The following is a 56,794-nucleotide window of genomic DNA, read 5'->3' as shown; positions in this document are numbered from 1 at the left end:
CGGGCCAGAAGCTCAAGGAGCGGGTGGAGGCTTATGCTGGATCCGGGCAGTAATCGCGAACTACCGCCAATCCCGGCCAAGCGCTACTTCACCATCGGCGAAGTCAGCGAGCTGTGCGACGTCAAGCCGCATGTGCTGCGCTACTGGGAAACCGAGTTTCCGAGCCTGGAACCGGTCAAGCGGCGCGGCAACCGGCGCTACTACCAGCGCCACGATGTGCTGATGGTCCGCCAGATCCGCGGCCTGCTCTACGAGCAGGGCTATACCATCGGCGGCGCACGCCTGCGCCTGGAGGGCGATGGCGCCAAGAGCGAGTCGGCTCTGAGCAACCAGATCATCAAACAGGTGCGCATGGAACTGGAAGAGGTTCTGCAACTGCTGCGCCGCTAGGAAAACGCTTCACAAAGCCGCTATAATCGCAGGCCGCCCTCGTGGCGGATGCAACATCTTCGGGGTATAGCGCAGCCTGGTAGCGCACTAGTCTGGGGGACTAGTGGTCGTCGGTTCGAATCCGGCTACCCCGACCAAACACGGAGCCCATGTCTTCACGGACATGGGCTTTTTTGTTGCGTCGCAACATGCGTTTGGTAGCGTGTCATACGGATGACACGATATGCGTATCGGCATACTGCAGGGCAACATGGAACGGCTGCTCGAGCCCGTTTGACTGCGGTTCCGCTCGCATGGACCTGGATCACGGATTGTGGCTAAGTATCCGAAAATGCTCCGAATCATTAGTGCTGGATTAGTGCGTGGATCACGTTTTGTTAACGTCGCAACGACGAACTTGAATCAATAGGCCAACGCCGTCAAAAAAATGGCGAGCAGCGTCTTGCGATGCCTTGGTTCTATGCCATAGTGCACTGCAACACGTCACACCTGTCGTGATCCCGAGCGTCTTGGGATGAATTTCTCTGTCGTACGTTCTTGCTGGCGTGTTGGCCGGTCGAATGCTGCGCGAGGTCCTGTCCCACCCAACCGAGGCAGCCAGCCACACGCATGAAAAAACTGATCGGACGATTCTGCCAAGGCCTCAGCCTGGCGTTGATCTGCTCGATGGCACTGGGCGCATGCAGCACCGGTCCGAAGATGGCAGATTCCCTGCCGCTTCCGGATCCGCTCGCAATGTCCGCAGTGCAGCCGGAGTATCGACTCGCTCCAGGCGACCTGCTGTTGTTCAAGGTGTTCCAGGTCGACGATCTGGAGCGGCAGGTCCGCATCGATCAGAACGGCCACATCTCGCTGCCGCTGATCGGCGACGTCAAGGCGGCCGGTCTGGGCGTCGGCGAGCTGGAAAAGCTGGTGGCAGAACGCTACGCCGCCGGATACCTGCAGCAGCCGCAGGTGTCGGTGTTCGTGCAGGAGTCCAATGGTCGCCGGGTGACGGTGACCGGTGCGGTTGACGAGCCGGGTATCTATCCGGTGATCGGCGCCAACCTGACCCTGCAGCAGGCCATTGCGCAGGCCAAGGGTGTCAGCACGGTGGCCAGCCGCGGCAACGTCATCGTGTTCCGCACCGTCAACGGGCAAAAGATGATTGCCAGATTCGACCTGACCCAGATCGAGAAGGGGGCCAACCCGGACCCTGAGATCTACGGCGGCGACATCGTTGTGGTGTACCGCTCGGACGCACGCGTCTGGTTGCGCACCATGCTGGAACTGACCCCCCTTGTGATGGTGTGGCGCGCTTACCGATGAGTATGAATTCAGACAATCGTTCCTCCCCGTCTCATCGTCATGGGCATCTTGAGCTGGCCGACGTTGGCTTGCTCGACTACTGGCGCGCGCTGGTGTCGCAGCGCTGGTTGATCATCCTGATCACCGTCGCGGCCGTGGCGCTGGCCTTTGGCGTTACCCTGCTGATGCCGGAAAAATACCGCGCCACCAGCACACTGCAGATCGAGCGTGACTCGCTCAACGTGGTGAACGTCGACAATCTGATGCCGGTGGAGTCGCCGCAGGATCGCGATTTCTACCAGACCCAGTACCAGTTGTTGCAGAGCCGTTCGCTGGCCCGTGCGGTGATCCGCGAGGCCAGGCTCGATCAGGAGCCGGCGTTCAAGCAGCAGGTCGACGAAGCGCTGGAAAAGGCCGCTGCCAAGAATCCGGAAGCCGGCAAGTCGGTTGACTCGCGCCAGGCGATCATCGAGCGCAGCCTGACCGATACGCTGCTGGCCGGGCTGGTGGTCGAGCCGATCCTCAATTCGCGCTTGGTCTACGTCAATTATGATTCGCCGGACCCGGTGCTGGCTGCCAAGATCGCCAACACCTACACCAAGGTCTTCATCGTCAGCACCCAGGAACGCCGCATCAAGGCGTCTTCGTTCGCGACCAAGTTCCTGGCTGAGCGTCTGGAGCAGTTGCGCGACAAGGTGGAGGACTCGGAAAAGAATCTGGTCACCTATTCCACCGACGAGCAGATCGTGTCGGTGGGCGATGACAAGCCATCGCTTCCCGCCCAGAACCTGAGCGACCTCAATGCGATGCTGGCATCGGCGCAGGACACGCGCATCAAGGCTGAGGCAGCCTGGCGTCAGGTCAGCAGCGGCGACGCGATGTCGCTGCCGCAGGTGCTGAGCAACCCGCTGATCCAGAGCCTGCGTGGCGAGCAGATCCGCTTGAACACCGAATATCAGCAGAAGCTGTCGACCTTCAAGCCGGACTATCCGGAAATGCAGCGTCTGAAGGCGCAGATCGAAGAGTCGCGTCGCCAGATCAATGGCGAGGTCATCAATATCCGCCAGTCGCTCAAGGCGACGTACGACGCATCGGTGCATCAGGAGCAATTGCTCAACCAGCGCATCGCCGGATTGCGAAATGATGAGCTGGATCTGCAGGGTCGCAGCATCCGCTACAACATGCTCAAGCGCGACGTCGATACCAACCGCCAGCTCTACGATGCGCTCTTGCAGCGCTACAAGGAGATCGGTGTGGCGAGCAACGTCGGCGCCAACAACGTGACCATCATCGATACCGCAGACGTGCCTACGTCTAAGACTTCGCCGAAACTTAAATTGAACCTCGCTTTGGGCTTCATCTTTGGCGTATTTCTGGGCGTAGCTGTGGCTCTTGTGCGCTACTTCCTGCGTGGCACGGCAGCGCAGACGCGGTTGGACTGACATCGTCGTGTTGCACAACGGTGGTTAATTGAAGTGACAACTGATTCAGCGTGGAAAAGGTTGGATCCCGTATGTTTCGGGCTCCTTCGTTTGAAAGTTTGTCTCTGTTGAAACAAAGGGCTGTCGTGCGATCTGGGGTCGGTAGGTATTACCGCGGTGATCGCCCGGCGGAGATGATTGAAAGCTCGCGTGCGTTTCGTATGTTCCCCCGCATGCGCCGTATCGAGTTTGGAGGACATCCCCATGCTTTTGGCAGACTTGAGTAGCGCGACTTACACGACATCCTCGCCGCGATTGTTGTCCAAGTATTCGGCTGCAGCCGATCTGGTCCTGCGCGTCTTCGACCTCACCATGGTCGTGGTCTCCGGGCTGATCGCCTATCGCATTGTCTTCGGCTCCTGGGTGCCTGCGGCACCGTACCGGGTCGCCATCGCCACCACGCTGTTGTATTCGGTGATCTGCTTTGCGCTGTTCCCGCTGTTCCCGCTGTATCGCAGCTGGCGTGGCCGCGGGCTGTTGAGCGAGCTGATGGTGCTGGGCGGTGCATTCGGCGGCGTGTTTGCGCTGTTCGCGGTGCACGCACTGATCGTGCAGGTCGGCGAGCAGGTCTCGCGCGGCTGGATCGGCCTGTGGTTCGTCGGTGGCCTGGCCTCGCTGGTGGCAGCCCGCACGGTGCTGCGCGGCTTCCTGAATCACCTGCGCACCCAGGGTGTGGACGTGCAGCGGGTGGTGGTGGTGGGTCTGCGCCATCCGGTGATGAAGATCAATCACTACCTCAGCCGCAATCCCTGGGTCGGCATGAATCTGGTCGGCTACTTCCGCACGCCGTACGACATCGCCGTGACCGAGCAGCGTCAGTCGCTGCCGTGCCTGGGCGATCCGGACGCGCTGATCGAGTATCTGAAGGACAACCAGGTCGAGCAGGTGTGGATCTCGCTGCCGCTGGGCGAGCGTGATCACATCAAGCAGCTGCTGCAGCGTCTGGATCGCTACCCGATCAACGTCAAGCTGGTGCCGGATCTGTTCGACTTCGGTCTGTTGAACCAGTCCGGCGAGCAGATCGGCAATGTGCCGGTGATCAACCTGCGCCAGGGCGGTGTGGATCGTGACAACTACTTTGTGGTCGCCAAGGCGCTGCAGGACAAGATCCTGGCCGTGATCGCGCTGATGGGCCTGTGGCCGCTGATGGCAGCAATTGCGGTGGGTGTGAAGATGAGTTCGCCGGGTCCGGTGTTCTTCCGCCAGCGTCGTCATGGTCTGGGTGGTCGCGAGTTCTATATGTTCAAGTTCCGCTCGATGCGTGTGCATGACGACCATGGCACCACCATCCAGCAGGCGACCAAGAACGACACCCGCATCACCCGTTTTGGTGCGTTCCTGCGCCGCAGCAGCCTGGATGAGTTGCCGCAGATCTTCAACGTGCTCGGCGGCAGCATGTCGATCGTGGGTCCGCGTCCGCACGCGGCGCAACACAACACCCATTACGAAAAGCTGATCAATCACTACATGCAGCGCCATTACGTCAAGCCGGGCATCACCGGTTGGGCGCAGGTCAATGGATTCCGTGGCGAAACCCCGGAGCTGCGCACGATGAAGAAGCGCATCCAGTACGATCTGGACTACATCCGTCGCTGGTCGCTGTGGCTGGATATCCGCATCATCGTGCTGACCGCAGTGCGTGTGCTCGGACAGAAGACCGCGTACTGATGATGGCGGGGAGTGTGCGACCTGGCGCGCCGAGCGCCGCGGGCGGCTGCATCGCAGCCGCCCCTCTCAAGCAGGCGTCTGCATGCTGATCCGAATGAGCGAAGAGGCCCGCGTTCGCTGGCACAACCTGTTGATCGAACTGACCCTGCTGGTCGGCGTCGGTTACAACCTGGTGCTGGCGCTGATCAACGCGAATGTGTTCACCGTCCGTCCGGTGATCACCTACGCAGTCGAATTCCTGGTCTACGCCGCGTGTTTTCTGCTCGGCCTGGGCTCGATGAGCCGCAAGCGCATTGCATTGATCATCAGCGGCCTGGGGCTGATCGTCACCTTGATGTTCGTGCGCTTCCTGGTGAACTGGCAGATCGATCCGAAGTTCTTTCGCGACGCCCTGGTGGTCTTCGCTTTTGTGGTGCTTGGTTCGGCCTACACCGGATCGGTGCCCAAGTTGTTTGTGCGCATTACCATCATCGTGTCGTTGGTGGCGGCGTTCGAGTTGGCGATGCCCAGCGCCTACGGCGACCTGGTCAACCCGAAGAGCTTCTTCGTCAATGCGCGCGGCATGAGCGCGGAAGGGTTCTGGAACGAAGACAGCAACCTGTTCGTCAGCGCCACGCGGCCGGGCGAGCGCAACTTCCTGCCCGGCTCCAATCTTCCCCGCGCCTCTTCGATGTTCATCGAGCCGGTGACGATGGGCAACTACATCTGCTTCTTTACCGCGATCGTGCTGGTGTTCTGGCGCTGGATGCGGCCGGCGATGCTGGTTCTGTCGGTCGGCCTGATCGGTTTCATGATCGTGGCCTCCGACGGCCGACTTGCGGCGGGCACCTGCGTGCTGATGGTGCTGCTGTCGCCGTTGTTGAAACGCCTGGATCAACGACTGGCGTTCCTGATCTTTCTGATCGTGATCATGACCGCATGGTTGCTGGTGTGGATCACCGGGATCACGGCCTATCAGGACAACACGATGGGCCGAATCTTCTTCACCGTCAATTCGATGAATAACCTGTCCTTCAACTCGTGGATGGGCCTGGATTTTGCGCAGGCGTACCGTTACTTCGACAGCGGTATTGCCTACTTCATCGCATCGCAGTCGATCTTCGGCGTGCTCGCCTTCCTGCTGTCGTATTCGTTCCTGTTGTTGATGCCGAGCAAGGAAGGGCAGCTGTTCAAGAACCTGGCAATCTTTGCGTTCGCGCTGAGCTTGCTGGTATCTAACGGCTACTTCTCGATCAAGACATCGGCATTGTGGTGGTTCGTGTGCGGCTGCCTGTGGCACATGCGGCCGACCTGGTCTGCTGCAACCTATGCACAGCTGCCTACACAGGATCCGGCCGACGATAAGGCGCGATTGCCACTGCCCGCAGGAGGCGCGCGATGAGTATGGCGGCGACGCAGCCACCGCAGCCGGTCGTACCGGTCGCCGGCGTGCACGTCGCCACCGGCGGGCGCAGCCGCGACCCGCGCATCGATGCCGCCAAGGCCCTGGCGATTCTGCTGGTGGTGTTCTGCCACGCCAAGGGCGTGCCGCATGCGATGACGCTGTTTGCCTACAGCTTCCATGTGCCGCTGTTCTTCATGGTGTCCGGCTGGCTGGCATCCGGCTATGCGTCGCGGACCACCGGGTTGTCGCAGACGATCAGCAAGCAGGCGCGCAGCCTGCTGCTGCCATATGTGACGTTTTATCTGCTCGGTTACGCATACTGGTTGCTGACGCGCAATATCGGTGAGAAGGCAGCGCGATGGGGTAGCCATCCGTGGTGGGAGCCGATCGTGGCGATGTTTACCGGCATTGGCCCCGATCTGTATGTGCAGCCTCCGCTGTGGTTCCTGCCGGTAATGCTGGTGACAGTACTGGGCTACGTGGTGCTGCGCCGCTGGATGTCGCCGGTGGGGATCGCGGTGGCGTCGTTGATTCTGGCCTGGCTCTGGATGCGCTGGTTTCCGGGCCAGCAGTTGCGGCTTTTCTTCGGCCTGGACGTACTGCCGGTGTCGCTGTGCTTTTATGCACTGGGCGCCTTGTTGATCCACCTCTCCGCACGCCTGCCGACCTCCTTGCCGGTGAGCGCGCTGGCGACGGTGCTGCTGGCCTTGCCGGTGGCCTGGCTGGCCGATCGTAATGGTCGGATCGACGTCAACATGCTGGAGTTCGGCCGCAGCCATGCCGGGTTTGTGGTTAGCGCGGTACTTGGCTCATTGATGGTGATCTGTGCGGCACGGCTGGTGCAGGGCTGGGCATGGATACAGTGGATCGGCCGCAATACCTTGCTGATCCTGTGCACCCATATGCTGGTGTTCTTCGTGCTCTCCGGTGTCGCGGCGCTGGCTGGCGGATTCGGTGCCTCGCGCCCGGGCGTGGTATGGGCGTTGTTCGTGACAGTGTTTGCGCTGCTCGCGTGCGTGCCGCTGCGCTGGTTGCTGATGCGTTTTGCGCCGTGGACTTTGGGTGCCCGCCCGGTGGCGGCATGACCGGCGCTGCGGCATGACCACCGCATCGTATTCCAGCCCGGCCGGGCGGCGCGACCTGGGGGCCAAGGTCTCGCCAGCGCCTGCATTGACCCGTGATTGGCAGATCGATGCAGCAAAGGCGCTGGCCATCGTGCTGGTTGTGTTAGGGCATGCCAACGGCATGCCGGCGGCCTACAAGTTGTTCGCCTACAGTTTTCATGTCCCGCTGTTTTTCGTGCTGTCCGGCTGGGTCGGTGAGCGCTTTGGCCACCGCGCGATGACGCTGGAGACGACCAGGAAGTTGGCGCGCACGTTGCTGGTTCCCTATGTTGTGTTTTTCTTGGTGGCCTACGTCTGCTGGCTGCTGATGGGAGTGACCAGCCGCGCGGCGCATCCATCGCATGTCCTGCCGTGGTGGGATCCGTTCGTCGGTCTGTTCTGGGCCAACGGCACGCGCCTGTACGTGCTTCCGGCGTTGTGGTTCCTGCCGGCCTTGTTCGTCACCACGCTGGCCTATCTCGCCCTGCGCACGCGCCTGACGACGGCGGCGTTGGCTGCAGCCAGTCTGTTGCTTGCATTGGCATGGGCCGGCTGGTTTCCGTCATTGCACCTGCGGCTCCCGTTCGCGCTGGATGTATTGCCTGTCGCGCTGTTCTTCATCGCCGTGGGCGGATGGTTGTCGCGCCATGCCGATGCACTGCGGGCGCTTGGGGCCTCGGTGTGGGCGTTGGCACTGCCGGTGCTGGCGGCGGCGTGGTGGTGGCTGGCTGGATGGAACGGGCAGGTGGATGTGAACAATCTGCAGTTCGGACATTCCGCTGCAGTGTTCCTGCTGGTCAGCCTGCTGGGCACCGCGATGACCTTGTGTGTGGCCTACTTCGTTCGACAGTGGCGGTGGCTGCAGTGGATCGGTGGCAATACCTTGCTGATCCTGTGCACGCACACCTTGGTGTTTCTGGTGCTCACCAGTGTGGTGGCACGAACGGGTGTGATCGCACCCGGCACGATCGGCACGCCGGCCTGGGCAATGGGCCTGAGTGCGTTCGCTCTCGTTGCCAGTGTGCCGATGCGCGCCGTGCTGGTGCGCGTTGCGCCGTGGATGTTGGGATTGAAACGTAAATGACGAGCTTCCAGAATGATTGGCCGAGCATGCAGATATGTCTGCGTCGCTGGCACAGGAGATTGGCGTAATGAAAGTGGTGCATGTCGTCCGCCAATTCCACCCTTCGATCGGAGGCATGGAAGAAGTCGTTCTCAATGTGGCCCGTCAACATCAGGCCACCAGCGCCGATACGGTAGAGATCGTGACCCTGGATCGGGTGTTTACCGATCCGGGCGCGCAACTTGCGGCGCAGGAGACGCATCAGGGCTTGCCGATTCGGCGCATCGGTTATCGCGGTTCGTCGCGTTATCCGTTGGCGCCGTCCGTGCTGAGCGCGATCCGCTCGGCCGATCTGGTGCACCTGCATGGCATCGATTTTTTCTACGACTATCTGGCGTTGACCAAGCCGCTGCATGGCAAGCCGATGGTGGTGTCCACGCACGGCGGCTTCTTCCACACCGCGTATGCCTCGCGGATGAAGCAGCTATGGTTTCAAACGCTCACCCGCACCTCGGCGTTGGCGTATGCGCGGGTGATCGCCACCAGCGAGAACGATGGCGAGCTATTCGCCAAGGTGGTGTCGCCGACGCGTTTGCGGGTGATCGAAAACGGCGTGGATGTGGAGAAATACGCAGGGCAGGGTGCAGCGACGCCGGGCCGGACCATGATGTATTTCGGCCGCTGGTCGGTGAACAAGGGTCTGATCGAAACCCTGGAGCTGCTGCAGGCGGTACTGCAACGTGATCCGCAGTGGCGGTTGATCATCGCCGGGCGCGAATACGATCTGAACGAGGCCGATCTGCGCAAGGCGATCGCCGAGCGGGGCCTGCAGGACAAGGTGCAGCTCAGCATGTCGCCCTCGCAGGAGCAGTTGCGCAGCCTGATGCAACAGGCGCAGTTCTTCGTCTGTCTGTCGCGCCACGAAGGCTTCGGCATCGCCGCGGTCGAGGCGATGAGTGCAGGCCTGATTCCCATCCTCAGCGACATCCCGCCGTTCGTGCGCCTTGCCAGCGAATCGGGGCAGGGCGTGATCGTCAACCGCGAGAGGATCGATGCGGCCGCAAACCAGGTGCAGGCGCTTGCGCTGCAGGCGGATGCGGATTTCGATGCGCGTCGTGCAGCATCCATGGCGTACGTGGGCCGCTACGACTGGAAGCATGTGGTCGGGCGCTACGTCGACGAGTACCACACCGCGTTGGGCACCCGCCGTCCGCAGGAGGCAGTGCGATGAGCGCGCCTGCATCGGCAGCGACTGCGCGGGCTGCCGCGCAGCCACAGGTCACCGTGCTGTTCTCCACCGAGAAGCCCAATGCCAGCACCAATCCGTATCTGACCCAGCTGTACGCGTCGCTGCCCGACGCAGTGCAGCCGCGCTTCTTTTCGATGCGCGATGCGCTGTTGTCGCGCTACGACGTGCTGCATCTGCATTGGCCGGAATATCTGCTGCGCCATCCCAGTGCGGCCGGCACCCTGGCCAAGCAGATGTGTGCGGCGCTGTTGCTGCTCAAGCTGCAGGTGACCGGCACGCCGGTGGTGCGCACCTTGCACAACCTGGCGCCGCACGAGGATCGGGGCTGGCGCGAGCGCGGCCTGCTGCGCTGGATCGATCGGCTGACGCGTCGCTGGATCCGCATCAACGCAACCACGCCGCCGCGACCGCCATTTACCGACACCATCCTGCACGGCCATTATCGCGAGTGGTTTGCGAAGATGCCGCAAGGCACGCCGGTTCCGGGGCGGCTGCTGCATTTCGGCCTGATCCGCCCGTACAAGGGCGTGGAAACGCTGCTGGAGGTGATGCGTCAGGTCGATGATCCGCGCCTGAAGCTGCGCATCGTCGGCAACCCGGCCACGCCGCAGATGCGCAGCCTGGTGGAAGAGGCCTGCGCACAGGATCCGCGGATGAGTGCCTTGCTGGCGTATGTTGAAGAACCAGTGCTGGCACGCGAAGTCAGCGAAGCCGAGCTGGTGGTGCTGCCGTATCGGCAGATGCATAACTCCGGCACCTTGTTGCTGGCGTTGTCGCTGGCGCGCCCGGTGCTGGCACCGTGGAGCGAGTCCAATGCGGCGATCGCCGAAGAAGTCGGCCCGGGTTGGGTGTTCCTCTACGAGGGCGAATTCGATGCGGCATTGCTGACCGGCATGCTGGACAAGGTGCGCGCCGCGCCACGCGGGCCGGCACCGGATCTATCGCAACGTGACTGGCCACGGATCGGACAGCTGCACTACCGCACCTACCTGGAAGCACTCGGCAAGGATGGAGACGCCGCGTCGTGACCGCAGAGATCCCAACGATGAATCCCCCTACGCCTCCGCCACAGCGCAGCCTCGGTTCGCGCGCCGCCGGTGGCGCAGCGGTGACCATGATCGGCCAGTCGGCCAAGATGGTCGTGCAGTTCGGCGGCATTATCCTGCTGGCGCGCCTGCTGACGCCTTACGACTACGGCCTGATGGCGATGGTCACCGCGATTGTCGGTGCGGCCGAGATCCTGCGCGATTTCGGCCTGTCTGCCGCTGCCGTGCAGGCCAAGCATGTCAGCCGCGAGCAGCGCGACAACCTGTTCTGGATCAACAGCGGCATCGGCTTGTCGCTGTCGGTGGTGGTGTACGCCTCTGCCCATGTGATCGCCAATTTCTACAAAGAACCGGCGCTGGTGACGATTTCCCAGGCGCTGGCGGTGACCTTCCTGATCAACGGCATGACCACGCAGTACCGCGCGCATTTGAGCCGCGGGCTGCGTTTTGGCCAGGTTGCGCTCAGCGATGTGGGATCGCAGGTGCTGGGCCTGGGCGCTGCCGTCGCTGCCGCATTGCTGGGCTGGGGGTACTGGGCGCTGGTGGTGCAGCAGGTGGTGCAGGCGGTGGTCAATTTCATCATCGCTGCGAGCTGCGCGCGCTGGTTGCCGGGTGGGTATCAACGCTCGGCGCCGATGCGCGACTTCATGAGCTTCGGCTGGAACCTGATGGCCGCGCAGTTGCTGGGCTATGCCAGCCGCAACGTCGGCCAGGTCATCATCGGTTGGCGGACCGGCCCGGACGCACTGGGCCTGTACAACCGCGCGTTCCAGTTGCTGATGATGCCGTTGAATCAGATCAACGCGCCTGCCACCAGCGTGGCGTTGCCGGTGCTGTCGCAGTTGCAGGACGACCGCGAACGCTTCAGCGCCTTCCTGCTGCGCGGGCAGACGGTGATGGTGCATCTGATCGTTGCGCTGTTCGCCTTCTCCTGCGCGCTGGCCATGCCGCTGATCGTACTGGTGCTCGGCGAGCAGTGGCGCGAGGCCGTGCCCTTGTTCCAGGTGCTGACGCTGGGCGGTATTTTCCAGACTGCGTCCTATGCAACCTACTGGGTGTTCCTTGCCAGGGGCCTGATGCGCGCGCAGTTGCTGTTCTCGCTGGTCAGCCGCATCGTGCTGATCGGCTGCATCTTCGTTGGCTCGCGCTGGGGTGCGATGGGCGTGGCGATCGGCTATTCGTTCGGTCTGCTGGTGACCTGGCCGTTGTCGCTGGTCTGGGTCGGCAAGATCTCCGACGCACCGGTGGGCGCGCTGTTCACCAATGCGGTGCGCGCGATGACCGCGTATGGCGTGGCAGGGGTGTGCGCGTATTACGCATCCATCACTGTCGGTGGCCCGCTATGGCAGCAACTGGCCGTTGGCGCGGCCGCGATGGCGGCGGTCTGTCTGCTGGCGTTGGCGATCTGGCCGGCGTTCCGTCGCGACGTGATTGCCATCCTCAATATCCGCAAGTTGCTGAAGCAGGCCAAGGCACGCCAATGAGATCGACGTTGTCTTCGCCTGCGTTCGTGCATGCTTTCTCCCACTCATTCATAGGACACGGCCCATGAGCGATACACCCGCCGCCGCTTCCGGCATTCGCCGGCCCTGCTATCTGGTCTTGTCCGCCCACGATTACCGCACGCCACGGCGCGCCAATATCCACTTCATCACCGATCAACTCGCGCTACGCGGCACCACGCGGTTTTTCTCGCTGCGCTATAGCCGGCTGTCGCGCATGAAGGGCGACATGCGGCTGCCGCTGGATGACACCGCAAATACCGTGGTCTCGCACAAGGGTGTGGAATGCTATCTGTGGCGCACGACGGTGCATCCGTTCAACACGCGTCGCGCCTGGCTGCGTTCTGTCGAAGATGCGATGTTCCGTTGGTATGCCGCGCACCCGCCGCGCCAGTTGCTGGACTGGATGCGCGAGGCGGACGTGATCGTGTTCGAAAGCGGTATCGCGGTGGCCTTCATCGCGCTGGCCAAGCGCATCAATCCGGCAGCCAAGCTGGTCTATCGCGCCTCCGATGGCCTGAGCACGATCAATGTCGCGTCCTATATCGAGCGCGAGTTCGATCGGATTGCACCGACGCTGGATGTGATCGCACTGGTGTCGCCGGCAATGGCGGAGGAAGTGGCAAGCCGCGACAACGTGTATCACGTCGGTCACGGTGTGGACCACAACCTGGACCAGCTGGGCGACCCGTCGCCGTATGGCGAGGGCATCCATGCGGTGGCAGTGGGCTCGATGTTGTTCGACCCGGAGTTCTTCGTGGTTGCAAGCAAGGCGTTCCCGCAGGTGACGTTCCATGTGATCGGCTCGGGCATGGGCCGGCACCCCGGCTATGGCGACAACGTGGTGGTCTATGGCGAGATGAAGCACGCCGAGACCATCGGCTACATCAAGCACGCCCGTTTCGGGATCGCACCTTACGCGTCCGAGCAGGTGCCGGTGTATTTGGCCGATAGTTCGATGAAATTGCTGCAATACGATTTCTTCGGCCTGCCTGCGGTGTGTCCGAATGCCGTCGTGGGGCCGTATCAATCGCGTTTCGGCTACACTCCCGGCAATGCTGAGTCCGTTATTGCGGCCATCAGTCGCGCGCTGGAAGCACCGCGCGTGCGTTACCGCCAATGCCTGAATTGGTCCGATACGACCGACCGCGTACTGAATCCCGGTGCGTATCCGGAAACCCGTTTGTACCCGCAGCCAGATGGCGCAGCTGTGCGTGCTTCTTCGGAGGCCGCGCTCTCGCACTGATGCGGCGCACCCAACTTTAGAAGGAGACTGCTCGTTATGGCCAATGCTTTGCTGCAGAAATGGATCGAACATGCGGAACGCCGTGCCTTGTTCTGGTGGCAACCGAAGAACGCTGGCGTCAACATGGGCGATCATCTGTCCAAGGTGATTGTGTCCTGTGTGCTCTCCTTGCAGGACAAGACGCTGATCGAAAAGCGCGATCTCAGCAAGAAGCTGATCGCCATCGGCTCGGTGCTGCATTTCGCCAAGGACGGCGACACCGTCTGGGGCAGCGGCATCAACGGCAAGATTCCCGCCGAGCGCAATACCTTCAGCGCCCTGGATGTGCGTGCAGTGCGTGGCCCGAAGACGCGGCAGTTCCTGCTCGATCGCGGGATCGCGGTGCCGGAGGTGTATGGCGATCCCGGTCTGCTGACACCGATGTTCTTCCCCGCCGATGCGCTGGGCCCGGCGAACAAGCGCCCCTTCGCCATCGTTCCGCATTTCAACGAGCCGGTCGAGAAGTACAGCGCGTACGCTGATCATCTGGTATTTCCCAACGTCAAGCCTGCGACGTTCATGAGTGCGTTGTTGGGCGCCGAGCTGGTGATCAGCAGTTCGCTGCACGGGCTGATTCTTGCCGAGGCGTACGGGATTCCGGCGGTGTACCTGGATTGGGGCAACGGCGAGGATCGCTTCAAGTACGACGACTACTACAACGGCACCGGACGCATGCAGTGGCACTCGGGCAACAGCGTGGAAGAATGTCTGCAGCTTGGCGGCAACGGCGATTTCGACCTGGAAAAACTGCAGGCCGGGCTGTTGGCCGCCTTTCCTTACGACCTTTGGTGATTCAATGATGCAGGGCCGGCACGTGGATACGGAAACGACAGCAACCGCCAACGCGGCGACGCCGCAAGGCGTGGTGATTCCGCTCGGCGGATTTCCGGTGCTTTCCACGACGCAGGAAGCGTTTGCACTGGAGTTGTTTCACGCATTGGCTGCCCGGCAACCACGCCGGGTGTTTTTTGCCAACACCAATTTCATCGTGCAATGCCAGGCACTGCGCCTGCGGATGCGCGAGCCCAGCGTGCGCATCGTCAATGACGGCATCGGCATGGATCTGGCAGCACGCCTGATCCATGGTCGCCGCTTTGCCGGCAACCTCAATGGCACCGATCTGATTCCGTATCTGTGTCGCGAAGCCGCGCAGCCGCTCAAGTTCTTCCTGCTCGGCGGTCGCCCGGGCGTGGGCAAGACCGCTGCCGCGACCTTGACCGGCACGCTGGGCCAGCAGGTGGTAGGCATGTGCGACGGCTACGGCGAATTTGCCGCCGCCGGCGAGGGCCTGGCCGAGCGCATCAATCGTTCGGGCGCCGATGTGCTGCTGGTGGCCTTCGGCAACCCGCTGCAGGAGCGCTGGATCCTGGATCATGGCCAGGCCTTGAACGTGCCGCTGGTCTTCGGTGTCGGTGCGTTGCTGGATTTCCTGTCCGGCACCGCCAAACGTGCGCCGGATTGGGTGCGGCGCCTGCATATGGAGTGGATGTACCGGCTGCTCAACGAGCCGCGTCGTCTGCTCAAGCGCTACAGCTGGGACCTGCTGGTGTTCTTCCGCACCTGCCTGCGGGCGGGCAAGCATCTGCCCTGATGCACGCGCGGCGTTGGCTGGCTTAGCATGTACGCATGCATCCGACCGCCGCCACCCTGATCCGTTCGCTCGAACTCGCCCCGCATCCAGAGGGCGGGCATTTCCGTCGCGTGTATGCGTCGGCTCGCCAGGTGACAGAGAGCGGCCAGCCGCGCCCGGCGCTGACCGCCATCCGCTTCCTGCTTGCTGCCGGCGAATCCAGCGCCTGGCATCGCGTGGATGCGGAAGAAAGCTGGCATTGGCAGCAGGGCGATGCGCTGGAGCTGTCGATCTACGACGAGGCCAGCGGGCAGCTGCAACGCCTGATCCTGGATGCCGCCGGGCGCGGTGAGCCGATGCACGTGGTGCCGGCAGGGTGCTGGCAGGCGGCGCGGTCGCTGGGTGATTTCACCCTGGTGGGCTGCACGGTTTCGCCAGGGTTCGTCTGGGAGGGCTTCGCACTGCTCGACGGCGCCTCGCCGCTGGCTGCGCACCTGGCCAGCCTGGATCCACGCTGAGCCATCGACGGCTGCGGCGGCTGCGGCGGCGAACATTTCTCTAACGCGGCCATGGCCGGCTTGGCGTAGTGTCCGCGTTCTCACACAGGGGGGCGAGACGTGATGCGAGGCCAGCGGGCGGTATGCGGCGTGGGAGCGATGCTGGTGTCGTTGCTGGCAGTTGCCAGCGATGGCGCGAAGCCGCAGGTGGCCGCGCCATCACCACCGGCCGTGGTCGACCTGGAAGCGATGGTGGTGCGCGGCGTGCAGCCGGGCCCTGGCTTGTGGAAGGTCAGTAAGGGCGATCATGTGCTGTGGATCCTGGGCACCGTGTCGCCGCTGCCGAAGCGGCTGCAGTGGCAGTCCACCGAGGTGGAAGCGATTATCGGCCAGTCGCAGCAGGTGCTGATGGCGCCGACCGTCCAGATCGATGCGGACATGGGGTTCTTCGGTAAATTGACCCTGCTGCCCTCGGCGATGAAGGCGATGAAGAACGAGGACGGCCGCGAACTGCGCGAGCTGCTGCCGGCCGAGCTGTATGCACGCTGGTCGGTTGCCAAGGCGCGTTATCTCGGCAGCGATCGCGGGGTGGAGCGCAAGCGCCCGATGCTTGCCGCCGGTGAGTTGTATCAGGCGGCGATCAAGCGCTCCGGCCTGGCGCGCTCGCGGGCGATCTGGTCGGTGGTGGAGCGTGCCGCCAAGCGCGCCGGGATCAAGCCGACCCCCACCGCGCTGGATTACAAGATCGCCGACCCGCGCCAGGCCATCAAGGAGTTCCGCGCCGGCGGCATGGACGACACCGCGTGCTTTCGCAGCATCCTGGCCACCGTAGAGCGCGACCTGCCCACGATGGTCGAGCGCGCCAACGCCTGGTCGGTGGGCGACATCGAGGCACTGCGCCAGTTGCCTCGCGAAGATCCGCAAGCGGCCTGCATGAGTGCCATGGCCAGTTCCGGCGCCGCCAGAAAACGCGGGATCGACGATCTGGAACGGCGCATGCGCGAACACTGGCTGGGCATCGCCACCACCGCGCTGCAACGCAATCGCAGCACCTTCGCGGTGTTGCCGATCAGCCGGCTGACCGCGGCCGACGGCTATCTGGCGCGCTTGCAGGCGCTGGGATATGCGGTGGAAGCGCCTTGAAACGTGGGCACACATGCTTGGCGATCGTCTGCTGGAACGATTTGGTGATCGGCTGACCGACTGCCGTCCTCGCCGGCGGGCGGTGCGCACTGCGCGATCCGGCGACCGATCGGCTCGGCCCACGCCCGCCACGGTATGCTGCGCGCCTTGTCCAACGAGACCTCCGTGTTGAACGCATTGCCGCTGCGCATTCTGGGCACCGGGCGCCATGTCCCCGCCACGGAGGTGACCTCGCAACAGCTGGATCAACGCTGGCAGCTGCCGGCAGGCACCACCTTCGCGCGCTCGGGGGTGGCCACGCGCCATTACGTGGGCGAGGGCGAGACGGCCTCGTCGATGGGTGCGGCGGCGGCGGCCCAGGCGCTGGCAAGCGCGGACATCGACGCCGATCAGATCGATTGCCTGATCTCGGCCTGCAGCGTCATGGAGCAGCCGATTCCCTGCCAGGCGGTGCTGATCCAGCGCGCGCTCGGGCTGGGCGATTCGGGCATTCCTGCCTTCGACGTCAACGCGACCTGCCTGAGCTTTCTGGTGGCGCTGGACCTGGCCGCCAATGCGTTGGCGCTCGGGCGCTATCGGTGCGTGTTGATCGTCTCCAGCGAGGTGGCCTCGGGTGGGCTGGATGCATCGACGCCGGCCACCGCCGGCTTGTTTGGCGATGGAGCGGCTGCGGTGGTCGTGGGGCGTAGCGCCGCCGATGACGGCTCGGCACTGCTGTCCAGCCGCTTGTCCAGTTACGGCGATGGCGCGGAGCTGTGCCGCATTCGCGGCGGCGGCACGCGCTATCCGCGCGGCGAAGAACAGGCGCCCGATGCCTTGCGCAGCTTCAGCATGGATGGGCGTGGCGCCTATCGGTTCGCTGCACGCCAGCTGCCTGCATTCTGGGAACAACTGCTGCGCGAGGCCGGCACCACCACGGCAGCGTTGCGCTGCCTGGTGCCGCACCAGGCCTCCGGCGGCGGCCTGGAGCATGTGGTACAGGCGCTGGGGCTGCGCCCCGATCAGGTGGTTCGCATCCTGCAGGCCACCGGCAACCAGGTCGCCGCATCGCTGCCGCATGCCTTGCATCACGCCCGGGTCGAGCAACGCCTGCAGCGCGGCGATCTGTTCGCGCTGCTCGGCACCGGTGCCGGGCTGGCGATCGGCGGCATGGTGTTGCGGTACTAGGGCGTGTGCGCATGCTCCGACCAGGTCGCGCGCTGATGCCGCCGCGCGTGTCGCTCGAGTTGCTGCGTATCGGCCATTGCCGCCACTGCGAGCGCATGGTGCGTGCGGATGGTCACTGGCATGCGGTGGAATTCCCCGCGTTGAGCGTGCTGATCCGGCATCCGCAACGGGGTGCGCTGTTGTACGACACCGGGTATGCCGCGCATTTCTTCCGCGCGACCGATCCCTGGCCCGAGCGTCTGTATCGCTGGACCACGCCGGTGCGCCTGCCCGCGCACGAAACGCTGGGCGCTCAACTGGCACGCCGCGGCGTGCAGCTGGAGGAGATCGCCTGGTGCCTGATCTCGCACTTCCATGCCGACCATGTCGGCGGCCTGCGCGATCTGCCGAACGCCCGTTTCATCTGCCTGCGTGCCGACTATCAGCAGCTGCGTGCCTGCTCACGCGTCGGCGGCCTGCGGCGTGCCTTGTTGCCGCAGTTGCTCCCCGAAGATTTCGATCGGCGCCTGCGGTTTGCCGAGCAGGCACCGGTGCGCGCGCTGACCGGCGCCTGGCAGGGCCTGGGCGCGGCCTACGATCTGTTCGACGACGGCAGCGTGCTGGCGGTGCCCTTGCCCGGGCACGTACCCGGGCAGATGGGCCTGTGGTTGCGCGACCAGTACGACCGCGAGGTGTTGCTGTGCGCCGATGCGGTGTGGTCGTCGGCAACCTGGGCGACGCTGCAGTGGCCCGCCTGGCCCACGCGTTTGTTGATGCACGATTGGCACGCGTTCCGGCGCACCGTGCAGCAATTGCATGCGCTGTCGCTTGCCCATCCCGAGTTGGCCATCCTGCCTTCGCATTGCCAACCCAGTCTTGACCGTTATCAACCGGAGTGGCGATGAGCCTGCGTATTCTCGTGACCGGCGCATCCGGCTTTGTCGGTGGTTCCTTCCTGCGACGTTTTCAGGGGCAGCCGGGTGTGGAGATCCACGGCATCGGTCGTCGTGCCAGCGATCTGCCCAACTACCATCGCATCGATCTGAGCCAGCCGTTCTCGCTGCAGTGGCAGCCGGATGTGGTGATCCATGCCGCGGCATTGGCCTCGCCGTGGGGCACGCGCGCGCAGTTCCAGCAGCATAACGTCCAGGCCACCGCCAACGTCATCGACTTCTGCACGCGCCATGGCTGCCCGCGTCTGCTGTATGTGTCGTCCAGTTCGGTGTTCTATCGCGAGGAGCATCAATACGACCTCAGCGAGGACAGCCCGATCGGGCCGACGTTCGTCAATACCTACGCGCAGACCAAATACCTTGGCGAAACGCTGCTGGAGCAGTATCCGGGCGACACCTCCGTGCTGCGCCCGCGTGCGGTGTTCGGCCCGGGGGACACGGTGCTGTTCCCGCGCGTGATCGCCGCTGCGCGCAAGGGGGCGCTGCCTCGCTTCGTCGGCCAGACGCAGCCGGTGATCGGCGACCTGATCTACATCGATACGCTGTGCGATTACCTCTATCGCGCTGCGACGGCGCCGCAGTTGCAGCCGGCCTACAACCTCACCAACGCGCAGCCGGTGGATCTGCAGCAGCTGTTGCTGGACCTGCTCACGCGCCTGCAACTGCCGCTGCCGCGACGCGAGGTGCGCATCGCCACTGCACTGCGCATGGCCAGCGTGGTGGAGGCGGCGTATCGCGTGCTGCGCCTGCGCGGCGAACCGCCGATCACCCGCTTCGGCGTGGGTGCGTTCGCCTATTCCAAGACCTTCGATCCACGACGCACGCTTGCCGATCTCGGGCCTCCCAGCGTCAGTCTGGAACAGGGCATCGAGGCATTCGTGCGTTGGCAGGCGGCGCAGTGGGCGTAGTGGTTCCGATAGTGGCAGCCGCCTACCTGGCGGTGCTGATGGTCAAGACGGCTGCGGTGCTGTGGGTGATGCGTGGTGCGCGTGCGCGGCCACCGGGTGGCGCCACCGCAACCCAGGCCGAGGTGGCGATCCTGCAGCCGGTGCTGGGTGGCGATGCGCATTTACAGCAGGTGCTTGCGGCCAACCTGCAAGCGCTGCCTGACGCCCAGTTTGTCTGGCTGCTGGATGCGGACGACATTCCGGGAAATAGCGTTGCCGATGCCTTGGTCGCGATGCACCCGCATGTACGCATCGAGCGCATGCGGGTGCCATCCGCGCCAGCCGGCATCAATCCAAAGGCCTGGAAGCTCGACCACGCGCTGGCACGTGTGCGCGCGTCGATCAGCCTGATCCTCGACGACGATGCACAGTTGAGCAGTGATGCGCTCGCACGCTTGTTGCAGGATCTGACCGACGCCGATGTGGTCACCGCATTGCCGTACTACCAGGACGGCAGCACGCTGGCGGGCCGGCTGCTGTCGCAGTTCGTCAATAACAATGCGGCGCTGACCTATCTGGGCTGGTTGCCGTTCGCCGCGCCGCTGACCATCAATGGCATGTGCTATGCCGCGCGGACCGAGCAGCTGCGCGCCTGGGGCGGGTTTGCCGCGTTACTGGACCAGCTCACCGACGATCTGGCCGTTGCCACCTTGGTGCGTGAGCGCGGCGGGCGGCTGCACCAATCCGTCGCGCCGGTGGCGATGCGCACCGCGATGCCGGATCTGGCCAGCTACGCACGCCAGATGCATCGATGGATGTTGTTCGCGTCGATCCTGCTGCGTCGGCAGACCGTGGGCGTACGCCTGGCCATCGGCGTGCTGCAGGGGCTGCCGCCGTTGTTGCTGCTGGCCTTGCTGGCCTGTGCCTGCGTGCAGGCGAGCTGGCCGGTAGTGGCCGGCGTGCTGTGCACCGTGCTGCTGCGTGCGCTGCTGCTATGCCTGGTGCAATGGCGGGTGAGCGGTGCGGTGCGCCACCGTCCGTTGCTGTCGGTTGTCGCGGAGTGCCTGCAGCCGCTGCATCTGCTGCATGCTGCGCTGGTGCGCACGATCCGCTGGCGCACCCGGCGTTACCGCGTGTTGCCGGATGGACGTTTTCGTGCGGACTGACGGCTCCAGCCTGCAGATCGCCTTCCTCACCGGGCAAAGCGATCCGGAGCGCTGTGCATTGAGCGGGGAACAACAGCAGTTTCTGCACCAGCTGCAAGGCGCGGGCCGGCGGCTGATCGACTGCAATTATCCATATCGCTCTGCGGGCCCACCGCACCGGCGCACACCGCTGTGGCGCGCTTGCGTGTGCAATGCGCGTCAGTATCTGGCCGCACGCGCCGCACGCGTCGCGGACGCCGATCGCATGCGCGTGGTGGCGCTGCTGGAGCAGGCGCCGACGACGGTACTGCTGGCCGGCAGTTGTGGCCTGCAACTGCTGACCGCGTTGCAGCTGCCGCAGGCGCTGCGCACGCGTCTTGCCGTGTTTGCCTATGGCCCGGTGTGCACTGCGTCTGCGGCGTTCGGACAGCTGCGCATCGTCCAGGGCAGCGGTGACTGGATCTCGCGCGCGCTGTTCGGCGGTGCGCGAGATCTGATCCCCGCATGCGGGCATATGGCGTATCTGCGCGATGCACGCGTGCTTGCCGATTGCCAGGCATTTGTCGCGCAGGTCGAGCAGGCAGTGCAGGGGAGCGGGCATGCGGATTGATCTGATCGCGCCGCCGTACAGCGGGCATCTGCATCCGATCCTGGCGATTGCGCGGCAGTTGGCGCCACATCACGATGTCCACGTCATCAGCACGCCGGCGGCGCTGGTGCGCATCCGTGCCTGTGGGTTGAGCGGTGTCAGCGTGCTGGATGCGCAAGCCGACCGGCACTTGCGCGACATCGCCAATCCGCCGCATGCGGTGGGCCACAATCCCTTGCGGCTGCGCCGCCAGTTGCACGATGCGCTTGGTCTGATGGCGCGGCTGGGCGATGCCGTACGGCAGCGCTGGCGCGACCGCAGGCCGGACCTGGTGATCGCCGATTTCACCTTGCCCAGCGCGGGATTGGCGGCGCAGGCGATGGGCATCGCCTGGTGGACCAGCATGCCGTCACCATGCGTGATCGAAACCGGCGACGGGCCGCCGGCGTATTTCGGTGGTCTGCTTCCGGCATCCACGGCACGGCAGCGGATCTGGCATGCAGTCGCGCGGCGGCTGACGCGTGGATTCAAACGGAGCCTGCACCTGTGTTATCGCCGTCAGATGCGCGCATCCGGATTGCCGGCGATCTATCGCAGCGATCGCAGCGAGGCGGTGTATTCGCCGCACTGCATCCTGGCCCTGGGGCTGCCGTCGTTCGAGCTGGCCCGGCGCTGGCCTGCGGCAGTGCGTTTCGTCGGGCCGCAGCTGTGCACGCCGCCATCGATGGTTGCGCCGCCGCAGTTCGTCCCCGGTCGTCAGCATGTGCTGGTGACGCTGGGCACGCACCTGCAGTGGATCAAGCAACGGATGGACCAGTTACTGCGTGCCGTGGCGGTGCAGTTTCCGCAGGTGATCTTTCACTTCAGCGCTGGCGATCCCGCCGCGCCGCCAGCGCAGACGCACGGCAACTACCAGCGTCTGCCGTATGTGGACTACGCGCAGCAGCTGCATCGCTACGCCCTGGTCGTCCACCATGGCGGTGCCGGCATCCTGTATGCCTGCCTGGCTGCGGGACTGCCGTCGATCGTCTATCCGCTGGATTACGATCAGTTCGACCATGCCGCGCGCCTGCACAGCGCAGGTGCGTCGTTGTGGCTGCGCGAACTGGAGGGTCTGCCTGCGCTGTTGCGCGAAGCACTTGCTGCCACCGAGGTGCCAGCGGGCGTGCGTAGATTGCAGGCAGAACTGCACGACATCGAGGCACAGGCGCGCATCGTGCAGCTGGTGGATGCGTTTGCACGCACCGGTGCAGTGCCGCAGATCTGAGGCCTCATCGGGCGGACCGGTCACGCCCGGCGTCAATCCATCAGCCTCAACACGCGGCAGACGTCATTGCCGGGACGGGCAGGCGATTTTCCAACCGTCTGCCGCAACTACCGCTACGTGCTCAGCCTGCAGCCGCATTCCGCGACGGCGCCTTGCCTGCAATCAGCTGCGGCCAGCGCTTGAGCACGGCGTCGCGGATACCGGCCTGGTCGATGCCAGCCTCGGCCAGCAGGTCTTCGCGGCTGGCGTGGTGCTGGAAGCTGTCCGGCAGGCCCAGGTGCAGCATCGGCAGGGTGATCGCTTCGGCGTTGAGCAGTTCGGCCACGCCCGAGCCGGCGCCACCGGCAACAACATTGTCTTCGATGGTGACGAAGCCTTCGTGGCTGCTGGCAAGCTCCAGCAGCATGGCCTTGTCGAGCGGTTTGACGAAGCGCATGTTGACCACGGTCAGGCCAAGCTCGCGGCCGACCGCTTCGGCCGCATCCACGCTCGCGCCAAAGCCCAGCAGGGCGATGCGTGTGCCACTGTGACGCAGCTGCGCCTTGCCGATCGGCAGGCTGGTGAGCGATGCGTCGAGCGTGCTGCCCGGGCCGGTGCCGCGCGGGTAGCGCACTGCCGCCGGGCCTTCGTAACGCACGCCGGTGGTGAGCATCTGACGGCATTCGGCCTCGTCGGCCGGCGCCATCACCACCATGTGCGGGACGCAGCGCAGGAAGCTCAGATCCAGGTTGCCGGCGTGGGTGGCGCCATCCGGGCCGACCACACCGCCGCGATCGATCGCGAACAGCACGTCGAGCTTCTGCACCGCCACGTCGTGCACCAGCTGGTCGTAGCCGCGCTGCAGGAAGGTGGAGTAGATCGCCACCACCGGTTTGGCGCCCTGGGTCGCCATGCCGGCGGCCAGCGTCACCGCGTGTTGCTCGGCGATGGCCACGTCGAAATAGCGCTGCGGATATTCCTTGCTGAAACGCACCAGGCCCGAGCCCTCGCGCATCGCCGGGGTGATCACCAGCAGCTTGGGTTCGGCCGCGGCCATGTCGCAGACCCAGTCGCTGAAGACATCGGTATAGGTCGGCTTCTTGGCGCCGGCCTTGGCGACCAGGCCCTTGCTTGGATCGAACGGACCGACGGCGTGGTAACCGATCTGGTCGCCTTCGGCCAGTTCGTAGCCCTTGCCCTTGGTGGTGATCACGTGCAGCAACTGCGGGCCCTTGAGCGTCTTCAGGGTCTTCAGTGCGCCGACCAGGCCGGGCAGGTCGTGGCCGTCGATCGGGCCGGTGTAGTGGAAGCCCATTTCCTCGAACAGCGTGGACGGCACGAACATGCCCTTCCAGTGTTCTTCCCAACGCCGCACGAAGCGCGCGGTGGGGTTGTTCTTCTTGTCGCCGAGGATCTTCTTGCCGCCCTCGCGGATGGCGTTGAGGGTGCGGCTGCCGCTGGCACGCCCCAGCATCTTGGTCAGCCCGCCGACTGCTTCGGAGATCGACATGCGGTTGTCGTTGAGGATCACCAGCAGGTTCGGCTCCGGGTCCATGCCGCCGGCATGGTTGAGTGCCTCGTAGACCATGCCGGCGGTCATCGCGCCGTCGCCGATCACCGCCACCACCTTGCGTTCGTCACCACTGCGCTGCGCGGCGATCGCCATGCCCAGCGCGGCCGAGATCGAAGTCGAGGAGTGCCCGACACCGAAGGTGTCGTAGACGCTCTCTTCGCGCTTGGGGAACGGCGCCACGCCGTCCTTCTGCTTGACCGTGTGGATCTGGTCGCGGCGGCCGGTAAGGATCTTGTGCGGGTAGGTCTGATGGCCCACATCCCACACCAGCTGATCGACCGGGGTCTGATACAGGTAGTGCAGGGCGACGGTGAGTTCGATCACGCCCAGGCCGGCCGCAAAATGCCCGCCGCTCTTGCCCACCGATTCGATGAGGTAGGCGCGCAGCTCTTCGGCGATCGCGGTCAGATCGGCCTCGTCGAAAGTGCGCAGATCGTCGGGGGTCTGGATGCGGGACAGGCGCGGATAGCGGGTGGAGTCGATCATCATCGTGTCAATGTTCTGAAGCCGTATTGTCCTCCCCATGCGAAGGCCCGGCAAGCAAGCCGGTTCAGCTGTCAGCGGGAAGTGATGGCCGAGCACTGTCGGCAATGCAGGCGCGCGCGCCGCGCCCTTGTGCCTGCGGCAATCTGCCGCACCCTGGCCCAGGCCCTGGGCACTGGTGAGGGATGTTGCGTGGCCGCGCGATGGGCAGGCTGGCCGGGTCGCCGTAAATGGTCGAGGAAGCGTTGGGGCTGCGCATTGCGTGGCGGAGCTGTGGGCCGCAGGTTGCATCGAGTCGATGCACCCACCAACGCACGCGCTGCCACACCTCGGTCGGACGATCCCACCGCATGTACCGGCGATCCAGCCGGAGCGTCGTGCCGAGCCAGCAGGTAGCGGACTACAGCGACAGTTTCGAGCGCTTGGGCAACTGCGCGCGCAGGAACGCCATCTGGTCGGAGAGGATGTTGCGGTTGGACAGGATCAGATGTTCGATCCAGCTCGGGCGATAGGGCACGGCCAGCAGCGGCATATGCGCCTGCTGTGGCGTCCGGTTGGCCTTGCGCGAATTGCACTGGAAGCAGGCGGTGACCACGTTCTCCCAACTGTCGCGGCCGCCCTTGGAGACCGGCATGACGTGATCGCGGGTCAGCTGCGGGCGACTGAAGTGCTGGCCGCAATACATGCACAGCTGCGAGTCGCGCGCGAACAGTGCGGTGTTGCTGAGGGTCGGCGTCGGGTCCAGTGCGCGCGAACGGGCATGCCCGCGTGCGGCGATGATGGGATGCAATGCCAGCGTGCTGCGCTCGCCGGTGAGCCGTGACATGCCGCCGTGGATCTCCATGCAGGGCTCGCCCAAGGTCCAGGACACCGCACCGCGTGCGTACAGGCAGGCGGCGTCCTGCCAGTTGATCCAGTCCAGCACCCGGCCGTGCGCATCGAGCGAAAGCAGGCGCAGGGTGGGAAGTTGCTGGATTGCAGCGACAGCGCTGCCCGCGACCGGGGCTGAGGAGCCTCCGGGGACGATCACATCACCTGCGTGCGTGTCTGTCTCCATCGGGAAAACAGCTTATACCCGATCGTTGACAGTTTGTGTATCGCAGCGACGGGCCGTGGCGCGCGTCTTGCAATCAAGGGATCAGCATGTGCCCGCCCGGCCGCGATGCCGCCATGCTGCGTGACCAGTCCCCGGACGCGTTAAAGACCTTGTTTAGCCGTAGGAGCGCACCCGGGCGCGATGTCTCGCCGATCGGTAATGCTTCGTCGCGGCCAGGTCCACTCCTACGACAGCGGCGGAATCCTGCAATGTTGCCGTAGGCGCGCACCTGGGCGCGACGTTTCGCCGATCGGTACCGCTTCGTCGCGGCCAGGTCCGCTCCTACGACAGCGGCGGAATCTTGTGATGTTGCCGTAGGAGCGCTCCCGGGCGCGATGTCTCGCCGATCGGTACCGCCTCATCGCGGCCAGGGCCGCTGCTAGGACAGCGGCAGCCTGCCGCGATGATGGCGCTTGCTCAGGCTTCGCCGAACAGCTCCGCTTCCAGCGACATCAACGGCGCGGCGCCGCTGCGGATGGTGGCGGCATGGGTCAGCGTGCGTGGCAACACGCGTGCGAAGTAGAAGCGTGCGGTTTCGCGCTTGGCACGTTTGAAGTCCTCGCTGTGCGCGGAGGCATCGGCTGCGGCCACGCTGCGTGCCCACCAGTACGCCAGCACCACGTAGCCGGAATAAAACAGGTAGTCGTAGCTGGCCGCGCCGAGTTCGTCCGGGTTGCGGGCGGCGCGATCGAGCACGTCGCGGGTCAGCATCGCCCACTCGCTGCACTTGTCGCGCAGCGGCTTGATGAACTCGGCCAGCGCTGCGTTGCCCTCCTGTGCTTTGGCAAAGGTTTCCACATCGGCCAGGAACAGCTTCAATCCGGCCGCCTGGCTGGCTGCGGTCTTGCGGCCGATCAGATCCAGCGCCTGGATGCCGGTGGTGCCTTCGTAGATGGTGGTGATGCGTGCGTCGCGGGCCAGCTGCTCCATGCCGTATTCGCGGATGTAACCGTGGCCGCCGAAGCACTGCAGCGCGTGGTAGGTGTTCTCGATTGACCACTCGGTCTGGCAGGCCTTGGAAATCGGGGTGAGGAAACTCACCAGGGTCTCGGCATCGGCGCGTTCCTGGTCGCTGGCGCCGCGGTGCGCCACGTCGACCAGGCTGGCGGCATGCAGCGCCAGCAGGCGGCTGCCTTCGGTCAGCGACTTGATGGTCAGCAGCATGCGGCGCACGTCCGAGTGCACGATGATCGGGTCGGCCGGCTTGTCGGGAAACCGGGCGCCGCTGAGCGCGCGCGACTGCAGACGTTCGCGGGTATAGCGCAGGGCGTTCTGATACGCCCGCTCGGACAGGCCGATGCCCTGCAGGCCCACGCTCAGGCGCGCAGTGTTCATCATCGTAAACATCGCCTGCAGGCCCTTGTGCGGCTGGCCGACCAGGTAGCCCTGCGCGCCTTCGAAGTTCATCACGCAGGTCACCGACCCCTTGATGCCCATCTTGTGCTCGATCGAACCGCAGTGCAGCGCGTTGCGTTCGCCCAAGTTGCCCTCGCGGTCCACCTTGAACTTGGGGGTGACGAACAGCGAGATGCCCTTGGCGCCGGCCGGTGCGTCCGGCAGCTTGGCCAGCACCAGATGCACGATGTTGTCGGTGAGATCGTGCTCGCCGGCGGTGATGAAGATCTTGGTGCCGGTGATGGCGTAGCTGCCGTCGGCGTTGGGCTCGGCGCGGGTCTTAAGCAGGCCCAGGTCGGTGCCGCAATGCGGCTCGGTCAGGCACATGGTGCCGGTCCAGCGGCCATCGATCAGCGGCTTGAGGAACACGTCCTGCTGCCAGGTTTCGCCGTGCTGGCGCAGCGCTTCCATCGCGCCGTGCGAGAGCAGCGGGAAGTTGCCCCAGGCCAGGTTGGCGGCGTTGATCATTTCGCTCAACGGCACGCCCAGCGTATGCGGCATGCCCTGGCCGCCGAACTGCGTCTCGGCGGTGAGCCCGTTCCAGCCGGCTTCCACGAACTGGTCGTAGGCCGCGCGGAAGCCGGGCGGGGTGGTCACCGCATGGGTGCTCTTGTCGAAGGCGCAGCCGATTTCGTCGCCGATGCTGTTGAGCGGCGCCAGCACCTGTGCGGTGAAGCGGCCGGCTTCTTCAAGCACGGCGTCGATGATGTCGGTGCTGGCATCGGCATAGCCGAGCCGGGCAAACAGGGCCTGCGCGCCGAGCACGTCGTGCAGGGCGAAGCGGAAATCGGTCAGCGGGGCGGTGTAGCTGCTCATGCGGGATCCTTCAAACGAGTGCGGGAAGGCGTGCGCGTCAGCGCAGCACGCCGTTGAGGCCCGGGGCCGGGCTGAGCGTGTTGCGCGACTCGACGCTGAAATCGCGCTGCTTCTTGTCCTGCGGCGTCGCCCACACCGTGCCCTTGAGCGAATAGGGCAGCGAGCGGCCACCGGCGAGCACGTCGGCGACGGTGAGGCGGCCCAGCGAGGTCGGCTGCACGCTGACAGTCACCACGTCGGCGGTTTCCGGGCCGATCGAGATGCCGACGCTCTGGTCGAGCTTGCCGGCCAGCTGGTCGCCGGCGGAAATCTCCAGCACCACACGCTCGAACTGCATCGGGATGCTGCTGTAGTTCTGCAGCCGTAGATCGACCGACCAGGAGCCATCGGCACGCACGGTCAGTTGCTGGATGCTGGCGGCCGGCTCGGACACGCGGCGTACCGCACCGCCGCAGGCGCTCAGCAGCAGGCCGCAGGCCAGCGACACGATCAGGAGACGGTAGGCACGACGCATGTACTGAGGTCCTTGGCGGGATTGAGGCGGCGCCAAGAATACTACGCAGTACGGTTGCTGCCTCGCTGCCTCGCTGCCTCGCTGCCTCGCGGCGTGTCCGGGGGCTGGCGTTGCGGCGCATCACTCGGCGCGGTCTGCGTTCAGGCCGCTGGCGTCAACGCAAGGGCGCAGCCACGATCAGCGGCGACAGGTCGTACCCCATCTGCGTGGCCTGACGCTTGAGTTGTTCGAACTGCGCGCGCTGCATCTGTGGCGAGCGCGACAGGATCCACAGATACTTGCGATCCGGTTCGCCGACCACCGCCCATTGGTAGTCCGGATCGAGTGCGATCACCCAATAGTCGGCCCATACCAGCGGCAACCAGCTCAGCCATTCCGGGGCAAAGCGCACCTGCAATTGCCCGGGCTGGCCCTCGACCGGCCGTGCCACCCCGTCGGCCTGGGTCAGCTCGCCATCGGCGGTGCGGCAGCCGTTGCGCACGCCGATCAGGCCGTCGTCGCGCAGGGTGTAGCTGGCGGTGATATCGCTGCGGCACTTCTTCTGGAACGACACCGGAAGATGCGCGATCTCGTGCCACTGGCCCGCGTAGCGGGAGATGTCCAGTTGTGGCACCGCGCGTACCGGCGGTTGGGCGGCGGCCGTCAGCGGCATCAGCAAGGCGAAGAACGGCAGCAGCAGGCGGGGCAGGCACATGACAATCTCCTCGGGACCTGCGCAGGCTAGGCCATGCCGCCCGCCGCGCGGCGTGAACCGGTGCAGGAAAGCACAGGCGTCGCGCCGGCCCGGAACAAAGTTCATCACAACGCTTGCCCAAACTGCGCCTGCTCGCTATGATGCGCGTCCTCGCAACGCAGGCAGCATGTTGCGATAGTGGCCGAGTAGCTCAGTTGGTAGAGCAGGGGATTGAAAATCCCCGTGTCGGCGGTTCGATTCCGTCCTCGGCCACCATTTCCAAGCCTTCGTTCGCAAGGCTTCCCGGCAATCGCCGGATGTGCAAACTCTCTTCCCGGTTTTGTTGACGCCACGTCGCAGTGATTGCTGCAGGTGGATTTCTTGCGTTTGCCGGCAGATCTGTCGCGTGCGGCTGGAAAAACGGTTGCTCTGCGCTGCAACGCCCGTCTCCGGGCGGGGCGTGGGCTGCGCCTTTCAAGGAGGCCCGGCAGATTGCGCCGGGGGACGGGTAAAGGACTGCAATCAGCTCGCGCGCTGCCGGATCGTGGCGGTTTTTCCACGTCGTCTTCAACTGCACGTGGCGATACTTCCGCGCATGACGCACAAAACACTTCGACGCACATTGATTCACGGTTACTGCGGTGAGTTCCGTGTGGAAACGATGGAAAGTCAGGCCCCTGGACAGACGCAGTGGTCGTCGACGGCGTTTGTGTATCACCGCGACCGCGACTCACCGATCGCCACGATCGAAGGTGCGGGGCAGGGCGAATACCGCGGCGATGCGCGCGAGCAGGCGCTGCGGGTGGGCTCCTGTCTGGCCGAGTTTCTGGATCCGAAGGAATATCGCCCCTGAAGTCTGGCGCTGGCACAGCGGCGTCAACTTTGCTGGATCGGTGTTTGCGCTGTTGAGGCGCGCAACGGCGGCGCGCGCTGGTGCGCCGCTGGAAACGCAGGAATCAACCATTGCCGCGCAAGGACGCCAGCGGCGCTGGTGATCAGTGCCCAGTGGTCCCGGCTGCACGGGCGCGGTTACAACGTGCCGCTGCTGATGATCGGCGGTGCCTATCTATGCGCCATTGCGCTGACAGACACGTTCGCATCGTCGAATTCGTGGCCACGCGATACACGATCCAACCAATGCAACGCGAAGCATCGCCCGTGCAGGCGCGATCTCACGCAGTGCATCACCAGCCGGCCGACCTGGATAGCCGCGTATGCTGGCGTCCCGGGAAAATGAAGGAACGGCAATGACAACGCGATGCTGGTGGTTGGCCCTGACAATGGCAGCGGTTGCGCCGTGTGGCGCAGCGACGCTGCCTGCCGCTGCGTCCAGGCTGCTGCCGTCCGGGCAGACGGTCATCGGCCTTGCCGAGGCGGATCTGAGCGGAGATGGGCGGCAGGATTATGTAGTTGCCTTGCGCGCTGCGGCAGAAGATGCACGCAAGGCAACCAGCGACCCGGCGCCGGCGCGGACCTTGCTGGTATTGGTGGCGACCGCCGATGGCGGCTTTGTGATCGCTGGGCGCAATACGCGTGTGATCTTCAAGGCCGACGAGGGCGGGCAATGCGATCCGTTCCTGGATGGCGAACAAGGCCTGGTGGCGAAGGGCGCCTACTTCACCGTGCAAAATGGCGTGGCCTGCGGCCAGCACTGGACCGACTACATCACCTTCCGCTACGACCGTGCGCGTGGCGAGTTCCTCTTCCACAAGCGTGTGCTGGAAAGCTGGGAGATGAATACCGACAACGCGCCCGATGCCGATGCGATGCGCATGAGCGAGCACAAGGAGATCAAGGCCGATCCGCGCAAGCCGATCGCACTGTCTGCCTATGCGCCCGCACCCGAGTGAAGCGGCAGGGCGATCAGCCGCCCGCCGGCCACCAGTTGTCCATATTGCGCCGATAGACGAACAGGCGCGGCGCCTTGGCCACCTGAGCCGCTGCCTGGCGTTCGCCGGCGATCAACGAAAACCCGATGTCCGCCAGCATGCGCGACAGCGCGTTGGCATTGCCGCGGCCCGGGTCGCTGATGACGATCTCGCACGAGGGTTTGGCCAGCGCGGGAATGAGTTTGGCCAGCATGGTGGCGTGGCGGCTCTCGTAGAGCACGTCGCTGGCGATGATCATGTCGAACTGGCCCATGTTGGGTGCGCCGGCGTCCCAGTCGAGCCGGCGATACGGCACCGAGTCCAGTGAATTGAGCGCAGCGTTGTACGCCAGAAACACTTCGGCCAGCGGGTGATGATCGCTGGCGACCACGTCGGCGCCGCGCCTGCGCAACACCAGGCTGGCCAGCCCCAGGCCGCAGCCGAGTTCGAGAATGCGCCGGCCTTCGATCGGGCGCGTGGCCATGGCTTCGGCCAGTAGCTGGCCGGCCGGCCAGACCTGCCCGAACAGGCTCCATTGCGCCGAAGAGATGCCTGCATCGGCCGCACTCTCGTCCGGATCGGCGTATTGCTGTTTATCGGCAAGTGCGCGGATGACGTAAGTCAGTTGCCCGAAGGTCAACTCGTGAATCTGGGTCTGGTAGCCCGGCATGGTGGCATCGCATGGTCGCCAGCAACTGCGCTGGCTGGAAAGACGCGCGCAACGGCGCCAGGACGGCCGAACGAAGCGCAAGAGCTGCTTGCTGCCCGCGCATGCTACGGCAAAACAGCCGATGCGCCTGCCTGCCGATGGCGGCCTGCCGCGCCACCATTAGCCTGCTTTCAGCAAGCGACGACGCAGGCAATGGCTCACAGCTGCGCGCTTGCATGCAAGCCGGTGCCTGCGGCTATGGTCGCCGCATTCGACGGGCAAGGGTGCGTCGATGAAGAACTGGATATTCCTGGCAATCGCGATCTGTGCAGAGGTCACCGCCACGGCGGCGCTCAAATCCAGCGAAGGCTTTACGCGCATGTGGCCTTCGCTGCTCACCGTGCTGGGCTACGGCATTTCGTTCTATTTTCTGGCATTGACCTTGCGCGTGATCCCGGTCGGCATCGCTTACGCCATGTGGTCGGGCGCGGGCATCGTGCTGATTTCGCTGGTGGCCTGGGCGCTGCACGGACAACGGCTGGATGCGCCGGCGATGCTGGGGATGGGGCTGATCGTGGCCGGTGCGGTGGTCATCAACGTGTTTTCAAAGGTGGCGCCGCATTAGCGCGTGCTGCATCCCGCGTGCCGGGTTGCATCGGCGGGCGCGGCCGTACGGGAAAGGCTCATGGATGTGAGGGGTCAGCTCACCGGCCCCAACTAGACTATCGCCATGGGAATGGCCCCGCGGAGAACATGCACTTGAACGATCCTGGTTACGGAGAGCCACGGGCGCCTCACATCGGCGAATCGCGCAGTCTTCCGGTCGATAAGCATCGCTCGGATATCTTCTTTGCGGCGGTGGAAACCACGCGGATGCCGATGACGGTGACCGACCCGCATCTGCCGGACAATCCGATCGTGTTCGCCAACCGCGCATTCCTGGAAATGACCGGGTATTCGGCGGACGAGATCATCGGCAACAACTGCCGCTTCCTGCAGGGGCCGGAAACCGATCGCTCCAGCATTGACGATGTCCGCGAGTCGATTGAAAACCGCCGCGAATTCGCCACCGAAGTGCTGAATTACCGCAAGGACGGGTCGTCGTTCTGGAATGCGCTGTTCGTGTCGCCGGTGTTCGACGAGAGCGGCCGCCTGGTCTATTTCTTCGGCTCGCAGCTGGATGTGAGCCGTCGTCGCGATGCCGAGGACGCCCTGCGCCAGGCGCAGAAGATGGAAGCGCTGGGCCAGCTGACCGGCGGCATTGCGCACGATTTCAATAATCTGCTGCAGGTGATGTCCGGCCATCTGGAAGTCATCCAGATGATGGCCAACAAGGGTGGCGACAACGCACAGCGCATCGCCTTCAGTGCCGAGCACGCGGCCGCGGCGACCGCCAAGGCGGCCACGCTGACGCAGCAACTGCTGGCGTTTTCGCGCAAGCAGAAGTTGCGCGGGCGGGTGGTGAATCTCAATGGTCTGGTGGCGGGCATGAACAACATGGCCGAGCGCGTGCTGGGCGGCGGCATCACCATGCAGCAGTCGCTGGACGAGCGGTTGTGGAATTGCCAGATCGATACCACGCAGGCCGAAGTAGCGCTGCTGAACGTGTTGATCAACGCGCGCGATGCGATGGCGCAGGCCGAGCGCAAGCAGGTCACCGTGCAGACGCAGAACGTGGAAATCACCAGCCACGATCTGGCGATGTATCACCAGTTGGCACCGGGCCGGTATGTGAGCCTTGCGGTGAGCGACACCGGCGCTGGCATGCCGCCGGACGTCGTCAGCCGGGTCATGGAGCCGTTCTTCACCACCAAGGACGAAGGGCAGGGCACGGGCCTGGGTCTGTCGATGGTGTACGGCTTCGTCAAGCAATCCGGCGGCACCGTGCGCATCTACAGCGAGGTGGGCGAGGGCACCACGGTGCGTCTGTATTTCCCTGCGTCCAGTGAGTTTGCGAATGATCTGCAGGCCGCCAAGAGCCGCGCGATCGACAAGGGCGGCAGCGAGACCATCCTGATCGTGGAAGACAAGCCGGACGTGGCGGTGATCGCCCAGATGTTCCTGGAAGATGCCGGTTATCGCATCCTGACCGCATCCAGCGGACGCGAGGCGATCGAGGTGCTGGAGCAGCATCCGGAGGTGGACGCGGTGTTTACCGATCTGATCATGCCCGGCGGCATGAATGGCGTGGTGCTGGCGCGCGAGGCGCGACGCATGTTGCCCAGGATCAAGATTCTGCTGACTACCGGCTACGCCGATGCCAGCATTCAGCGCACCGACGTGGGCGGTGCGGAATTTGGTGTGGTCAACAAACCGTATACGCAGAAGGAGTTGCTCAAGCGGGTGCGCATGTTGCTGGACGGGCCGACCGGCGTCGGCTGAGGGTGCATGCATCCGGGCAGTGCAATACCCGGATATCGCGTACCGCTGGTCAATGCGATCGTGCGGCGGCTGCTGCGTCGCGGGTATGCGCTGCGCTTCGCTCGTTGCGCTTAAGAACGGCCAAAGCAGTGGCGAGCGGTCCTCGGTTCGAAGTAGACCGCGCGCAGGATCGGGAGGGTCCACGTGATGCATGCCGATTCCGGGCACCGGCATGCGCCTGCCCGGCAAAAGCGCAGCCGTCGGTGGGCCGCTCTAAAGCCTGGCGTGCTTACTCTTCGCTCATCGGCGCGACATAGCCATCCGGCTTGTCGGCGTTGCGCTCGAACAGGAATTTCTGCAACTCGGCTTCGAGAAACGCGCGGTGCTTGGGGTCGCGCGGCGATAGCCGGTTTTCGTTGATCAGCATGGTCTGATGCGCCAGCCACGCCTGCCACGCGCTCTTGCCGATCTGCGCGAATATGCGCTGGCCGAGCTCGCCGGGATACGGCACAAAATCCAGGCCTTCGGTGTCGCATTGCTGGTACTGGCAGAACACGGTGCGGGACATGCGGATTCCTTTGAGTGCGCGCTTAGAGAGCGTCGAGCAGTTTGCGGATCGGCGCCGGCAAGCCCAGCGATGCGAGATCGGCGCGGGCGACCCAGCGCAGGTCGCCATTGTCGCGTACCGCCGGGCGCAGCGCGACCTTGCGGATGCGCAAGGGCTGCAGATGCAGGCGGTAATGACTGAAGGTGTGCACGATCAGCGGCATTTCATCGGCGCGTTCGTAGTTGCCGTCGATATGTGCAGCGAACCATGCGCGCATGCCGCTATCGGTCTCGGCCTGCGGCAGCGTCCACAGCGAGGCCCAGATGCCGGTTGGCGGGCGGCGCTGCAACAGGATCTGCCTGTCTGCGTTTTCCAGCAGCAGGGCGGTGGCTTCGCGCTCAGGTAATTGCTTGCCGGGCTTGGGCGTGGGCAGTGCGTCCACCAGGCCATCGCGGCGCGCCACGCAATCGTCCTGCAGCGGGCACAGTACACAGGCCGGTCTGGCGCGTGTGCACAGCGTGGCGCCGAAATCCATCTGCGCCTGCGTGTAGTCGGCCAGGCGGCCGGCCGGCACCTGCGCCACATGGGTCGTCGCCAGTTGCCACAACTGTTTTTCGATCACCGGCAGGCCGGGATAGCCGGCAATGCCGTGGAAGCGTGTCAGTACGCGTTTGACGTTGCCGTCCATGATCGCGAAGCGGTCGTTCCAGGCCTGGCTGAGGATCGCGCCCGCGGTGCTGCGGCCGATGCCGGGCAAGGCGAGTAATGCCTCGAAACCGCGTGGCAAGTCGCCGTTGTGCAAGGCGACGCATTGTTTGGCGGCCGCGTGCAGATTACGTGCACGTGCGTAGTAGCCCAGCCCGGCCCAATGCGCCATCACGGTGTCGTTGTCGGCTGCGGCCAGATCGGCCAAGCTCGGAAAGCTAGCGACGAACTTCTGGAAATACGGAATGACCACCGCGACCTGGGTCTGCTGCAGCATGATTTCCGACAGCCATACCCGGTAGGGCGCCCGCGGGTGCTGCCAGGGCAGATCGTGGCGGCCGTGGCCGTCGAACCAGTGCAGCAGGCGGTCGACAAAGGCGTCGGCGGTGGGAGTGGCGTGGTCGGCTGGCATGGGTTCCGCTGGCGAAGGAGGGCGATGGCGTCGGGCGGATGACGCCCGGCTATGCGCGTATGGGTGGGCCGGTCAGTGCAGCGGAAACGCAAGTCCAACCCGGCATTGGTCGCAGAAGAAGCCTTCATCGCCAGGCCAGTGCGGTGCGGCCGGTGCATGGTAATGAACCAGCTCTGCATTGCGCCGCGCCTGCTTGCGCAACGCCGCCGGCAACGGCTGGGCGAACTCCATGACACGTCTGGCGCGCGACCAGTCGCCGGAGACTTCCCGCACCGTGCAGCCTGCCTGCAGCGCCTGCGCGCACAGCGCTTGCAGATGCGGGCAGGTGTCTTCCATTCAGCTGCCCAAGGCTTCCGGCAGCAAGGCATCGACGAAGGCGACCGGGTCGAACACGCGCAGGTCTTCCGGGCGTTCGCCGATGCCGGCGAAGCGGATCGGGATATTGAACTCGCGCGCCAGGGCGAACACCACGCCGCCCTTGGCGGTGCCATCGAGCTTGGTCACGACCAGGCCGGTAACGCCGACCGCGGCATGGAACTGGCGCAGCTGCGAAATGGCGTTCTGGCCCGTGGTGCCGTCGATGACCATCAGCACTTCGTGCGGCGCGGCGGCATCGATCTTGCCCAGCACGCGGCGGATCTTGCCCAGCTCGTTCATCAGCCCGGTCTGGGTGTGCAGGCGGCCGGCGGTGTCGGCGATCAACACCTCGGTGCCGCGCGCCTTGGCGGCCTGCAGCGCGTCGAACGCGACTGAGGCAGCATCGGCATTCTGTCCCTGCGCGATCACGGCCACGCCGTTGCGATCGCCCCAGGCCTGCAGCTGCGCCACCGCTGCGGCGCGGAAGGTGTCACCGGCGGCCAGCATCAGGCTGTTGCCGTCGTCCTTGAAACGCTTGGCCAGCTTGCCGATGGTGGTGGTCTTGCCGACGCCGTTGACGCCGACGGTGAGCACCACGAAGGGCTTGGCCGAGCGATCGATGACCAGTGGTTTGGAAACCGGCTGCAGCAGCGCGATGAGATCGGCGCGCAAGGCCTTGAACAGCGCCTGCGCATCGACGAATTCGCGCGACTTCATGCGCTTGCGCAGCCCTTCGACCAGGGCGGTGGTTGCGCCGATGCCGACATCGGCGGTGATCAGCGCGGTTTCGATCTCGTCGAGCAGATCGTCGTCGAGCTTGGGATTGCGCGAGAACAAGCCGCCGAAGCTGCGCGCGAAGCTGCTGTTGCGCAGACGGTCGCGCCAGCCCGGCTTGCCGGCCGGGGCGGCCGGTAGCGCATCGCGCTGGCCGTTGATGCTGTCGTTGTCGGAACTGGCCGGCACTGGGGCGCTGATCACGGCCGGGGCGACGACACTGGGCGCGGCGGCAGGCAACGGGGCGACGGCCGGTGTCACTGCGGGCGCAGCTGTTGCGGCGGCAGGTGTCACGACAGCGGGTGTCACGACGGTAGGCGTGGCAGCAGGCGTTGCAGTCGACGGTACGACTGCGGGCGCGGCGCCTTGCGCAGGCGTGCCTGCCGGCTGCGCGGGTGCGCTGTGCGGCTGCACGACCACCGGCGGCGGTACCACTACCGTGGGAACGTGCGGCGCGGCAGACGGAACCGGATCGGGCAGCGCCTGCAAGGCCTCAGGCGCCGGCGTGGCCGGCGGCGTGGGTGCGTTGGGGACTGCGGCAACGCTCTGCGCCTGGCCAGTGCGCGTGGCGATGTCCTGGGCAAGCTGGTCGGCCGGTGCCGCGGCAGGCGGCGTTGCGGCGGGCGTCGGCGTTACCGCATCGCTGCGTGCCGGTGCAGTAGGCGCGGGCGCGGGCGACGCTGGTGTGGCCGATGTGCCGGGTTCGGCAGTCGGCATTGCCTCGACCGGCGACGCCGGGGTGGCGGCGGAGGGCGCGGTGGGGAATGCGGCTGCCAGTTCTTCCAGGCTATAGCGCGAGGTACGCGCGCTGTCGGGCGTGGTTGGTTTGTTACGGCGGAAAAAGCTGGCCATTGGCAACGCAGTAGGGGAAACCAGAAATTCTACCATCCGGGCCTGGCGTCGCCTTGACGCGACCTTCAGCGCGGTCTTGTCCGGGCAGCACCCTGCGCGCCGCAACAGCTCCGCAACAATTCACGGCAAACCGCATCGCCACAGCACTCTCGATGCTGCCGAATTCGGCATTTGTGCCAACGGTGTGTCAGCGTGTGTTTGCGCGCCTACAACTGACCCTTGAGCGCACGGTAATCGCGCGGGGTCATGCCGACGGTTGCCTTGAACTGGCGCGCGAACGCGCTCTGGTCGGCGAAGCCGCAGCGTTGCCCGATGCTGGCGATGCTGTCGTCGCCGTACAGCAGCCGCATCGCCGATTCGATGCGCAGCTTGGTCAACAGTTGCTGCGGGGTCACCTGGAACACGCGGCGGAAGTGCCGTTCCAGCTGCGCCACCGACAGGCCGGCCAGGTCGGCCAGGCTCTGCACGCGCAGGTTGTCGCCGAAGTTGGCCTGCATGTGATCCATCACCTGGCTCAGGCGCTCGTACGCGGAGTGCCGGCTGTCAGGCTGGCCCAGATCGCGCGAAATGCCGACCACGCCGATCACTTCATTGGCCTCGCAGAGCGGGCGCTTGAAGGTCAGGCACCAGCCGGGCAGGCGATTGGGATACAGATGCACTTCCAACTGGTTGTCGATGAGCTCGCCACACAGGACGCGGCGGTCCTGCATCATGTAGCTTCCCCCCAACGGCAAGGGAAACACTTCCAGTGGCGAGCTGCCGATGATGTCGCTACGCAGCTTGCGCCCGAGCCGGCGTACCAGCGTCAGGTTGCAGTGGGTATAGCGGCCCTCGCTGTCCTTGATGAAGAACACCACGTCCGGCAGCGCATCGAACAGCGTCTGCATTTCCAGCGCGGGAAGGTTGAGGTCCATCGGCGTCATGGCGAAGGTCACGATTGACGGCTGCACGAAAGGCGCGGCCCTATATTGATCCTAGCGCAAACGCGGGGCCGTGAACCGGGTTGTCGATTGTGCGGATTTCCGCATTTGCAACTCGCATTGGACGCTAGTCGCCCGCCGGCCGGCAGTGGGAGCATGGGCCATGCACACCATCGACGTCATCGACTCCCATACGGCCGGCGAACCTACCCGCGTGGTCCTCTCCGGCTTCCCCAATCTGGGCGATGGCGATCTGGCGCAATGCCGCGAGCGGTTTCGCCGCGATTTCGACCAGTGGCGCAGCGCGATCGCCTGCGAACCGCGCGGCTCGGACACCATGGTCGGTGCCTTGCTGCTGCCGGCCCGTGACCCTGGCGCCTGCACCGGGGTGATCTTCTTCAACAACGTTGGCTACCTTGGCATGTGCGGGCACGGCACCATCGGGGTGGTGCGCACGCTGGCCGAGCTGGGGCGCATCGCGCCGGGCCAGCACCGCATCGAAACGCCGGTCGGCACGGTGGGCGTGGAACTGGCCGAAGACGGCACGGTGTCGGTCGACAATGTCGAAAGCTATCGTTTTGCGACGGATGTGGACGTGGATGTGCCCGGTTACGGGCCGGTACGCGGCGATGTGGCCTGGGGCGGCAATTGGTTCTTCATCACCGGGCAGGCGCCGTGTGTGCTGGACCTGGCGCATCAGCGAGAGCTGACCGCCTATACCGAAGCGATCCGGCTGGCGCTGGAAGCGGCCGGCATCACCGGCGAGGCCGGTGGCGAGATCGACCATATCGAAGTCAATGGCACCGCGCCCGATGGCAGCGGTGTGGCACGTAATTTCGTGCTGTGCCCCGGCCTGGCCTACGACCGCTCGCCGTGCGGCACCGGCACCAGCGCCAAGCTGGCCTGCCTGGCCGCCGACGGCAAGCTGGCCGAAGGCGAGCGCTGGATACAGCAGGGCATCCTGGGCAGCGCCTTCGAAGGCAGCTATCGCCTCAGCGGGCGTGGCATTGCGCCACGCATCAGCGGGCAGGCCTATCTCACCGCGCGCGCGCAGCTGCTGATCGACCCGGCCGACCCGTTCGCCTGGGGCATCGTGGCCTGATGGACGAGCAGCTGCGCGCGCGGGAGGGACATGCCGGCGCAGCGTCTGCTGCGGCCGCCCCCTTGCCCGATGCGTCGCTGGCCACCGCGGACGCGCCAGCCACGGACACCTGCAGCGTGCCGGCTGCTGCCGGTACGCGACGCAGCTACGACCTGATCGTGGTAGGTGCGGGCATTGTCGGGGCAGCCTGCGCCGAGGCGGCGGCCGGCGAAGGGCTGCGCGTGGCGATCGTCGAGCCGGGGCCGATCGGCGGCGGTTCCACCGCTGCAGCGATGGGGCACCTGGTGGCGATGGACGACGACCCGGCGGAGTTGGCGTTGTCGGCGTATTCGCTGCGGCTGTGGGAGCGGTTCGCGCAACTGAGCGAGGCCGAATTCAGCCGCTGCGGCACGCTGTGGGTGGCGCGCGATGCGCGCGAACTGGCGGCGGTGCCGGCCAAGATTGCGCGCTTGGCCGCAGCCGATCTGCATGCGGAAGTGATCGATGCGAGCCGGTTGTATGCGCTGGAACCGCAACTGGTGCCGGGCCTTGCCGGCGGCATGCTGGTGCCCGGTGAAGCCGTGGTGTATCCGCCGCGGGTGGCGCGGCATCTGGTGAGCCTGGCCTGCAAGGCGGGCGCGCAGCTGTTTGCCGGCCGCAAGGTGGAACAGTTGCAGGCGCAGGGGGTGCGTCTGGACGATGGCCAGCTGTTGGCCGGCCCGGTGCTGGTCGCCAGCGGCGTGGCCTTGCCGCAGCTGTTGCCCGAGCTGGCGCTGCGCCCGCGCAAGGGCCATCTGGTCATCACCGACCGCCATCCGGGGCTGATCCGGCATCAGCTACTGGAACTGGGCTACGCCGATTCGGCGCATGGCGCCGACGCCACCAGCGTGGCGTTCAATGTGCAGCCGCGGCCGACCGGGCAGATCCTGATCGGCTCCTCGCGCCAGTTCGGCGAACACGATCGCGCGTTGTCGATGCCGGTATTGCAGCAGATGCTGCAGCGCGCCTTCGCGTATCTGCCGGTGCTGCGCGAGTTGCAGGCGATCCGGGTATGGACCGGTCTGCGCCCGGCAACCCCGGACGGGCGCCCGTATCTTGGGGTGGTGCCTGGCCGGCGCGATGTCTGGGTGGCCGCCGGTCACGAGGGGCTGGGGGTCACCACGGCGCTGGGGAGCGCACGGGTGATCGTGGACAGCCTGCTCGGGCGCACGCCGGCCATCGACCCGGGCCCGTACGCACCGGCGCGCGCCGTGCACGGTGCAGCCGCATGAGCGCCACGGTGCGTCTGCACGTGGATGCGCAAGCGGTCGAGGTACCGGCCGGCACCAGCGTGGCCGCGGCGGTGGCGCAGGCGACGCTGCAGTTCCGGCAATCGTGCAGCGGCCAGCCGCGCGCGCCGTTGTGCGGCATGGGCGTGTGTTTCGAATGCCGGGTGCGCATCGACGGCATCGGCCAGCAACGCGCCTGCCTGGTGGATGCGCGCGACGGCATGCAGGTGCGCACCGATGGCTGAGCGCGTGCAGCATTTCGATGTGCTGGTGATCGGCGCCGGCCCGGCCGGCCTGGCGGCGGCGCAGGCCGCGGCCAGTCATGGCGTGCGGGTCGGCGTGGTCGACATGCAGCCGCGTGCCGGCGGGCAGGTGTGGCGCAGCGATGTGCGGCACGGCGCGCCGGCCGATGCGCGCGCGCTGTTGCGGCAGGTGCAGGGCGCGGCGTCGATCACGCTGCTGACGCAGACGCAGATCCTGCTGGCGCAGCCGGGCTGGCTGCTGGCCGATGGCGCGCACGGTTCCCTGCAACTGCATTACGCCGCCCTGGTGCTGGCCACCGGCGCGCGCGAATTGCAGCTGCCGTTCCCCGGCTGGACCTTGCCCGGCGTCACCGGCGCCGGCGCGGCGCAGGCGCTGGCCAAACAGGGCTGGCCGCTGGCCGGCAAGCGCGTGGTGGTTGCCGGCAGCGGCCCGCTGCTGCTGGCCAGTGCGGCCACCTTGCAACGGCATGGCGCGCAGGTGCTCGGCATCCACGAACAGACCTCTAAAGCCGCGTTGCGGCAGTTCGCATTGCAGTTGTGGCGCTGGCCGGGCAAGGCGGCACAGGCAGTGGCGCTGCGCCTGCAATTGCGCGCAGTGGCGTATCGCGCCGGCAGCTTTGTCGTTGCCGCACATGGCGACACGCAACTGCGCGAAATCGAGATCGAAGGGTCCATCGGCCGCACGCGTGTTGCCTGCGACCAGTTGGCGGTGGGCTATGGCCTGGTGCCGAACACCGAGCTCGCACAGCTGCTCGGTTGCCGGCTGGACGCGTACGGCGCGCATCAACAGGTGCAGGTGGATGCGTTGCTGCGCACCAGCGTCACCCAGGTCTTTGCTGCAGGCGAAGCCTGCGGCATCGGCGGGCGCGATTGCGCGCTGGTCGAAGGTGCGATGGCCGGGCATATGGCTGCCGACGCACCGGACGCCGCGCTGCGCCTGCAGCCGCGGCGGCGTGCCGCGCGTGCGTTCGCGCGGTTATTGCAACAGCAGTTCGCACTGAATCCACGTATCCGCACGCTGGCGCAGCCCGACACGCTGGTGTGCCGCTGCGAAGACGTGCCGCTGGGCGCGCTGGACAACTTCAACGATGCCCGCGATGCCAAGCTCGCTTCGCGCTGCGGCATGGGCGCCTGTCAGGGCCGCATCTGCGGCACCGCGCTGGCCGAACTGGGGCGTTGCCCGCCCGAACTTTCCACCGACGCCGGCCGCCGGCCGCCGTTGTTTCCGGTCCGCCTCGCGGCGCTGGCCGACCCGTTCACTTCCGACTCGCAAGGGAATCATCCATGAGTATTGCTGCGTTCTGGCACGGCGTGTTGCCGGCCATCACCACCCCGTTCACCGCCTCCGGTGAGATCGATCACGACTTCCTGGCCAAGCACGCCAATCAGCTGGTCGACGCCGGCTGCACCGCGATCGTGCCGCTGGGTTCGCTGGGTGAAGCGGCCACCTTGAGCGTGGACGACAAGCTGGCCGTGCTCAAGACGCTGATCAGCGCATTGAACGGCCGCGTGCCGGTGGTGCCGGGCATCGCCAGCCTGGCGACCGGTGAGGCAGTAGAGCTGGCCAAGGCAGCCAAGGAACTCGGTTGCGGCGGGCTGATGGTGTTGCCGCCTTACGTCTACTCCACCGACTGGCGCGAGATGGGCGCGCATGTGCGCGCGGTGATCGCCGCCACCGACCTGCCGGTGATCCTGTACAACAACCCGGTGGCCTACAAGACCGATTTTGGCCCGGCGCAGATCGCCGAACTGGCCGCCGAATTCCCCAACCTGCAGGCAGTGAAGGAATCCTCGGGCGACGTGCGCCGCTTCGCCGCGCTGCATGAGCTGCTGGGCGATCGCCTGGCGCTGCTGGTCGGCATGGACGATGCCATCGTCGAAGGCCTGAGCATGGGTGCCAAGGGCTGGATCGCCGGCCTGGTCAACGCCTACCCGAAGGAATCGGTGCGCCTGTTCGAACTCGCGCGCGATGGCGGCTACCCGGCGGCCAAGGAACTCTACGACTGGTTCCTGCCGCTGCTGCGCCTGGATACCGTGCCCAAGTTCGTGCAGTTGATCAAACTGGTGCAGGAAAAAGTGGGCCTGGGCAGCGAGCGCGTGCGCGCACCGCGTCTGGTGGTCGACGGTGCCGAGCGCGAAGCCGCGCTCAAGGTCATCGATCACGCCATCGCCACTGCGCCCAAACTGTCCTGACGATGAGCTCGCGCTGCACGCCACCGGATGAGCGCCGCTTACGGATTCCTGCGCGGACGCGGTGGCCGGCGTAGCGCGAGATGGGTCGATGAGGATGTCGCATCAGCGCGGCATCCTCGTCGTGTTTTGGTCGGCCGCTGCCGCACAGTGCGCAGGGTCTGTCCTCATGCAACCGAAGGTGCCGCAATGAACGAGACGCTCCAATCCCCTCCCACACAGCAGGCCGAGGTATTGCTGGCCGGCCAGTGGCAACCCAGCCGCGCGGCGAGCGCCAGTTTCCGTGCCGCCGACCCGAGCACGGGCGAGGCGATCGGGCCGCAGTTTCCGGTCAGCGGTGCGGAGGATGTCGAAACCGCGGTTGCGGCAGCGCAAGCGGTTGCAGCGGAACTTGCCGCGGCACCGGTCGAAAGAATTGCCGCATTCCTAGACGCCTACGCCGACGCGCTGGATGCCGATGCCGACACCCTGGTGGCGCTTGCCCACGCAGAAACCGCATTGCCGGCACCCACGCGCTTGCGCGGCAACGAGCTGCCGCGCACCAGCGGGCAGTTGCGTCAGGCCGCCCACGCGGTGCGCAGCTATAGCTGGACCCAACCCATCATCGACACCGCTGCCGACCTGCGCTCGCATCTGGCGCCGCTAGGCAAGCCGGTGTTGGTGTTTGGCCCGAACAATTTCCCGTTCGCCTTCAATGCGATTGCCGGCAGCGATTTCGCCTCGGCCATTGCCGCGCGCAACCCGGTGATCGCCAAGGCGCATCCGCTGCATCCGGCCACCAGCCAGCGCATGGCGCAGCTCGCGCACACGGCATTGGTCGCGGCGGGTCTGCCGGCTGCGGCAGTGCAGTTGCTGTATCACTTCGACAACGCGATCGGTGTGCGACTGGCCGGCGATGCGCGGCTGGGGGCGATCGGCTTCACCGGTAGCCGCGCAGGCGGCCTGGCGCTGAAGGCGGCCGCCGACGCGGTCGGCGTGCCGTTTTATGCGGAGCTCTCCAGCGTCAACCCGGTGTTCCTGTTGCCGGGCGCACTGGCCGAACGCGGTGCGGCGTTGGCGCAGGAATTCTTCTCTTCGTGCACCCTGGGCAGCGGCCAGTTCTGCACCAATCCCGGTGTGGTGGTGGTGCCGCACGGCGAGGCAGGCGATGCGTTCGTTGCCGCGACCACGGCGCATTTCGACGCCGCCATGCCGATGGTGCTGTTTTCCGGTTCCGGCGTCGAAGGTGTGCAACGCGGTGTGGCGGCCTTGCGCGCTGCCGGCGCCGCGCTGCTGGCCGGTGGACATACCGGCGAAGACGGGTATCGCTATGCGCCGACCTTGTTGAGCGTGGATGCGCAGGCATTCATCGCCAACCCGCAGGCGCTGCAGACCGAGGCCTTCGGCCCGGTGAGCCTGCTGGTGCGTACGCGCGACGTGGCGCAGATGACGCAAATCGCCGCTGCATTCGAAGGCAACCTCACCGGCACCTTGTATCGCGCAGCCGATGGCAGCGACGATGCGGCCTGGCAGGCTATCGCCCCGGTACTGCGGGCGCGGGTGGGGCGGTTGATCAACAGCAAGATGCCGACCGGCGTGGCGGTGAGCGCGGCGCAGAATCATGGCGGGCCGTTCCCCAGCACCGGGCACCCGGGCTTCACCGCGGTGGGCATGCCCGGTTCGATCCGCCGCTTTGCCGCCTTGCACAGCTACGACGCGGTGCCGGACGCGTTGCTGCCGCCCGACCTGCGCCAGCGCAATCCGGGCGGGGTGGCGCGTCTGGTCGATGGGCAGTGGAGCACCGCCGATCTTGGAGCGGGCACATGAGCAGCCAGATCGGCCGGCTGTCGCTGGAGCAGGCGCGCGCGCAACTGGCGCCGTGGACGCAACGCGCCGCGCCGATCGCCGCGCAGGAATACGCACAGCGCATCGAACGCGCACGCCGCCTGATGCGCGTGCACGGCGTGGATGCGCTGTTGATCGGCGCCGGCACGTCGCTGCGCTATTTCACCGGCGTGCCCTGGGGCGCGAGCGAGCGGCTGGTCGCGCTGCTGCTCACGCTGGACGGCGACCCGGTGCTGATCTGTCCCGCGTTCGAAGAAGGCTCGCTGGATGCGGTGTTGAAGATTCCGGTCGCCAAGTATCTGTGGGAAGAACACGAGGACCCGTACGCGCTGGTGGTGCAGGTGATGGACGACCGCCACGCGCATGCGCTGGCGCTGGATCCAGGCATCGCCTTTGCCGTGCACACCGGCCTGCGCGCGCACCTGGGCACGGCGATCCGCGATGCCGGGGCCATCATCGACGGCTGCCGCATGTGCAAGTCACCGGCCGAGCTGGCACTGATGCAGCAGGCCTGCGACATGACCTTGCTGGTTCAGCGGCTGGCCGCCGGCATCGCGCAGGAAGGCATCGGCACCGACCAGCTGGTGCGCTTCATCGACGAAGCGCATCGCGCGCTGGGCGCGGACAACGGCTCGACCTTCTGCATCGTGCAGTTCGGCCATGCCACCGCATTCCCGCACGGCATTCCCGGCGTGCAGCACCTGCGCGCAGGCGAGCTGGTGCTGATCGACACCGGCTGCACCGTGCAGGGCTACCACTCCGATATCACCCGCACCTGGATATACGGCACGCCCGACGACGCGCAACGGCGCATCTGGGACCTGGAACAGGCGGCGCAGGCAGCCGCGTTTGCGGCGATCCGCCCCGGGATCGCCTGCGAAGCGGTGGACCAGGCCGCGCGCAGCGTGCTGGAGGCGGCAGGGCTGGGCCCGGACTACCGCTTGCCGGGATTGCCGCACCGCACCGGCCATGGCTGCGGCCTGGCGATCCATGAAGCGCCGTATCTGGTGCGCGGCAATGCGCAGCCGCTGCAGCCGGGCATGTGCGCCAGCAACGAGCCGATGATCGTGGTGCCCGGTGCGTTCGGGGTGCGCCTGGAAGACCACTTTCATGTCACCGACAGCGGCGCGCAGTGGTTTACGCCGCCGTCGCCGGCGATCGACCAACCCTTTGCATGAGCCTGTACAGGCCCACGCACGCGTAGGAGCGCACCCGGGCGCGACGGGCATTTCCGATAAAAAGCCGTCGCGCTCAGGCGCGCTCCTACCGCCGCCATTGCATCCTGGAGTCACTGCATGAACCACCTGCGTCCTGTCGCCATCGGCCTGCTGGCCGCCGCCTTGTTCACTGCCTGCAAGCCGGCGCCGCCTGCTGCGGAAACATCGGCTGCGGCCACGGCCGCGCCGACCGGCGAACAGGCTGGCAAGGCCTTCGATGCGCTGCTGGACAAGCAGTGGCAGTACCACTTGCAGCACAACCCCGAGTTCGCCAGCATCATCGGCGACAAGCGTTACAACGATCGTTGGAGCGACTACTCGCTTGAGGCCGTGCAGGCAGAACGCAGCGCCACTGCCGAGCTGCTCACGCAATTCGAAGCGATCGACAGCAGGACGCTGGACGAACAGCGCCAGCTCAGCCTGCAGATGATGCTTGGCCAGTTGCGCGACACGCTGGAAGGCATCGACCTGAAGACCTATGCGATACCGCTGGAGCCGATCGGCGGCATCCAGCTGGGGCTGGCCGGTTACGGCGATGCGTTTCCGTTCGAAAACGCCAAGGATTATCAGGACTACATCAAGCGCCTGCAGTCGATTCCGAAGGTGATCGACCAGGTGATCGCAGTGTCGCGCCAGGGCGCCAAGGATGGCTTGGTGCAGCCGCGTTATCTGCTGGAGCGCCTGCCCGAGCAGATCGACAAGATCGCCGCGCTGACCGGCGAGCAGAGCCCGTTCGCCTCGCCGCTGAAAAAGCTCGATGCCGCGGTGCCGGCCGATCAACGCGCTGCGCTACGCACGCAGTTGCTTGCGGCGATCGAGCAGCAGGTGCGCCCGGCCTACGCCAAGCTGGCCGCGTTCGTGCGCGACGAATACGCCGCGCAAGGCCGCGCGCAGGAAGGGCTGTGGTCGCTGCCCGATGGCGAACGCCGCTATCGCTATGCCATCCATACCCAGACCACCACCGACATGGCGCCGGAGGAGATCCATCAGATCGGCCTGAAGGAAGTGGCGCGCATCGAAGGCGAGATGACGGTGATCGCCAAGGCGCAGGGCTTTGCCGACCTGGCCAGCTTCCGCAAGGCGGTGGATACCGACAAGCGCCACTTCGCCAGCTCCGGCGAGCAGATCCTGCAGCAGTACCGCCAATACATCGCCGCGATGCAGCCGGAGCTGCCCAAGTTGTTCGGCCACTTGCCGAAGACGCCGCTGGACGTGCAGGCGATGCCCGCATTCCGGCGCAGCGCGCCCGGCGCCGAATACTGGCAGAGCAATCCGGAAGGCACCAAGCCGGCCATCGTCAAGGTCAACACCAGCGACTTCGCCAGCCGCACGCTGGTCAATATCGAAACCACCGCCTATCACGAGGGTGTGCCGGGCCATCACCTGCAGATCTCGCTTGCGCAGACGCTGCCATTGCCGCCGTTCCGCCAGCAGGCCGGCTACAACGCCTATATCGAAGGCTGGGCGCTGTATGCCGAGCGGCTGGGCAAGGAGATCGGTTTCTTCAAGGACCCGTACAACGACTACGGCCGGCTGTCCGGCGAGCTGTTGCGCGCCAATCGCCTGGTGCTCGACACCGGCGTGCATTACAAGCGCTGGAACCGCCAGCAGATGGTGGATTTCTTCCATGCGCATCCGTCCGATGACGAGCCCAGCATCCAATCCGAAACCGATCGCTATATCGTCTGGCCGGGCCAGGCGTTGGGCTACAAGTTGGGGCAGCTGCAGATTCTTGCGCTGCGTGCCGAGGCGGAAAAAGAACTCGGCGACCGCTTCGATGTGCGCGCCTTCCACGATGCGGTGCTCGGCGGCGGCGCAATGCCGCTGGCGATGTTGCAGCAGCGCGTGCGCCAGTGGATTGCGCAGGCCAAGGCGGCACCGGAGGGACGCGGATGAGCACCCACAGCGTCTGGCGCGCGAGCGCATTGAGTGTGCTGATTGCTGCCAGCCTGGGCGGCACCGCCGTGCAGGTGCAGGCCGCAGCGCCTGCACCCGCAGCAAGCACGCAGGACAGTGCAGCGGTACGCTTCAAGGCGCTGTACACGCGCGAATGGCGCTGGCGCCAGGCGCAGCTGTCCGGCGCGGTGGATGAAGACAACCAGGCCACCCAGGACAGGCAGTCCGACCATCTGCCCAAGGTCGATGTGGCCATGCAAAACCTGCGCACCGCGTACTGGCAACAGGCGTTGAAGGAGCTGGATGCGATTCCGGCAGCGCAGTTGCCGGCCGAAGATCAGGTGAGCTATCAGGTGTACCGGCAGCAGCTGCTGGTGCTGCTGGACCAGCAGCATTTTCGCGCCTGGGAAATGCCGTTCAACAGCGACTCGGCGTTCTGGAGCGACCTGGGCTTCAGCGCCGAGGCCAAGCTGCGTACGCGCGAGGACTACCAGCGCTATCTGAAGATGCTGGCAGATATCCCGCGCTATTTCGCCGAACACACCGACAATATGCGTGCCGGCCTGGCGCGCGGTTTCAGCCAGCCCAAGGTGACCCTGACCGGGCGCGACCAGTCCATCGCCGACGTGGTGCAGGCCAAGGGTGAGGCCAATCCGTTCTACGCACCGTTCAAGCAGATGCCGGCCACGCTGCCTGCCGATGTGCAGGCGCAACTGCGGCAGCAGGCAGTGCAGACCATCGATGCGCAGGTGCTGCCGGCCTACGCGAGCTTGCTGGACTTCATCCGCAACGAGTACCAGCCGCGCGCACGCACCACGCTGGCCGGCGAAGCCTTGCCGGACGGGCAGGCGTATTACCTCGCGCAGATCCGCGAGTTCACCACGCTGGAGTTGAGTCCGGAGCAGATCCACCAGATCGGTTTGCAGGAAGTGGCCAGGCTGCGCACGCAGATGGATCAGACCATCGCTGCCAGCGGCTTCAAGGCGCCGGCCGGGCAGGCAGTGTTTCCGGCCTTCCTGCAGTTCCTGCGCAGCGACCCGCAGTTCTATGCCAAGACGCCGGAACAGTTGCTCAAGCAGGCCGCCTGGATCGCCAAGCGGGTGGACGCCAAGGTGGGCGATTACATCGGTCGGCTGCCGCGCCGACGCTTCGCGATCGAACCGGTACCGCCGGAGCTGGCGCCGTTCTACACCGGCGGGCGTGGCGGGCCCGGCATCTATCTGGTCAACACCTACAACCTGCCGTCGCGGCCGCTGTACAACCTGACCGCGCTGACGCTGCACGAGTCCTCACCCGGCCACGCGCTGCAGATGCCGCTGGCGGCAGAGGCGCAGGGGCTGCCGGAGTTTCGCCGCTACGCCTACATCTCTGCCTATGGCGAAGGCTGGGCCCTGTATTCGGAGTACCTGGGCCAGGAAATGGGCATGTACGACACGCCCTATGACCGCTTCGGCTATCTCACCTACCAGATGTGGCGCGCCTGCCGTCTGGTGATCGACACCGGCATCCACCACAAGGGCTGGACGCGCGCGCAGGCGCAGGCCTATCTGCGCGACAACACCGCCTTGAGCGAGCACGAGGTCACCACCGAGGTGGACCGCTACATCGCCTGGCCGGGGCAGGCGTTGTCGTATTACCTGGGCGAGCTGAAGATCCTGGAGCTGCGGCGCAAGGCCGAAGCCGCCCTGGGCGAAAAATTCGACCTGCGCCATTTCCACGATGCGGTGCTGCAGACCGGCTCGGTGCCGCTGCCGGTGCTGGAAGCGCGCATCGACCGCTTCATCGCCGAGGGGGGTGTCTCGCCGTATGCGGACGGCACCACGGCAGATGCCGCCGATGCAGGGCCAGGGGCGGCGGCCGATGACTGAGTGCGGCCAGATGCGCCTGCATCCGTTTGCCGGACATGTGTTACTGCCGTCGTACAAGACCGCCAGCGCACGATCGCAGAACCACTGACCGCCATACGCCACGCACGACCACGCCATCTTCCGCAGCACGCGCTTTCATTTGTCCGGGGCCAGCTATGACCACACACGGTGCGACCACGCAAGGCAAGTTCCACAAGCGACTGAGCCTGACCGACCTGACCTTCATCGGGCTGGGCTCGATCTTCGGGTCGGGCTGGTTGTTCTCGGCCAGCCATGTCTCTTCCATCGCCGGACCGGCCGGCATCGTGTCGTGGATCCTTGGCGGCATCGCGGTGTTGCTGCTCGGCCTGGTGTATTGCGAACTCGGCGCCGCGCTGCCGCGCGCCGGCGGGGTGGTGCGCTACCCGGAGTATTCGCATGGCGCCTTGCTCGGCTCGTTGACCGGCTTCATCACCCTGATCGCGTTTTCCAGCCTGATCGCGATCGAAGTGGAGGCTGCGCGCCAATATGCGGCGGCGTGGTTTCCGGTGCTCAACCAGCCCAACGGCACCCATCCCAGCGTGTGGGGCTGGTTGGTGCAACTGGCCTTGCTGGTGCTGTTCTTCCTGCTCAACTATTTCAGCGTCAAGACCTTTGCGCTGGCCAACAACATCGTCAGCATCTTCAAGTTCCTTGTGCCGATCCTGGTGATCGTGTTGCTGATGAAGCACTTCAATCCGGGCAACCTGAGCGTGCACGGGTTTGCGCCCTCGGGCATGGCCGGCGTGGAAGCAGCGATCTCCGCAGGCGGCATCATCTTTGCCTACCTGGGCCTGACCCCGATCGTGTCGGTGGCCAGCGAGGTGCGCGACCCGCAGCGCAACATCCCGATCGCCCTGATCCTGTCGGTGGCCTTGTCCACGGTGATCTATGTGCTGCTGCAGCTGGCGTTTCTGGGCAGCATTCCGGCCGCGCAACTGGCGCCTGGCTGGGCGGGTATCGACAAGGTGTTTGCACTGCCGTATCACGACATCGCGCTGGCCCTGGGCATGGCGTGGCTGGCCGCACTGGTGATCTGCGATGCGATGGTTTCACCCAGTGGCACCGGCAATATCTACATGAATGCCACCCCGCGCGTGGTGTACGGCTGGGCGCGCAGCGGCGGCTTTTTGCCGGTGCTGACGCGGGTGGATCCGGCGTCGGGCATTCCGCGTCCGGCGTTGTGGTTGAGCCTGGGCTTGTCGATCTTCTGGACGCTGCCGTTCCCCTCGTGGGAGACCTTGATCGGCGTGGTGTCGGCCGCGCTAGTGCTGAGCTATGCGGTGGCGCCGGTCACGGTGGCGGCGTTGCGCCGCAGCGCGCCGGAGCTGCCGCGGCCGTTTCGCGTCCGTGGCCTAGCCGTGCTGGGGCCGCTGTCATTCATGGTCGCGGCCTTGATCGTGTACTGGTCCACCTGGCCGACGCTGTCGTGGTTGCTCGGCCTGCAGGTGCTCGCGTTCGCGCTGTACGTGCTGTATCGCCTGCCTTCGCGCGCGGGCAGGGCGCGCCTGCTGCGCCAGGTGCGCGCATCGCTGTGGTTGATCGTGTTCTTCGTGCTGGTGATGGCGGTGTCCTGGGCCGGTACGTTCGGCGGCCATGGCTGGATCGCGCATCCGTTCGACACATTGAGCGTGGCGGTGATCGCGTTCTTCATCTATCACTGGGGCGCGCGCAGCGGCTTGCGCAGCGACGAGCTGGCGCTGGAGGAGGACGATGGCGAGTGAGCTGCGCCGCGCTGCAGATGCACCGCGCTGGCTGCGTGGCTGCTTGAATGGGGTGGCTGCGTGCATCGTGTTGCTGTCGGCTGCGGCACAGGCCACGCCAGGCGTGGCCGATTACCAACGCGCGCTGGGCTTGCGCGCGCAATGGAGCACGCTGACCGAGAACGTGGCCTGGCCGGCGCAATGGCAAAACGCCGGCAGCTTCCATTACCGCAAGACGGTGCCGGGCGGATTCGCCTTCGTCCGTGTGGATGTCGCCACGCTGCAGAAAACGCCGGCGTTCGACCAGCTGCGCGTGGCGCAGGCATTGAGCGCGGCGACCGGCACGCCCTACACCGCGTTGCAGTTGCCGTTCGAGCGCTTCGCGTATGCAGCAGACGGCGGGCGCGGCGATGGGGCGATCCGGTTCGAGCTTGGTGAAGCACCCTGGCGCTGCAGCTTGACAGGCTATCGCTGCGCCCCCGACGCCGCCGGTGCACAGCAGCGTCCACGCGGCTTCGGTGTGGTGCGCGACCCTGCGGTGCCAGCCGACAGCACGCCGCGCCGTTCGCCCGATGGCCGCTGGGAAGCGCTCGCCGATGGCTGGAACCTGCTGCTGCGTCGCGTTGCCGATGGGCAGCTGACCCGGCTCAGCGACGATGGCCGCGCAGACGATTACTTCGATCCGGAGAGCATCGCCTGGTCGCCGGATTCGCAGCGGCTGGCGGTGTATCGCGTGCGTCCGGGGTTGGCCCGCCGCGTCACCCGTGTGGAAGCGGCGCCTGCAGGCGGCGGCCAGCCGCGCGTGCGCACCCAGCTGTACCCCAAGCCCGGCGATGCGGTGGATGTGGAGCGGCCGGTGCTGTTCGCCGTGGACGGCACACGCCGCGAGGTGGACACCGCCTTGTTCGCCAATCCGTATGCGTTGTCGCCGCTGCAGTGGCGCAGCGATGGCCGCAGCGTGAGTTTCGACTACGTGCAGCGCGGCTTCCAGCGCATGCGGGTGATCGCGGTGGATGCGCAAAGCGGCCGCGCGCACGTGGCGGTCGGCGAGGATGCGCGCACCTTCGTGTATGCCGATCGCAGCTTCCGCCATGATGTGGACGGGCGCGGTGACGCGTTGCTGTGGATCTCCGAACGCGACGGCTGGCGGCACCTGTATCTGGTCGATGGCCGCAGCGGCAAGTTCAAACGCCAGCTCACGCGCGGGCCGTGGATCGTGCGCGATGTGCTGCGGGTGGACGACGCACAACGGCGCATCTGGTTCACCGCCAGCGGCATGGATGCAGGCAAGGATCCTTACTACCGGCAGCTGTACAGCGTGGATTTCGACGGACGCCGGTTGACCCGGCTGACCCACAGCGATGCCGATCATGAGGTGGCTATTGCAGAAGACGGCCGGCATTACGTCGATGTCCACTCGCGTCCGGATCTGCCGCCGGTGATGGAGCTGCACGCCATCGATGGCCGGCTGCTGCAGCAGGTGGAGCAGGGCAACATCGACAAGCTGCTGGCGGCCGGCTGGCGCGCGCCGGAGACCTTCGTGGCCAAGGGCCGCGATGGCCGCACCGAGATCTGGGGCATGGTGGTGCGCCCGCGCGATTACGACCCGCGCAAACAGTATCCGGTGATCGAGAACATCTACGCCGGCCCGCACGACGCTTTTGTGCCAAAGACATTCTGGCCGTTCGGTTATCACTCCGGTGGCGACAAGCAGATCGGCATGCAGGCGCAGGCCGATCTGGGCTTCATCGTGGTGATGATCGACGGCATGGGCACCGCCAACCGCTCCAAGGCCTTCCATGATGTGGCGTGGAAGAACCTGGGCGATTCCGGCTTTGCCGATCGCATCGCCTGGCACCGTGCGCTGGCCGCCAGGGATCGGTCCTACGACATCGGCCGGGTCGGCATCTACGGCGCCTCGGCCGGTGGGCAGAGCACGCTGGGCGCGCTCGAACGCCAGCCGGAGTTCTACAAGGTGGGCGTGGCGTTCGCCGGTTGCTACGACAACCGCATGGACAAGATCAGCTGGAACGAGCAGTGGATGGGCTGGCCGGTGGATGCCGGGTATGCGCAGGCCTCGGGCGTGGTCAATGCCGCCAAGTTCCAGGGCGACCTGCTGCTGATCGTCGGCGAGCAGGACAGCAATGTGGACCCGGCCTCCACCGCGCAGGTGGTCGATGCGCTGATCAAGGCCGGCAAGGACTTCGAGCTACTCAACGTGCCCGGTGGCGAGCATTCGGTTGGCCGTTCCAGCGGGCCGATCGACTATGTGCAGCGTCGCCAGTACGACTTCTTCGTGCGCCACCTGCGCAACGAACCCACGCCGCACTGGAATTCACTACCGTCGGAGGCGCGATGATGCATGTGTTTGCCCTGAAAATGTCGCACCCGCGCAGCTGCATCGCAGCCCTGCTGTGGTCGCTGGCGGTGTTGGCCGGTAGCGTGCCGCTGCTGGCCAGCGCGGAAGAACTGCCGCGCTTCGTCACCCAGGACGGCCGCCATGCGCTGTTCGTCGATGGCGCGCCATACACCGTGCTGGCGGCGCAGCTGCACAACTCCAGTGCCTGGCCAGCGGTGCTGCCCAAGGCACTGGACGAGGTGGTCGCGCTGCATGCCAATACGGTGGAAGCGCCGGTGTATTGGGAGCAGTTCGAGCCGGCGCCCGGGCGCTTCGACACCACCAACGTGGATGCGATGATCGCCGGCGCACGCAAGCGCGGTTTGCGCGTGGCCTTGCTGTGGTTCGGCAGCTGGAAGAACGGCCAGATGCATTACGTGCCGGAATGGATCAAGCGCGACGACGCCACCTACCCGCGCATGCGCGACGCCAATGGCGAGCCGGTGGATGTGCTGTCGCCGCATGTGGCCGCCAACGTGCAGGCCGATGCGCGTGCGTTCACCGCATTGATGCAGCACCTGCGCAAGGTCGATGGCGACCGCCACACGGTGATCCTGGTACAGGTGGAAAACGAGCCCGGCGCAATCGGCACGGTGCGCGACCATGGCCCGGCCGGCGAGGCGGCGTTCGCGCAACCGGTGCCTTTGGCAATCGCGCAGGCGCTGGGCAAGCCACAGGGCAGCTGGCAGCAGCTGTTCGGTGCCGAAGCGGCCGAAGCCTTCAATGCGCATGCAACGGCGGCGTATATCGAACAGGTGGCTGCGGCCGGCCGGCGCGCGTATCCGCTGCCGCTCTACGTCAACACCTGGCTGCGCTACAAGGGCAAGCGCTATCCGGGGCTGGATTATCCGTCCGGCGGTGCGACGGTGAATGTGTTCGCGCTGTGGCGCGCGGCCACCCCGTCGATCGACTTCATCGGCACCGACATCTACACCAGTGACTACAACGAATACACCAAGGTCATCGGCCAGTACGCGCGGCCGGACAATCCGGCCTGGGTGTCGGAGACCGGCTTCGAAGCGGCCACCGCGCCGTATCTGTTCCATGTGCTGGGGCAGGGCGGGATCGGGTTTTCGGTGTTCGGTATGGATGGCAACCCGGACAGCGCAGCCAACCGCGACGCGATCGCTGCGCACGCCGCCAATTTCAAGCTGCTGGCGCCGCTGCAGCGCGTGATCGCCCAGGCCGCCTTCGACGGCCGGCTGCAGGCGGTGGCCGAACAGCCCGGCGCGCCGCAACGCACGCTGCGCTTCGGCGACTGGCAGGCCAGGGTGTCGTTCGGTGCGCCGCTATGGGGCGATGCGCCGGCGATCCTGCCCGGCAACGACGACCATGCGGGCCGCCTGCTGGTGGCCCAGCTGGGGCCGGAGGAGTTCCTGGTCACCGGCATGGCTGCGCGCATTGAATTTTTCCGCGAGGCGGCCGATACCCGTCATGGACAACTGTTGCGGGTGGAGCAGGGGCGGTATGTGGACGGGCGCTGGCAGGTCGAAAGACAGCTCAACGGCGACCAGACCGACTACGGGCTCAACTTCGGGCGGGTGGATGCGGCCGGCGAGGTGCCGGTGGTGTTGCGTGTGCGGGTAGGCACCTATTGAGCCGGCGTGAGGCGACTGCGCAGCCGTGAGGTGGGCGTGATCGGAATCGGTGGGTGGGACACGTTATTGCGGCTCCTGTTAGCTGATTCCACCTCGTGAGACACGCTCGCCACGCGCCTCGGTGGGCGTAAGAACGACAGCAGTGCGGCGCGACTGCCGGCAACGATTGTGTTGATTGGTTGGTAAACAAACGTCATTGGTTATTTCTCAGTTTCTGCACCGGAGCCACCATGAGCATCAGCAGTATCGCCAGTTCCGGAATGCAGGTCGCCGCGCTGCGCCAGCAGGTGGCCGCCAGCAATGTGGCGCGTCAGCCGGTCGACGGCAGTCCACGTCAGGCCGTTGCAGCCAGCACGCAGCTCAATGGTGGAGTGGCAGCCAGCGTGGTCGACGCCAACGCCGATCCATCGGCACCGGCCAGCGATTTGGTCGAAGGGCTCTCGGCACACAACGATTTCCAGGCCAACGCCACTGCGCTACGTCGCTCCGACGAGATGCTGGGCAGCTTGCTGGATGTGCTGACCTGAGAGCCTGGATTGGACGGAGGCCGGTTGTCGATCTGGTGCACTAGGTGCGCGGCCTTCGCCTTGATGCCGCATCTGGCTGCACCTGAAACCGGACTCACGTTCTGCATTTCGTGGAGTCAGCGAATTGATGGCTGCTGCTTATGCCGGTATCGATAACTGCGGTTGTCTTGTCTGCGGGTGTTAGGACCGTGCAGGCAGCTCGCAAGCGTAGAGCGGCTGATCTGTTACCTGGCTGCCGGGCCCTTGCCCGCCCACCATCGCGGGACACGCCGTGAATCCGTCCATGGAGGCTCTTACGCGGCATCCATGCCGCG

Annotated in this window: 50 protein-coding genes, 2 tRNA genes and 1 pseudogene (1 of these 53 cut by a window edge); 42 read left to right on the top strand and 11 right to left on the bottom strand. The window is 65.7% G+C overall.

The features are described 5' to 3' along the window. The 23 genes from LL972_RS11160 to LL972_RS11050 all read left to right on the top strand — a co-directional run. On the top strand, positions 1-53 hold the final stretch of the coding sequence (locus LL972_RS11160) for an integration host factor subunit alpha (protein ID WP_002811076.1). The gene continues 247 nt to the left of window position 1, outside the view; only the last 53 of its 300 coding nucleotides appear in the window; the start codon falls outside the window, past its left edge; the stop codon is at positions 51-53. Then, the gene (locus LL972_RS11155; protein WP_005995911.1) at positions 34-390 is read left to right on the top strand and encodes a MerR family transcriptional regulator; all 357 of its coding nucleotides are present in this window, start codon (positions 34-36) and stop codon (positions 388-390) included. Before LL972_RS11160 ends, LL972_RS11155 begins: the two co-directional genes overlap by 20 nt. A gap of 60 nt (positions 391-450) precedes the next feature. After that, positions 451-527 (top strand) — tRNA-Pro (locus tag LL972_RS11150). Between the two features lie 472 nt (positions 528-999). Further along, a complete protein-coding gene (locus tag LL972_RS11145) occupies positions 1,000-1,698 on the top strand; it encodes a polysaccharide biosynthesis/export family protein (protein ID WP_016903310.1) in 699 nt (232 codons plus the stop codon). Then, entirely contained in the window at positions 1,680-3,119 is a 1,440-nt protein-coding gene (locus tag LL972_RS11140) for a GumC family protein (RefSeq protein WP_228327658.1), read from the top strand. Before LL972_RS11145 ends, LL972_RS11140 begins: the two co-directional genes overlap by 19 nt. Positions 3,120-3,362: 243 nt before the next feature. After that, a complete protein-coding gene (locus LL972_RS11135; RefSeq protein WP_228327657.1) occupies positions 3,363-4,826 on the top strand; it encodes an undecaprenyl-phosphate glucose phosphotransferase in 1,464 nt (487 codons plus the stop codon). Positions 4,827-4,920: 94 nt separating this feature from the next. Further along, a complete protein-coding gene (locus LL972_RS11130; RefSeq protein WP_228327673.1) occupies positions 4,921-6,207 on the top strand; it encodes a polysaccharide biosynthesis protein GumE in 1,287 nt (428 codons plus the stop codon). Further along, positions 6,204-7,295, top strand: a complete 1,092-nt coding sequence (locus tag LL972_RS11125) for an acyltransferase family protein (protein ID WP_228327656.1) — start codon at positions 6,204-6,206, stop codon at positions 7,293-7,295. Before LL972_RS11130 ends, LL972_RS11125 begins: the two co-directional genes overlap by 4 nt. 13 nt (positions 7,296-7,308) lie before the next feature. Then, positions 7,309-8,397, top strand: a complete 1,089-nt coding sequence (locus tag LL972_RS11120; protein ID WP_228327655.1) for an acyltransferase family protein — start codon at positions 7,309-7,311, stop codon at positions 8,395-8,397. 67 nt (positions 8,398-8,464) lie between these two features. Beyond that, on the top strand, positions 8,465-9,607 hold the full coding sequence (locus tag LL972_RS11115; RefSeq protein ID WP_228327654.1) for a glycosyltransferase family 4 protein: 1,143 nt from the start codon (positions 8,465-8,467) through the stop codon (positions 9,605-9,607). Next, the gene (locus tag LL972_RS11110; protein WP_228327653.1) at positions 9,604-10,653 is read left to right on the top strand and encodes a glycosyltransferase; all 1,050 of its coding nucleotides are present in this window, start codon (positions 9,604-9,606) and stop codon (positions 10,651-10,653) included. The genes LL972_RS11115 and LL972_RS11110 overlap by 4 nt, the downstream gene beginning before the upstream one ends. Before the next feature lie 17 nt (positions 10,654-10,670). Beyond that, complete coding sequence (locus LL972_RS11105) at positions 10,671-12,155, top strand: lipopolysaccharide biosynthesis protein (protein ID WP_228327652.1); 1,485 nt, start codon at positions 10,671-10,673, stop codon at positions 12,153-12,155. 64 nt (positions 12,156-12,219) lie between these two features. Further along, entirely contained in the window at positions 12,220-13,419 is a 1,200-nt protein-coding gene (locus tag LL972_RS11100) for a glycosyltransferase (protein ID WP_228327651.1), read from the top strand. Between the two features lie 36 nt (positions 13,420-13,455). Then, positions 13,456-14,250: a polysaccharide pyruvyl transferase family protein gene (locus LL972_RS11095; RefSeq protein WP_228327650.1), complete on the top strand. Its 795-nt coding sequence runs from the start codon at positions 13,456-13,458 to the stop codon at positions 14,248-14,250. Positions 14,251-14,254: 4 nt separating this feature from the next. Continuing rightward, positions 14,255-15,049 carry a WecB/TagA/CpsF family glycosyltransferase gene (locus LL972_RS11090; protein WP_228327649.1) on the top strand — a complete coding sequence of 265 codons (795 nt, stop codon included), beginning with the start codon at positions 14,255-14,257 and terminating at the stop codon, positions 15,047-15,049. A gap of 35 nt (positions 15,050-15,084) precedes the next feature. Continuing rightward, on the top strand, positions 15,085-15,546 hold the full coding sequence (locus LL972_RS11085) for a cupin domain-containing protein (RefSeq protein WP_228327648.1): 462 nt from the start codon (positions 15,085-15,087) through the stop codon (positions 15,544-15,546). Positions 15,547-15,648: 102 nt separating this feature from the next. Continuing rightward, positions 15,649-16,668 carry a TraB/GumN family protein gene (locus LL972_RS11080; RefSeq protein WP_228327672.1) on the top strand — a complete coding sequence of 340 codons (1,020 nt, stop codon included), beginning with the start codon at positions 15,649-15,651 and terminating at the stop codon, positions 16,666-16,668. A gap of 135 nt (positions 16,669-16,803) precedes the next feature. Then, positions 16,804-17,835 (top strand): 3-oxoacyl-[acyl-carrier-protein] synthase III C-terminal domain-containing protein, encoded by a 1,032-nt coding sequence (locus LL972_RS11075; RefSeq protein ID WP_228327647.1) that lies wholly within the window; start codon positions 16,804-16,806, stop codon positions 17,833-17,835. A 35-nt stretch (positions 17,836-17,870) separates the two neighbouring features. Beyond that, positions 17,871-18,719 carry an MBL fold metallo-hydrolase gene (locus LL972_RS11070; protein WP_228327671.1) on the top strand — a complete coding sequence of 283 codons (849 nt, stop codon included), beginning with the start codon at positions 17,871-17,873 and terminating at the stop codon, positions 18,717-18,719. Then, entirely contained in the window at positions 18,716-19,675 is a 960-nt protein-coding gene (locus LL972_RS11065) for an NAD-dependent epimerase/dehydratase family protein (protein ID WP_228327646.1), read from the top strand. Before LL972_RS11070 ends, LL972_RS11065 begins: the two co-directional genes overlap by 4 nt. Then, positions 19,666-20,820, top strand: a complete 1,155-nt coding sequence (locus tag LL972_RS11060; RefSeq protein ID WP_228327645.1) for a glycosyltransferase family 21 protein — start codon at positions 19,666-19,668, stop codon at positions 20,818-20,820. The genes LL972_RS11065 and LL972_RS11060 overlap by 10 nt, the downstream gene beginning before the upstream one ends. Next, positions 20,798-21,409 carry a hypothetical protein gene (locus tag LL972_RS11055; RefSeq protein WP_228327644.1) on the top strand — a complete coding sequence of 204 codons (612 nt, stop codon included), beginning with the start codon at positions 20,798-20,800 and terminating at the stop codon, positions 21,407-21,409. The genes LL972_RS11060 and LL972_RS11055 overlap by 23 nt, the downstream gene beginning before the upstream one ends. Further along, positions 21,399-22,655, top strand: a complete 1,257-nt coding sequence (locus LL972_RS11050; protein WP_228327643.1) for a glycosyltransferase — start codon at positions 21,399-21,401, stop codon at positions 22,653-22,655. Before LL972_RS11055 ends, LL972_RS11050 begins: the two co-directional genes overlap by 11 nt. A 121-nt stretch (positions 22,656-22,776) precedes the next feature. On the opposite strand, the gene dxs is transcribed toward LL972_RS11050, so the two are convergent. The 5 genes from dxs to LL972_RS11025 form a co-directional block, all read right to left on the bottom strand. Further along, entirely contained in the window at positions 22,777-24,693 is a 1,917-nt protein-coding gene (dxs, locus tag LL972_RS11045; RefSeq protein ID WP_228327642.1) for a 1-deoxy-D-xylulose-5-phosphate synthase, read from the bottom strand. Between the two features lie 397 nt (positions 24,694-25,090). Next, on the bottom strand, positions 25,091-25,747 hold the full coding sequence (locus LL972_RS11040) for an HNH endonuclease (protein ID WP_053045183.1): 657 nt from the start codon (positions 25,745-25,747) through the stop codon (positions 25,091-25,093). Positions 25,748-26,203: 456 nt separating this feature from the next. Beyond that, positions 26,204-27,997 carry an acyl-CoA dehydrogenase C-terminal domain-containing protein gene (locus tag LL972_RS11035; protein WP_228327641.1) on the bottom strand — a complete coding sequence of 598 codons (1,794 nt, stop codon included), beginning with the start codon at positions 27,995-27,997 and terminating at the stop codon, positions 26,204-26,206. 37 nt (positions 27,998-28,034) lie between these two features. Then, the gene (locus tag LL972_RS11030) at positions 28,035-28,511 is read right to left on the bottom strand and encodes an LEA type 2 family protein (protein WP_039512117.1); all 477 of its coding nucleotides are present in this window, start codon (positions 28,509-28,511) and stop codon (positions 28,035-28,037) included. Between the two features lie 154 nt (positions 28,512-28,665). Beyond that, the gene (locus LL972_RS11025) at positions 28,666-29,205 is read right to left on the bottom strand and encodes a lipocalin family protein (protein ID WP_228327640.1); all 540 of its coding nucleotides are present in this window, start codon (positions 29,203-29,205) and stop codon (positions 28,666-28,668) included. 179 nt (positions 29,206-29,384) lie between these two features. Between LL972_RS11025 and LL972_RS11020 the strand changes: the two genes are divergently transcribed. The 4 genes and pseudogenes from LL972_RS11020 (at position 29,385) to LL972_RS11010 (ending at position 31,034) form a co-directional block, all read left to right on the top strand. Further along, positions 29,385-29,460: transfer RNA gene (locus LL972_RS11020), tRNA-Phe, on the top strand. Positions 29,461-29,779: 319 nt separating this feature from the next. Continuing rightward, positions 29,780-30,037: a hypothetical protein gene (locus tag LL972_RS11015; protein ID WP_228327670.1), complete on the top strand. Its 258-nt coding sequence runs from the start codon at positions 29,780-29,782 to the stop codon at positions 30,035-30,037. Positions 30,038-30,160: 123 nt separating this feature from the next. Next, positions 30,161-30,256: pseudogene (locus LL972_RS21795) on the top strand (DUF808 domain-containing protein); the annotation flags it as partial. A 208-nt stretch (positions 30,257-30,464) separates the two neighbouring features. Further along, positions 30,465-31,034, top strand: a complete 570-nt coding sequence (locus LL972_RS11010; protein ID WP_228327669.1) for a hypothetical protein — start codon at positions 30,465-30,467, stop codon at positions 31,032-31,034. Between the two features lie 13 nt (positions 31,035-31,047). On the opposite strand, the gene LL972_RS11005 is transcribed toward LL972_RS11010, so the two are convergent. Further along, positions 31,048-31,722 (bottom strand): class I SAM-dependent methyltransferase, encoded by a 675-nt coding sequence (locus LL972_RS11005; RefSeq protein ID WP_228327639.1) that lies wholly within the window; start codon positions 31,720-31,722, stop codon positions 31,048-31,050. Between the two features lie 271 nt (positions 31,723-31,993). On the opposite strand from LL972_RS11005, the gene LL972_RS11000 reads away from it, so the two are divergent. After that, on the top strand, positions 31,994-32,326 hold the full coding sequence (locus LL972_RS11000) for an SMR family transporter (protein ID WP_228327638.1): 333 nt from the start codon (positions 31,994-31,996) through the stop codon (positions 32,324-32,326). 134 nt (positions 32,327-32,460) lie between these two features. Beyond that, entirely contained in the window at positions 32,461-34,083 is a 1,623-nt protein-coding gene (locus tag LL972_RS10995) for a hybrid sensor histidine kinase/response regulator (protein ID WP_228327637.1), read from the top strand. 268 nt (positions 34,084-34,351) lie between these two features. Here LL972_RS10995 and LL972_RS10990 read toward each other — a convergent pair whose 3' ends face one another. The 5 genes from LL972_RS10990 to LL972_RS10970 form a co-directional block, all read right to left on the bottom strand. After that, entirely contained in the window at positions 34,352-34,630 is a 279-nt protein-coding gene (locus tag LL972_RS10990) for an oxidative damage protection protein (protein WP_228327636.1), read from the bottom strand. 22 nt (positions 34,631-34,652) lie between these two features. Continuing rightward, positions 34,653-35,726: an A/G-specific adenine glycosylase gene (mutY, locus tag LL972_RS10985; protein WP_228327635.1), complete on the bottom strand. Its 1,074-nt coding sequence runs from the start codon at positions 35,724-35,726 to the stop codon at positions 34,653-34,655. A gap of 72 nt (positions 35,727-35,798) precedes the next feature. Next, entirely contained in the window at positions 35,799-36,062 is a 264-nt protein-coding gene (locus LL972_RS10980) for a hypothetical protein (protein ID WP_228327634.1), read from the bottom strand. Continuing rightward, positions 36,063-37,709 (bottom strand): signal recognition particle-docking protein FtsY, encoded by a 1,647-nt coding sequence (gene ftsY, locus LL972_RS10975; protein WP_228327668.1) that lies wholly within the window; start codon positions 37,707-37,709, stop codon positions 36,063-36,065. It lies immediately after the preceding gene. A 206-nt stretch (positions 37,710-37,915) separates the two neighbouring features. After that, a complete protein-coding gene (locus tag LL972_RS10970) occupies positions 37,916-38,632 on the bottom strand; it encodes an AraC family transcriptional regulator (RefSeq protein ID WP_104582088.1) in 717 nt (238 codons plus the stop codon). Positions 38,633-38,792: 160 nt separating this feature from the next. Here LL972_RS10970 and LL972_RS10965 point away from each other — a divergent pair, with 160 nt between their 5' ends. The 13 genes from LL972_RS10965 (at position 38,793) to LL972_RS10905 (ending at position 56,480) form a co-directional block, all read left to right on the top strand. Further along, the gene (locus tag LL972_RS10965) at positions 38,793-39,731 is read left to right on the top strand and encodes a proline racemase family protein (RefSeq protein WP_228327633.1); all 939 of its coding nucleotides are present in this window, start codon (positions 38,793-38,795) and stop codon (positions 39,729-39,731) included. Continuing rightward, a complete protein-coding gene (locus tag LL972_RS10960; protein WP_228327632.1) occupies positions 39,731-40,981 on the top strand; it encodes an NAD(P)/FAD-dependent oxidoreductase in 1,251 nt (416 codons plus the stop codon). Before LL972_RS10965 ends, LL972_RS10960 begins: the two co-directional genes overlap by 1 nt. Beyond that, complete coding sequence (locus LL972_RS10955; protein ID WP_228327631.1) at positions 40,978-41,223, top strand: (2Fe-2S)-binding protein; 246 nt, start codon at positions 40,978-40,980, stop codon at positions 41,221-41,223. Before LL972_RS10960 ends, LL972_RS10955 begins: the two co-directional genes overlap by 4 nt. After that, positions 41,216-42,529: an NAD(P)/FAD-dependent oxidoreductase gene (locus tag LL972_RS10950; protein WP_228327630.1), complete on the top strand. Its 1,314-nt coding sequence runs from the start codon at positions 41,216-41,218 to the stop codon at positions 42,527-42,529. Before LL972_RS10955 ends, LL972_RS10950 begins: the two co-directional genes overlap by 8 nt. Continuing rightward, the gene (locus LL972_RS10945) at positions 42,526-43,434 is read left to right on the top strand and encodes a dihydrodipicolinate synthase family protein (RefSeq protein ID WP_228327629.1); all 909 of its coding nucleotides are present in this window, start codon (positions 42,526-42,528) and stop codon (positions 43,432-43,434) included. The genes LL972_RS10950 and LL972_RS10945 overlap by 4 nt, the downstream gene beginning before the upstream one ends. Positions 43,435-43,620: 186 nt before the next feature. Further along, the gene (locus LL972_RS10940; RefSeq protein ID WP_228327628.1) at positions 43,621-45,237 is read left to right on the top strand and encodes an aldehyde dehydrogenase family protein; all 1,617 of its coding nucleotides are present in this window, start codon (positions 43,621-43,623) and stop codon (positions 45,235-45,237) included. After that, the gene (locus LL972_RS10935) at positions 45,234-46,433 is read left to right on the top strand and encodes a M24 family metallopeptidase (protein ID WP_228327627.1); all 1,200 of its coding nucleotides are present in this window, start codon (positions 45,234-45,236) and stop codon (positions 46,431-46,433) included. The genes LL972_RS10940 and LL972_RS10935 overlap by 4 nt, the downstream gene beginning before the upstream one ends. A 117-nt stretch (positions 46,434-46,550) precedes the next feature. Further along, a complete protein-coding gene (locus LL972_RS10930; protein WP_228327626.1) occupies positions 46,551-48,368 on the top strand; it encodes a DUF885 domain-containing protein in 1,818 nt (605 codons plus the stop codon). After that, the gene (locus tag LL972_RS10925; RefSeq protein ID WP_228327625.1) at positions 48,365-50,236 is read left to right on the top strand and encodes a DUF885 domain-containing protein; all 1,872 of its coding nucleotides are present in this window, start codon (positions 48,365-48,367) and stop codon (positions 50,234-50,236) included. Before LL972_RS10930 ends, LL972_RS10925 begins: the two co-directional genes overlap by 4 nt. Before the next feature lie 155 nt (positions 50,237-50,391). Beyond that, the gene (locus tag LL972_RS10920; RefSeq protein ID WP_228327624.1) at positions 50,392-51,978 is read left to right on the top strand and encodes an APC family permease; all 1,587 of its coding nucleotides are present in this window, start codon (positions 50,392-50,394) and stop codon (positions 51,976-51,978) included. After that, complete coding sequence (locus tag LL972_RS10915; RefSeq protein ID WP_228327623.1) at positions 51,968-54,316, top strand: S9 family peptidase; 2,349 nt, start codon at positions 51,968-51,970, stop codon at positions 54,314-54,316. The genes LL972_RS10920 and LL972_RS10915 overlap by 11 nt, the downstream gene beginning before the upstream one ends. After that, positions 54,316-55,953, top strand: a complete 1,638-nt coding sequence (locus LL972_RS10910; RefSeq protein ID WP_228327622.1) for a DUF5597 domain-containing protein — start codon at positions 54,316-54,318, stop codon at positions 55,951-55,953. The genes LL972_RS10915 and LL972_RS10910 overlap by 1 nt, the downstream gene beginning before the upstream one ends. A gap of 230 nt (positions 55,954-56,183) precedes the next feature. Then, on the top strand, positions 56,184-56,480 hold the full coding sequence (locus LL972_RS10905; RefSeq protein ID WP_228327621.1) for a hypothetical protein: 297 nt from the start codon (positions 56,184-56,186) through the stop codon (positions 56,478-56,480). The last annotated feature ends 314 nt before the right edge of the window (positions 56,481-56,794 follow it).

The sequence above is a fragment of the Xanthomonas campestris pv. asclepiadis genome (assembly GCF_020784175.1).
GTDB lineage: Bacteria > Pseudomonadota > Gammaproteobacteria > Xanthomonadales > Xanthomonadaceae > Xanthomonas > Xanthomonas campestris_D.
Note: the sequence above shows the minus strand (reverse complement) of the source record. Positions and strands in the feature narration are given on the sequence as shown.

What these genes read in the sequence shown, in the direction of transcription:
- LL972_RS11070 (WP_228327671.1), top strand. Translation starts at nt 17,871, where the DNA reads ATGCCGCCGCGCGTGTCGCTCGAGTTGCTGCGTATCGGCCATTGCCGC.
- LL972_RS11110 (WP_228327653.1), top strand. Translation starts at nt 9,604, where the DNA reads ATGAGCGCGCCTGCATCGGCAGCGACTGCGCGGGCTGCCGCGCAGCCA.
- LL972_RS11040 (WP_053045183.1), bottom strand. Translation starts at nt 25,747, where the DNA reads ATGGAGACAGACACGCACGCAGGTGATGTGATCGTCCCCGGAGGCTCC.
- LL972_RS11125 (WP_228327656.1), top strand. Translation starts at nt 6,204, where the DNA reads ATGAGTATGGCGGCGACGCAGCCACCGCAGCCGGTCGTACCGGTCGCC.
- LL972_RS10920 (WP_228327624.1), top strand. Translation starts at nt 50,392, where the DNA reads ATGACCACACACGGTGCGACCACGCAAGGCAAGTTCCACAAGCGACTG.
- LL972_RS11080 (WP_228327672.1), top strand. Translation starts at nt 15,649, where the DNA reads ATGCGAGGCCAGCGGGCGGTATGCGGCGTGGGAGCGATGCTGGTGTCG.
- LL972_RS10980 (WP_228327634.1), bottom strand. Translation starts at nt 36,062, where the DNA reads ATGGAAGACACCTGCCCGCATCTGCAAGCGCTGTGCGCGCAGGCGCTG.
- LL972_RS10950 (WP_228327630.1), top strand. Translation starts at nt 41,216, where the DNA reads ATGGCTGAGCGCGTGCAGCATTTCGATGTGCTGGTGATCGGCGCCGGC.
- LL972_RS11090 (WP_228327649.1), top strand. Translation starts at nt 14,255, where the DNA reads ATGATGCAGGGCCGGCACGTGGATACGGAAACGACAGCAACCGCCAAC.
- LL972_RS10970 (WP_104582088.1), bottom strand. Translation starts at nt 38,632, where the DNA reads ATGACGCCGATGGACCTCAACCTTCCCGCGCTGGAAATGCAGACGCTG.
- LL972_RS10940 (WP_228327628.1), top strand. Translation starts at nt 43,621, where the DNA reads ATGAACGAGACGCTCCAATCCCCTCCCACACAGCAGGCCGAGGTATTG.
- LL972_RS11145 (WP_016903310.1), top strand. Translation starts at nt 1,000, where the DNA reads ATGAAAAAACTGATCGGACGATTCTGCCAAGGCCTCAGCCTGGCGTTG.
- LL972_RS11055 (WP_228327644.1), top strand. Translation starts at nt 20,798, where the DNA reads ATGGACGTTTTCGTGCGGACTGACGGCTCCAGCCTGCAGATCGCCTTC.
- LL972_RS10905 (WP_228327621.1), top strand. Translation starts at nt 56,184, where the DNA reads ATGAGCATCAGCAGTATCGCCAGTTCCGGAATGCAGGTCGCCGCGCTG.
- LL972_RS10935 (WP_228327627.1), top strand. Translation starts at nt 45,234, where the DNA reads ATGAGCAGCCAGATCGGCCGGCTGTCGCTGGAGCAGGCGCGCGCGCAA.
- mutY (WP_228327635.1), bottom strand. Translation starts at nt 35,726, where the DNA reads ATGCCAGCCGACCACGCCACTCCCACCGCCGACGCCTTTGTCGACCGC.
- LL972_RS10925 (WP_228327625.1), top strand. Translation starts at nt 48,365, where the DNA reads ATGAGCACCCACAGCGTCTGGCGCGCGAGCGCATTGAGTGTGCTGATT.
- LL972_RS11085 (WP_228327648.1), top strand. Translation starts at nt 15,085, where the DNA reads ATGCATCCGACCGCCGCCACCCTGATCCGTTCGCTCGAACTCGCCCCG.
- LL972_RS10960 (WP_228327632.1), top strand. Translation starts at nt 39,731, where the DNA reads ATGGACGAGCAGCTGCGCGCGCGGGAGGGACATGCCGGCGCAGCGTCT.
- LL972_RS10945 (WP_228327629.1), top strand. Translation starts at nt 42,526, where the DNA reads ATGAGTATTGCTGCGTTCTGGCACGGCGTGTTGCCGGCCATCACCACC.
- LL972_RS10990 (WP_228327636.1), bottom strand. Translation starts at nt 34,630, where the DNA reads ATGTCCCGCACCGTGTTCTGCCAGTACCAGCAATGCGACACCGAAGGC.
- LL972_RS11010 (WP_228327669.1), top strand. Translation starts at nt 30,465, where the DNA reads ATGGCAGCGGTTGCGCCGTGTGGCGCAGCGACGCTGCCTGCCGCTGCG.
- LL972_RS11130 (WP_228327673.1), top strand. Translation starts at nt 4,921, where the DNA reads ATGAGCGAAGAGGCCCGCGTTCGCTGGCACAACCTGTTGATCGAACTG.
- LL972_RS11030 (WP_039512117.1), bottom strand. Translation starts at nt 28,511, where the DNA reads ATGCGTCGTGCCTACCGTCTCCTGATCGTGTCGCTGGCCTGCGGCCTG.
- LL972_RS10915 (WP_228327623.1), top strand. Translation starts at nt 51,968, where the DNA reads ATGGCGAGTGAGCTGCGCCGCGCTGCAGATGCACCGCGCTGGCTGCGT.
- LL972_RS11025 (WP_228327640.1), bottom strand. Translation starts at nt 29,205, where the DNA reads ATGTGCCTGCCCCGCCTGCTGCTGCCGTTCTTCGCCTTGCTGATGCCG.
- LL972_RS11120 (WP_228327655.1), top strand. Translation starts at nt 7,309, where the DNA reads ATGACCACCGCATCGTATTCCAGCCCGGCCGGGCGGCGCGACCTGGGG.
- LL972_RS10955 (WP_228327631.1), top strand. Translation starts at nt 40,978, where the DNA reads ATGAGCGCCACGGTGCGTCTGCACGTGGATGCGCAAGCGGTCGAGGTA.
- LL972_RS11100 (WP_228327651.1), top strand. Translation starts at nt 12,220, where the DNA reads ATGAGCGATACACCCGCCGCCGCTTCCGGCATTCGCCGGCCCTGCTAT.
- LL972_RS11005 (WP_228327639.1), bottom strand. Translation starts at nt 31,722, where the DNA reads ATGCCGGGCTACCAGACCCAGATTCACGAGTTGACCTTCGGGCAACTG.
- LL972_RS11135 (WP_228327657.1), top strand. Translation starts at nt 3,363, where the DNA reads ATGCTTTTGGCAGACTTGAGTAGCGCGACTTACACGACATCCTCGCCG.
- LL972_RS10930 (WP_228327626.1), top strand. Translation starts at nt 46,551, where the DNA reads ATGAACCACCTGCGTCCTGTCGCCATCGGCCTGCTGGCCGCCGCCTTG.
- LL972_RS10965 (WP_228327633.1), top strand. Translation starts at nt 38,793, where the DNA reads ATGCACACCATCGACGTCATCGACTCCCATACGGCCGGCGAACCTACC.
- LL972_RS11050 (WP_228327643.1), top strand. Translation starts at nt 21,399, where the DNA reads ATGCGGATTGATCTGATCGCGCCGCCGTACAGCGGGCATCTGCATCCG.
- LL972_RS11035 (WP_228327641.1), bottom strand. Translation starts at nt 27,997, where the DNA reads ATGAGCAGCTACACCGCCCCGCTGACCGATTTCCGCTTCGCCCTGCAC.
- dxs (WP_228327642.1), bottom strand. Translation starts at nt 24,693, where the DNA reads ATGATCGACTCCACCCGCTATCCGCGCCTGTCCCGCATCCAGACCCCC.
- LL972_RS10910 (WP_228327622.1), top strand. Translation starts at nt 54,316, where the DNA reads ATGCATGTGTTTGCCCTGAAAATGTCGCACCCGCGCAGCTGCATCGCA.
- ftsY (WP_228327668.1), bottom strand. Translation starts at nt 37,709, where the DNA reads ATGGCCAGCTTTTTCCGCCGTAACAAACCAACCACGCCCGACAGCGCG.
- LL972_RS11115 (WP_228327654.1), top strand. Translation starts at nt 8,465, where the DNA reads ATGAAAGTGGTGCATGTCGTCCGCCAATTCCACCCTTCGATCGGAGGC.
- LL972_RS11000 (WP_228327638.1), top strand. Translation starts at nt 31,994, where the DNA reads ATGAAGAACTGGATATTCCTGGCAATCGCGATCTGTGCAGAGGTCACC.
- LL972_RS11065 (WP_228327646.1), top strand. Translation starts at nt 18,716, where the DNA reads ATGAGCCTGCGTATTCTCGTGACCGGCGCATCCGGCTTTGTCGGTGGT.
- LL972_RS11095 (WP_228327650.1), top strand. Translation starts at nt 13,456, where the DNA reads ATGGCCAATGCTTTGCTGCAGAAATGGATCGAACATGCGGAACGCCGT.
- LL972_RS11015 (WP_228327670.1), top strand. Translation starts at nt 29,780, where the DNA reads ATGACGCACAAAACACTTCGACGCACATTGATTCACGGTTACTGCGGT.
- LL972_RS11075 (WP_228327647.1), top strand. Translation starts at nt 16,804, where the DNA reads ATGCTGCGCGCCTTGTCCAACGAGACCTCCGTGTTGAACGCATTGCCG.
- LL972_RS11155 (WP_005995911.1), top strand. Translation starts at nt 34, where the DNA reads ATGCTGGATCCGGGCAGTAATCGCGAACTACCGCCAATCCCGGCCAAG.
- LL972_RS11105 (WP_228327652.1), top strand. Translation starts at nt 10,671, where the DNA reads ATGAATCCCCCTACGCCTCCGCCACAGCGCAGCCTCGGTTCGCGCGCC.